This window comes from Acidobacteriota bacterium (assembly GCA_026393675.1).
Lineage (GTDB): Bacteria > Acidobacteriota > Vicinamibacteria > Vicinamibacterales > JAKQTR01 > JBAXOX01.
This window is the reverse complement of sequence record JAPKZQ010000034.1, coordinates 1-40574: the sequence shown is the minus strand read 5'-3', so window position 1 is coordinate 40574 and position 40574 is coordinate 1. Positions and strand designations below refer to the sequence as shown.

General features: G+C 65.1%; 30 protein-coding genes and 2 tRNA genes. 16 read left to right on the top strand and 16 right to left on the bottom strand.

Going from position 1 to position 40574, the window contains the following annotated elements; all coding sequences use genetic code 11:
- Positions 1-214 precede the first annotated feature (214 nt).
- Positions 215-1243 (top strand): GHMP kinase, encoded by a 1029-nt coding sequence (locus NT151_08870; GenBank protein MCX6539029.1) that lies wholly within the window; start codon positions 215-217, stop codon positions 1241-1243.
- A 39-nt stretch (positions 1244-1282) separates the two neighbouring features.
- Here the strand turns inward: NT151_08870 and NT151_08865 are convergent, their stop codons facing one another.
- Entirely contained in the window at positions 1283-3589 is a 2307-nt protein-coding gene (locus tag NT151_08865) for a glycoside hydrolase family 2 (GenBank protein ID MCX6539028.1), read from the bottom strand.
- Between the two features lie 164 nt (positions 3590-3753).
- Positions 3754-5292, bottom strand: a complete 1539-nt coding sequence (locus NT151_08860) for a hypothetical protein (protein ID MCX6539027.1) — start codon at positions 5290-5292, stop codon at positions 3754-3756.
- Between the two features lie 78 nt (positions 5293-5370).
- Here NT151_08860 and NT151_08855 point away from each other — a divergent pair, with 78 nt between their 5' ends.
- Together NT151_08855 and NT151_08850 are read left to right on the top strand one after the other, a co-directional pair.
- A complete protein-coding gene (locus NT151_08855) occupies positions 5371-8757 on the top strand; it encodes a glycosyltransferase (protein MCX6539026.1) in 3387 nt (1128 codons plus the stop codon).
- A gap of 344 nt (positions 8758-9101) precedes the next feature.
- On the top strand, positions 9102-10688 hold the full coding sequence (locus NT151_08850) for a hypothetical protein (protein MCX6539025.1): 1587 nt from the start codon (positions 9102-9104) through the stop codon (positions 10686-10688).
- 11 nt (positions 10689-10699) lie between these two features.
- Here NT151_08850 and NT151_08845 read toward each other — a convergent pair whose 3' ends face one another.
- Complete coding sequence (locus tag NT151_08845; protein MCX6539024.1) at positions 10700-11542, bottom strand: OmpA family protein; 843 nt, start codon at positions 11540-11542, stop codon at positions 10700-10702.
- Between the two features lie 158 nt (positions 11543-11700).
- Here NT151_08845 and NT151_08840 point away from each other — a divergent pair, with 158 nt between their 5' ends.
- The 5 genes from NT151_08840 to NT151_08820 all read left to right on the top strand — a co-directional run bounded on the left by NT151_08840 (position 11701) and on the right by NT151_08820 (position 18023).
- On the top strand, positions 11701-12162 hold the full coding sequence (locus tag NT151_08840) for a hypothetical protein (GenBank protein ID MCX6539023.1): 462 nt from the start codon (positions 11701-11703) through the stop codon (positions 12160-12162).
- Positions 12159-13658 carry a hypothetical protein gene (locus NT151_08835; protein MCX6539022.1) on the top strand — a complete coding sequence of 500 codons (1500 nt, stop codon included), beginning with the start codon at positions 12159-12161 and terminating at the stop codon, positions 13656-13658. Before NT151_08840 ends, NT151_08835 begins: the two co-directional genes overlap by 4 nt.
- Entirely contained in the window at positions 13655-14596 is a 942-nt protein-coding gene (locus NT151_08830; protein MCX6539021.1) for a VWA domain-containing protein, read from the top strand. Before NT151_08835 ends, NT151_08830 begins: the two co-directional genes overlap by 4 nt.
- A 109-nt stretch (positions 14597-14705) precedes the next feature.
- Positions 14706-15770 (top strand): 3-oxoacyl-ACP synthase, encoded by a 1065-nt coding sequence (locus NT151_08825; GenBank protein ID MCX6539020.1) that lies wholly within the window; start codon positions 14706-14708, stop codon positions 15768-15770.
- 243 nt (positions 15771-16013) lie between these two features.
- Positions 16014-18023: a radical SAM protein gene (locus NT151_08820; protein ID MCX6539019.1), complete on the top strand. Its 2010-nt coding sequence runs from the start codon at positions 16014-16016 to the stop codon at positions 18021-18023.
- Between the two features lie 2 nt (positions 18024-18025).
- Here the strand turns inward: NT151_08820 and NT151_08815 are convergent, their stop codons facing one another.
- Both NT151_08815 and NT151_08810 read right to left on the bottom strand, forming a co-directional pair.
- Positions 18026-20779 carry a M56 family metallopeptidase gene (locus NT151_08815; GenBank protein ID MCX6539018.1) on the bottom strand — a complete coding sequence of 918 codons (2754 nt, stop codon included), beginning with the start codon at positions 20777-20779 and terminating at the stop codon, positions 18026-18028.
- Positions 20776-21162, bottom strand: coding sequence for a BlaI/MecI/CopY family transcriptional regulator (locus NT151_08810; GenBank protein ID MCX6539017.1), 387 nt, complete (start codon positions 21160-21162; stop codon positions 20776-20778). The genes NT151_08815 and NT151_08810 overlap by 4 nt, the downstream gene beginning before the upstream one ends.
- A 182-nt stretch (positions 21163-21344) precedes the next feature.
- On the opposite strand from NT151_08810, the gene NT151_08805 reads away from it, so the two are divergent.
- The 3 genes from NT151_08805 (at position 21345) to NT151_08795 (ending at position 23564) form a co-directional block, all read left to right on the top strand.
- Complete coding sequence (locus NT151_08805; protein MCX6539016.1) at positions 21345-21656, top strand: PadR family transcriptional regulator; 312 nt, start codon at positions 21345-21347, stop codon at positions 21654-21656.
- Positions 21638-22741 carry a hypothetical protein gene (locus tag NT151_08800; protein MCX6539015.1) on the top strand — a complete coding sequence of 368 codons (1104 nt, stop codon included), beginning with the start codon at positions 21638-21640 and terminating at the stop codon, positions 22739-22741. Before NT151_08805 ends, NT151_08800 begins: the two co-directional genes overlap by 19 nt.
- Before the next feature lie 76 nt (positions 22742-22817).
- Positions 22818-23564, top strand: a complete 747-nt coding sequence (locus NT151_08795; GenBank protein ID MCX6539014.1) for a TonB family protein — start codon at positions 22818-22820, stop codon at positions 23562-23564.
- A 60-nt stretch (positions 23565-23624) separates the two neighbouring features.
- Here the strand turns inward: NT151_08795 and NT151_08790 are convergent, their stop codons facing one another.
- The 3 genes from NT151_08790 to NT151_08780 form a co-directional block, all read right to left on the bottom strand.
- Positions 23625-25757, bottom strand: coding sequence for a redoxin domain-containing protein (locus NT151_08790; protein ID MCX6539013.1), 2133 nt, complete (start codon positions 25755-25757; stop codon positions 23625-23627).
- 298 nt (positions 25758-26055) lie between these two features.
- Positions 26056-26153, bottom strand: a tRNA-Sec gene (locus tag NT151_08785).
- A 308-nt stretch (positions 26154-26461) separates the two neighbouring features.
- Positions 26462-26668, bottom strand: coding sequence for a cold shock domain-containing protein (locus tag NT151_08780; GenBank protein ID MCX6539012.1), 207 nt, complete (start codon positions 26666-26668; stop codon positions 26462-26464).
- A gap of 290 nt (positions 26669-26958) precedes the next feature.
- Here NT151_08780 and NT151_08775 point away from each other — a divergent pair, with 290 nt between their 5' ends.
- A complete protein-coding gene (locus tag NT151_08775; GenBank protein MCX6539011.1) occupies positions 26959-27561 on the top strand; it encodes a nucleotidyltransferase family protein in 603 nt (200 codons plus the stop codon).
- On the opposite strand, the gene hflC is transcribed toward NT151_08775, so the two are convergent.
- The 5 genes from hflC to NT151_08750 form a co-directional block, all read right to left on the bottom strand.
- Positions 27536-28465: a protease modulator HflC gene (hflC, locus tag NT151_08770; GenBank protein MCX6539010.1), complete on the bottom strand. Its 930-nt coding sequence runs from the start codon at positions 28463-28465 to the stop codon at positions 27536-27538. The two genes, NT151_08775 and hflC, sit on opposite strands and share 26 nt — an antisense overlap.
- The gene (gene hflK, locus NT151_08765) at positions 28462-29415 is read right to left on the bottom strand and encodes an FtsH protease activity modulator HflK (GenBank protein MCX6539009.1); all 954 of its coding nucleotides are present in this window, start codon (positions 29413-29415) and stop codon (positions 28462-28464) included. Before hflK ends, hflC begins: the two co-directional genes overlap by 4 nt.
- Before the next feature lie 193 nt (positions 29416-29608).
- Positions 29609-29684 (bottom strand) — tRNA-Ala (locus NT151_08760).
- 89 nt (positions 29685-29773) lie between these two features.
- A complete protein-coding gene (locus tag NT151_08755) occupies positions 29774-30928 on the bottom strand; it encodes an asparaginase (protein MCX6539008.1) in 1155 nt (384 codons plus the stop codon).
- Positions 30929-30936: 8 nt separating this feature from the next.
- Complete coding sequence (locus NT151_08750) at positions 30937-31161, bottom strand: hypothetical protein (protein MCX6539007.1); 225 nt, start codon at positions 31159-31161, stop codon at positions 30937-30939.
- A gap of 445 nt (positions 31162-31606) precedes the next feature.
- On the opposite strand from NT151_08750, the gene NT151_08745 reads away from it, so the two are divergent.
- From NT151_08745 to NT151_08735, 3 genes are read left to right on the top strand one after another with little or no spacing between them, the layout of a single operon-like run.
- A complete protein-coding gene (locus NT151_08745) occupies positions 31607-32962 on the top strand; it encodes a hypothetical protein (protein MCX6539006.1) in 1356 nt (451 codons plus the stop codon).
- Complete coding sequence (locus NT151_08740; GenBank protein MCX6539005.1) at positions 32959-35937, top strand: PD-(D/E)XK nuclease family protein; 2979 nt, start codon at positions 32959-32961, stop codon at positions 35935-35937. The genes NT151_08745 and NT151_08740 overlap by 4 nt, the downstream gene beginning before the upstream one ends.
- A gap of 43 nt (positions 35938-35980) precedes the next feature.
- On the top strand, positions 35981-39352 hold the full coding sequence (locus NT151_08735) for a UvrD-helicase domain-containing protein (GenBank protein MCX6539004.1): 3372 nt from the start codon (positions 35981-35983) through the stop codon (positions 39350-39352).
- A gap of 51 nt (positions 39353-39403) precedes the next feature.
- Here the strand turns inward: NT151_08735 and NT151_08730 are convergent, their stop codons facing one another.
- A complete protein-coding gene (locus NT151_08730) occupies positions 39404-39574 on the bottom strand; it encodes a hypothetical protein (GenBank protein ID MCX6539003.1) in 171 nt (56 codons plus the stop codon).
- A 152-nt stretch (positions 39575-39726) separates the two neighbouring features.
- Here NT151_08730 and NT151_08725 point away from each other — a divergent pair, with 152 nt between their 5' ends.
- The gene (locus NT151_08725) at positions 39727-39963 is read left to right on the top strand and encodes a hypothetical protein (GenBank protein ID MCX6539002.1); all 237 of its coding nucleotides are present in this window, start codon (positions 39727-39729) and stop codon (positions 39961-39963) included.
- Between the two features lie 122 nt (positions 39964-40085).
- On the opposite strand, the gene NT151_08720 is transcribed toward NT151_08725, so the two are convergent.
- Positions 40086-40211, bottom strand: coding sequence for a hypothetical protein (locus NT151_08720; protein MCX6539001.1), 126 nt, complete (start codon positions 40209-40211; stop codon positions 40086-40088).
- 66 nt (positions 40212-40277) lie between these two features.
- Positions 40278-40418, bottom strand: a complete 141-nt coding sequence (locus NT151_08715) for a hypothetical protein (protein MCX6539000.1) — start codon at positions 40416-40418, stop codon at positions 40278-40280.
- Between the last annotated feature and the right edge of the window lie 156 nt (positions 40419-40574).

Sequence of the window (40574 nt, the reverse complement as noted above, 5' to 3'; positions counted from 1 at the left end):
TGAACGTCGAGGGAAGCCGTATGCGGGAAATCCGCACGTACGGTTTGACGAGGGGTTGCTGGTCCGTGCGTGATTCCACGGCGGACTGGGGCCTACTCCACCCGGCTTGTGTGAGCGGGGACGCGGAGGAACCGTCGTCCCCAAGACACAGCGCTGTGGGACAGAAGCAAGAAGGCCGTCACCGGACGACGCGGAATCGAAGGACGCGCTTGTGATGCGACATATAACCGCAACAGCGCCAACCAGGATCTGTGACTGTGGCGGGTGGACCGACACCTGGTTCGCCGGCCACGGGGGCGTATTCCACATCGCCATCGACCCCGGCGCTCAGGTGGATGTGCAGGCGAGCCGGTCCCATGCCGGCGTTGCCCCCGTCACGATTCATGCTGAGAATTTTGGCGACACGTATGCTTACTCGCCCGGCACCAGGCCATGGGGACCACACCCGTTGCTTGAAGCGGCGATTGAGTCGGTCGGTCTTTCTCCGGGTGTGCACGTGGACGTGCGAGTCCGGTCGGGGATGCCGCCAGGCGCGGCGGTCGGCACGTCGGCGTCTGTTTGTGTCGCGCTGGTCGGCGCGTTGATGCGGCTGGCGGGCCGGACCGACGACCGACACGCCGTGGCCACTGCAGCGCACCGAATCGAAACGGAGTGGTTGGCACAACAATGCGGCGTCCAGGATCAGTTGGCGGCGGCGTATGGCGGCGTGAACTACGTCGAGATCGACGCGTATCCGCACGCGCGGGTTCATCCGGTCATGTTGCCGCCAGGGATGCGCGACCAACTGCAGGCGCGGTCGACGCTCATCGTTCTCGGGCGCAGTCACCATTCGACGGCGGTCCACGATCAGGTGATTCGTGACGCGGCCGCGACCCCACTTGCACAAGCCGCCATGGAGATGCTCCGCCGTGCGGCCATCGTGGCGCGGGACGCGGCCCGCGCTGGCGACCTCGACGCGCTCGGCGAGGCCATGCGCGACAATACGGAAGCGCAGCGCCGGCTGCACCCGGCGCTGGTGTCAGCCGACGCGCAGCGTCTCATCGATCTCGCGTGCCTGCACAAGGCGGCCGGTTGGAAGGTCAACGGTGCCGGCGGGGAGGGCGGGTCGCTCACGGTGCTGTGCGGCCCGAATCCGGCCGATCGCGTGGCGCTCGAATCCGCCGTCGCCGCGATGCCCGGTTGCCAGGTGATGCCGATCCGGATCGCGGCCGATGGGCTGCGTGTGACGGAGCGCGAGACGTAGACACGGGCGCGATCATTCGTGCCCCTGCTTGCTCCCCATCTACTTCCTGTCCATCCTCACAATCCCCACATCAATTGCCTGGCCACCTTTCGTCTGGTGACAGGTGGCGGCGATCAGATTCCTGCCCGGTTTGAGCGCCCTGACGGCCTCGGCGCCGACAGGCACCATCACGTAGCCTGTGGTGTAGCCCTTGACCTGTGCCGCCTCGACACCGTTCAGGTAGATGATCGCGTCCTCGTCGTGCGCTAACACGACATACAGGCCGTCGGTCGGTCCGTCCTCCCATTCGAACGTCTGCCTGAGCCAGATGTCGCTCGTGGTCCAGGTCGTTCGCTGCGGCACGCCCTCGGTACTGCCGGCCGCAAACGGCGCCACGCCGCTCTCCCACGTCGTGTCGTCGAATCCATCGCGCATCCATCCGTTAGGAGGGGCGGATGTCGTGTACTTCCACGTCCGGCCCGCCAGTTCCGACGTCGGGAGTATCGTCTTTTCGACCGGCACGTCGTCGTACAGCGTCTTGTTGATCGCGAGCAGGCGCTCCGGCGCGATCTTGACGATCTCCCGGTCGTAGGTGATGAGCCCGTTGACTTCGACTTCCACGTCGGTGGTCTGCGTATAGACGGCGGCACTGAGGCCCCGCGCCACCAGCAGCCGCAGCTCCGCGACGCGCTCGCGATAGGCCCGCTCGAGTTCGTTCGCGTCCTTGTAGGTGACGTAGCCCCAGTTCTTCTCGTCCTGCCACGTGTGACCGCGCACAGGCAGGCCCAGACCGCCGTACTCACCCAGTACCGCCGCGCGATCGCGCTCGAGCGCGGGCATCGATGGGCCCGGGTACCGGTGGATGTCGGTCACGTGCCCGGCGCCCGCGTCGGTCCAGCCAGACGCGTTGTTGACGAGACGAGTCGGATCGTAGCGCGACGTCCAGTCGGCTAATTCCCGCGTGCCCGCTTTGTCGGGCTGGCCCCAGCCTTCGTTGATCGTGACCCACATCACGATCGACGGATGGTTGTAGCGGGCATCGATGATGCGCTGCCACTCGCGGGCGAAATTCGCCCGCGACTCCGGCGTGTCGTTCTTCCCGCTCGGCATGTCCTGCCATACGAGCAGGCCCAGCTTGTCCGCCCAGTAGTACCAGCGTTCCGGCTCGATCTTGATGTGCTTACGGGCCAGGTTCATGCCGATGCCCAGCGTAGCCGCGATGTCGAACCGGATGGCTTCATCCGTCGGTGCGGTGTGCAGCCCGTCGGGCCAGAAGCCCTGATCGAGAAAGCCATACTGGAACAGCGGCTCATTGTTGACGAGGAGCCGTGCGACACCATCGGCTGTGCGCCCGATCGAGATCTTCCGCAGGCCGACGTAGCTCGAGACCTCGTCTACAGGCCGGTCGCCTTTCGAGAGCGTCACCGTCAGCGTGTACAGAAACGGCTGCTTCGGCGACCACAATCTCGGCCTCGGGACGGTCACTGTCACGGGACCTGCGGCGGGTCCTTCGGCCGACGCCACCGGCAGCTTCTCGTCGGCGATCGTCGCATGCAGCCGCAGGCCTTCGGCTCGGCCGGTCGTCACGGCCGCGACCGACACGGTTCCCTTGTCGATGTCGGGTACGATTCTCAGTCGCTCGATGGCGACGGCAGACAGTGGCTCCAGCCATACCGTCTGCCACACCCCTGTCGTCGGCGTGTACCAGATGCCGCGCGGCTTCAGCACCTGCTTGCCTCGCGGTTGAGGGCCGGCATCGCTCGGATCCCAGACCGAGAGGACGATTTCCTGATCCGGCTGTCGCGTCAGCGCGTCGGTGATGTCGAAGCCAAACGGGTCGTATCCGCCTGTGTGCCGACCCACCTCGCGGCCATTCACGATGACGGTGGACTCCCAGTCCACGGCGTCGAATCGCAGCCAGACCCGCTTGCCCTTCCAGGTCGGTGGCACGCGAAAGAGCCGCCGATACCACAGCCGCTGGTCCGGTGCGACACTCTTGCCTACTCCCGAGAGCGCGGACTCAACCGGGAACGGTACGAGGATGTCGCCGTCGAAGGAAGACCCGGGTGATGGCGCGTCTTTCGGACGAATGGCGTACTGCCAGAGTCCATTCAGATTGAGCCAGTCCTTGCGCACCAGTTGGGGACGGGGATACTCGGGCCGCGGCGCAGTTGGCGAGACGTCCCGCGCAAAATGCGTCAGCAGACGGCCCTCGACCGGTTTCCACGCGGGCGCCTGCCCCCGAGACGAGACAGCCAGCACCGACGCACACGCGAGCACCACCAGCCCGGCACATGCTGCCTTAGTCACAGGCGTGCCGAACCGGCGTCCGCTCCGAAACAGACGCTCCCTTATTCGCGTGGTCATGCTGCCTCCCAAGACATCTTCCATCAGAAATGTGACCGGGGAAATGTGATCGGGTCGCTTTTCCGCATTCCTGGGAACACCGGGCTCCAGCCCGGCCGCCGTCGTAGCCACGCTGGAGCGTGGCGATCCCAGGGAACAACCATGTGATCCACTCACTTTTTCGTCTATTCCGTCTCGATCACGTGTCCATCGGCCCACCGTGACCAGACCGATCCGATCATCACCCCGCCAAGCGCCGACAGGAACGGGAACAACTCCACCATGTACCGGGGCTCCGGGTTCTCCATCGATCCCAGCAGCGCCAGCCGCGGCACCACCAGCATCACCAGCAGGACGAGGCCGAACCGCGATGCGGGCTCCGAGACAAGACGCACCGCGCCCGCCACGCCGGCCACGGTCCATGCCAGCGTCAGCAAGGCGAAAATCGGCAGCCAGATGTGCTGCCGCATGTCCCGATCGAGGCTTGCGAGCGGAACGAGATCACCATTGAACGGGTAGTACTGTGAATGGGGACCTGCCCACATCCAGAAGACACGCTCGGCAGGAAGCGAGACGTAATACCGAATCGGATGACGTCGAATCCGGTCCCAAGCCAATGTCTCGAACCGCGCGTCCAGCTCAGGCGTGATCCCGACCGGCTCGTTCGCCGAACCGGGACGAGCATCGCGCCGCCCCGGCTCACCGTCGTTGTACCGGGAGAACAGCTCGGCTACCAGTTGGTGTTCCTCAGGCGAATCGAAGGCCCACGGCGGGGGTTGGTCGATCGAGAACCGCGCGCGGTCCTGATCGAATTCAAAGGGCCCCACATACCTGGGTTCGTTGACCCAGGTCCTGAGCCACCTCGCGTAGCCGGTCGTCACGAAGTCTTTCGGCATCGCGACTGTCGGCGGCGCGATGGGCTGGAAGACACCAAACAGCTTGGCGTTCCGGATGATCCAGGGCCCGTCGCATACCAGGAAGCCCAGTACCAGCAGAACACCGTACCGCACGACACGCGCGGCCGCGCGGGCGGCCGATCCTGATCCGCGCCGTCGCCATTGCCATACAGCGGCCAGCACCATGGTCGCGCCGGCTCCGGCCGTGAGCAGTCCACCCTCGGGACGTACGATCGTCAACGCGCCTCCGGCCAACCCGGCGGCGAACCACCACGCCCAGGCCCCTCGTCCGCCGCCAGCCTGGCGGTGGCCGTCGCTCGTATCTTCACGTAGCGCGCGCATCGCGAACCACGCGATGGTCGTACCAAGCGCGATGGCCAGCACTTCGGTCAACACCGTCGTGACGTAGATGGCCGTGAACGGGCAGACGGCCGCCAGTCCCAGCGCGGCACACTGGACACGCCAGCGTCGTTTCTGCGGCCAGGCACTCGGCACCAGCACCAGCGCCAGGCACGCGACACTCCAGCAGGTCGCTGTCTCAATCACCACCTGCACCATGCGGACGGCGGTGTCGTTGTCGACCCCGAACACACGATAGATGCCTGCGATAAAGAGGGGATACCCGGGCACCCGCACATAGGTCGGCGCGAGAGGGGGCGTTGGCGATCCGGAGTACACGCCATGGATCAACAGGTTTCGCGCGAGCAGCGTGTAGAAGCGGGCATCGTCGGGCTCGTCGTTGGGCATGCCGATTGCGAGCGCCAGCCGGAATGCCAGCGCGACCAGGAGCAGGGCAGCACAGACGACGGCACGGGTTCTGGTGGTCATGGGTTCATGCCTGACGCGGATTTTCCACTGGTCGCGGTATCATGGACGGGTCTCACGACGGGTAGTGACGGCAAATACATGACCGAGCAGCGACCTGTCTTCTTCGACCCGTCGCGGAAGCGATGGCCGCGGCTGCGGCAGGCGATGCTCTTCGTTAGCTTCGTGCTGACGGGCATGTTCGGTCTCCTCATTCTAAGCATCCTCGTCAACCCTGTGCTGCCTTCTCTCAATCTGCCCTCCGTCACGTCATTGCCGGGGTCGGCCCACCTTTCGCCTCCGCTTCGGCCGCCGGTGGTGCCGCTGCATCGCCGGGGCGTGCGAACGGCCAGGCAACAGATCGAGCGGGAACGTCTCCGGCACGAGGCGGAATGGAAGCGACTCGCCTCGGTGCCACGACCGACCGATGATCCCGTCATCTTCGGCTTTTTTGTCAACTGGGACGAAGCGAGCCTGGCTTCGCTCAGGCGGAATGTCGATCATTTTGATGTCCTGGCGGCCGAGTGGCTGCATCTGACGAAGCCCGACGGGACGCTCGTCGAGGACAACCCGGAACGCCAGGCCGAGGCGCTCGACTTCGTCCGCCTGCGGCGGCCCTCCATGCGTGTGATGCCGCTCGTCAACAATGCGACCGGCGGATCGTTCCCGAGTGCGCCACTGGCGGGCATGCTGGCCAGCCGCGCGGCCAGGGGCCGGGTGATCCGCGAATCATTCGACTACGTCAGGCGGGTCGGCGGCGCCGGCATCAGCATCGACTTCGAAAACGTGCCCAACGCCAGCCAGCCGAACCTGCAGACGTTCATGTCCGAAGTGTGGACCGTGTTCCATGGGGCCGGCCTGCTCGTGTCGATGAACGTGCCCGAGAACGACCCCATGTTCGACTACCGCAAATACGCCTCCAAGGTCGACTATCTGATCGTCATGGCATACGATGAACATTGGGCCACCAGCGATCCTGGCCCCGTGTCGAGCATGCAGTTCTTCATGAACGTGCTGCAGGCGCGCCTCGCGGATGTGCCGCCCAACAAACTGGTGATGGCCATTGGCAACTACGCCTACGACTGGCCACGGCGTGGAGGCAGAACGTTCGAAGAGGCCATGCTCACCGCCAAGGAGGCGGGCGCGACCATCACCGTCGACCCGGAGTCGCTCAATCCCACCTACCGGTATCGGGCGGACAACGGCGAAGAGCACGAAGTCTGGTTTCTCGACGCCCTCACCGCCTTCAACCAGGCGTCGATGACGCGAGCGCTGAACCCGAAGGCGGCCCTCGCTCTATGGCGACTGGGCAGCGAAGACCCGGGTATCTGGACGTTTTTCGGCGATGCCCGAGCCCTGGATCGCGCCCAGATTGGCGAGTTGGGAACGGTGCAATACGGCTACGGCGTGGACTTCGAAGGTGAAGGGGAGATTCTCTCAATCACCGAGTCTCCCCAGTTAGGGCGCCGGACCCTGACGTACGACGATGCCCGCGCGCTCATCACGAATGAGCAGTTCGAATCGCTGCCGGCTCCGTACGTTGTCACCCGCTACGGCGCGACGAAGGGCGCGGTGGCGCTCACGTTCGACGATGGACCGGACGAAAAGTACACGCCGCCGATTCTCGATGTGCTCCGCGACCTGAAGGCGCCGGCCACGTTTTTCGTGACGGGACTCGCGGCGCAGGAGTATCCGGAACTGGTCCGCCGCATGTACCGCGAGGGCCACCAGATCGGCAATCACACGTTCACGCATCCCAACATCGCCAACATCTCGCGGGCGCAGCTCCGGCTCGAACTGACGGCGACACAACGGCTCTTCGAGAGCATTCTCGGCCGGCAATCGGTTCTGTTCAGGCCGCCCTACTCGGAGGATATCGAGCCGGAGACCCCGGTCCAGGTCCGGCCCATCGAGACCGCCACGGCGATGGGATATGTCACCGTCGGGATGCAGATCGATCCGAAGGACTACAAAAAGCCCGGCGTGTACGCGATTGTCGCCCGGACGATTGAACAGGCGGCCGCCGGGCGGGGCAACGTGATCCTGCTGCACGATGGCGGGGGCGATCGCAGCGAGACTGTTGAGGCGCTGCCGCGAATCATCGCCGAGCTCCGCCGTCGCCACATGAAGTTCGTGACGGTTGGCGAACTGTTGGGCCGCACGACGGCGCAAGTCATGCCCCCGGTGCAGGGCCGGGGCTACTGGCAATCGCTGGTGGACGCCGCCGCCTTCAATTCGGTCAATCTGGTGCAGTCCTTCGTCAGTCTGCTGTTTCTGATTGCGATCATCCTCGGCATGGGCCGGCTGGTCTTCATCGGCGGCGTCGCGATCGCAGAGCGGCTGCTCCGGAAGAACCGCCTCCCGCTGACGTTTTCCGGGCCGATCGCGGTGATCGTTCCGGCGTTCAACGAAGAGAAGGTGATCGTCCAGACCGTGCGCGCGCTGCTGCGATCGGTGGGCGTGCCGGGCGTCAAGATTCTCGTCGTCGACGATGGATCAACCGACCAGACCGCGGCGCGAATCAGGGAGGAGTTCTCGGGCGAGCCGCATGTCACGTTGTTCGAACGATCGAACGGAGGCAAGTCGGCCGCATTGAACTTCGGGCTGACGCAAACGAATGCCGACATCGTCGTGGCGCTCGACGCCGACACCGTGTTTACGTCGACGACGATCGCAGCGCTGGTGCGCCACTTCGCCGATCCGCGGGTGGGGGCGGTGGCCGGCAACGCCAAGGTCGGCAACCGCGTCAACCTCCTCACGAAATGGCAGGCGCTCGAGTACATCACCAGCCAGAACCTCGATCGCCGGGCCTTCGACCTGCTCGGGTGCATTACGGTGGTGCCCGGTTCGGTCGGAGCCTGGCGGCGGCAGCTCGTGATGGAGGCCGGAGGATTTTCGGCCGCGACACTGGCCGAGGACGCCGACCTGACGATGACCATCCTGCGCACGGGGTATCACGTCATCTATGACGATGAGGCTGTGGCGTATACCGAGGCGCCTGAGACCGTGCGGGCGTTCGTGCGGCAGCGCCATCGGTGGATGTTCGGGACATTCCAGGCCGCCTGGAAGCACCGCGACGCGCTGTTCCGGTGGCGGTATCGCGGGCTTGGCTTCGTCGCGCTGCCGAATGTCTTCCTGTTTCAGGTGCTGTTTCCGCTGATCTCGCCCGTCATCGATCTGATGATGGTGGGATCGCTCGTGTCGGCCGGGATGGGATACTGGATGCACCCCGCCGAGTACACGCCGGATGATCTCTACCAGGTGGCGTTCTACTACGCGCTCTTCCTGGCGGCCGACGTCCTGGCCGGGTGCCTGGCTTTCATCCTGGAACGCCGGGAGTCTCCACGCCTGCTGTGGTTGTTGCTGTGGCAGCGCTTCGTCTACCGGCAGGTGATGTACTACATCGCGATCCGCTCGATGCTCGACTCGCTCAGAGGCGGGCCCGTCGGGTGGAACAAGCTCGAACGGCGCGCGTCGGTGACGACATGATCCGCGTGATCCAGGAACGGTTTATTGGTTGCGTCATTCCGGCGAATGCCGGAATCCAGTCGTGTACCTCTCTGGATGCCGGCTTCCGCCGGCATGACGCTTTCAATTTGAAATCCGCCTTCGCACCGGCATGACGCCTCAGAATTGTCGTTCCGGCGAACGCCGGAATCCAGCCGGTTGCAGCGGGCCGAAGATGTCACCCGACGCGCAGCGTCGCCGCCAACTCGTTGTCGACCACCGACCACCGACGCACGAGTTGAACGCCGCGGCCGCCCGCGACCAGATCGCGTGGCTCAGGCGGCACATCGAGAAGAGGTAGACGGCGCGGCGGTGTCTAAAACGCCATGATCCGAATCTGTCGCGACTGGTGGGTGCCGGCGGTCGTTGTGGGAAGCGTGATCCTGGCATCCTGCACGCCGGTCCGCCCGCGCCTTGACTTCACGCCCTCGTTTGCCGCAACCGCGGATCTTGCCAGGGCTGACGGGCTGGTCAGGGCCGGATGCTACAGGTGCCTGACGGAGGCGCTCGCCATCTACGAGAAACTGGCGGCGGGCCCAACGTCGGTCCCGGTCGCCGCGTATCGCGCCGTGGATACGGCCGTGCTGATGGCGATGCGTGAACGGGAGATTGGCCTGAGCAGCGGCCGTTCCAAGCAACGCGCCGAAGAGCTGGCGCGCCAGCTCCCGGCTCCTGCGGACTATTCCGCGTTCCTGTCGATTATCGACACCGTCGGATGGAAGTCCACGGGAGTGTCGGCGGAACAACAAGACGCGATTGTCGGGATGTACAGCGTGCTCAACCGGGACTTCGCCGGGTGGCGCGCGAAGTTGCAGCCGTCCGCGCCGCAGGACCTGCTGAGCGCGTACCAATTGCTCTCACTCGAGTGCTTGTACTCATACAAGTTGTCAGAGGCGAAGCAGAAGCCTTGGCCCCTTCCCACCGGCGCGCCACCGTTACTCCGCGCCCGCGCGGCCACGTGCACCGGTGCGCACGCCGACCAACTCGACGACGTGCTCCGCGACGAGCCGCGACTCCGCGAATTGTACCTGTTCAAGGGCGAACGCGCGTTTGTGCAGGGCACGCTTCGCACCGCCGAACGCCACCTGCTGACGGCCCTGGAGGAAATCCCGTCGCTGATGTCGGCGACACTCGTTCTCGGCCACGTCTACCTCGGGATGGAGGATGTCGAGGCGGCGTTCAAGGCCTACCACGAGGTGACTGCCGCCGTGCCGGGCCAGCGCGACGCGATGATTGGCGAAGCCAAGGCGCTGAGCTATCTCGACCGCTCAGACGAGGCGATTGCCGTACTCGACGAGATGGTACGCCTCGGCACGTGGTATCTGGGCGAAGCGCATTACTGGCTCGGGTGGAACCGGCTCCATCTCAAGCAATTCGATCTGGCGAACGACGAAGTGGTCGCGGCACGGAAGTACCTGCCGATGGATCCGCTGGTCGACAAGCTCTCGGGGCGGGTGGCGCTCGCGCGCAACGAGATCGAACGGGCGGAGCGTGAGTTCCGGGCGGCCGTGGAACACTTTGCCGGGCGTCAGACGCGCGATTGCGACACGGGCTACTACCTTGCCAGTGTGCTGGTGATGCAGCGCAAGTGGCCCGAGGGCGCCCAGAGGTTCAGCCAGGCCCTGCCGTGTTACGTGGAGGATGAGCAGGCCGCCCGTCGCAAGATCGAAGAGATCAATGCGGCCGATCTGCCGGACGAGCGGAAGGTCAGGCTCGTCACCGCCAAACAGAAGGGGATTACCGCGCTTCAGTCGCAGCAAGCGCGCGCCGCGTACAATGGGGCCGTCGCGTACGCGAACCTGGGTGACAAGGAAAAAGCGCGCCCGCTGGCGGAGCGGGCGGCGCAGCATCCCGATATGGCCGACCTGGCCCAGAAGCTTTTGGCCCGCCTCCAGTCCGGCCTCGAGCGATAACGGCCGGTCGCCTACTTCTTGACCAGCTCCACGCGCCGGTTCGCCGCGCGGCCCGCGTCGGTCTTGTTGTCGCCCACCGGTTTGGTGTCGCCGAAGCCCGCCGTGGTCAACCGATCAGCCGCGATGCCAAACGTGCTCACGACGTAGGCCTTCACCGCTGCCGCGCGGTCCTGCGACAGCTTCAGATTGGCTGCGGCCGCGCCGACGTTGTCGGTGTGCCCCTGGATCTCGAGCTTCAGCGCCGGCGTGCTCTTCAGCAGTTCGCCGATCGGCGCCATCGCCGCCGCCGACTCCGGCTTGATCGTGGCCTTGCCGGTGTCGAACAGAATGCCGTGGATGGCCACCGAGCCCTTCTCGTTCAGCGCCTTGGCGAGATCCATCGCGGTGAACTCGACCTTCTGCTCCATGCCCGCTTCCTCGACAATCGTGAGCGTGTAGAGCTCGCCACTGTTGGTGATTTCCACCTGCAGCCAGGTGTTCTTGCCCTCCGCCGGCATCCGCACGACCATCGTGCCGCCGCCCGATGACATGGTGTCGACGAGCTTCACGCCCCCGCGGTTCGTGAACAGGTTGACGTAGTTGCGCCCGATCTCAATCGGGCCGCCCTTCTTCGCGTTTTCCTTCAGCTGGTACTCAATCTTCCAGTAGCGCCCTTCGACGTGCTTGGTGGTTTCCTCTGCGGTATAGAAATCAAACGCGCCGAAGTCCTGCGCGTCGTAGTTGTAGATGTAGTAGCCCGGGAACCTCGACACCATCGGGTGGTCTTTCGAGTTGGGCTCGTCGTCCTGCGCCAAGGCCGGCGCGGCAACCAGGAATACGGCAAGGCACGCGAGAGACAGGAACAGTCGGCGCATGGAGGTTCTCCTTCTGGCTTGGTGGTGTCCGATGCCGGACCGCAAAATCCTACCACAGCCACGGGCCCGGGCGGCGGCTTCAGTCATGCCGTCGGTGTCACTGATTTGCGCTAAGATGCGCCTGAACGTCAACACACCTGACTTTCCGCATTTCTGTCGTGCGCATTTTCCGTGCCGCCGCTCTGTCCGTGATCCTCGCCATGTGTGTGGCGAGCGGGCAGCCGTCTGCTCAGCGACTCTCCGTCACCGATCTGCTCGATCGCTATGCGGCCGGCGAGTTCGAGGCGGTCGCGGCTGTCCTAGCGACGAAGATTGACTTCGCGGATCTGCTCAAACAACTGAAGGCCGATGGTCCGGCGTGGACGACCGCGAAGGGGAGCGAGGATCGCGATCGGCGCGAACTCGCGGCCGCGACGTTTGCGCTCGAGGCGGCGCGGGCGGATGAATGGAACGAGTGGAGCCGGCGGCAGAGGCAGCCGCCCATCGAATGGCCGGGGGGGCCGCCCTATCAGCCGCTGGACGTATTCTACTGGAGCCCTCCGCCGCTCTTGATCGAGTGGGGATGTCAGCTGTTTCGGCGCGACCAGACACCGCGACCCATCCGGCAATCGGTCAGATGACCGCGAATGGGCTGACCTCCCTCTATGACACGCTCGCGGCGTCGATGCTCCGTCCGGTCGAGCCCAATCGCCGACACGTCGTTATCGCATTGACCGATGGTATCGACACTATCAGCGCGCTCGACGCGCGAACGGTGCGCGACATCGCGCAGCGATCCGACGCGACGCTTCACATCGGTCATCTGAGTCTCGCGGCCGCTTATAACCTCTCGATCTTTCAGTGCATCGAGATGGGCTGGTGCTTTCCGTCCCGTCGCTTCTGGATTCCGTTTCAGGATCACGAGCCAGACATGCTCAGGGACGCCGCGCGATTGACCGGCGGCGACCTGCACGAGCCCGGACTCTTTGTGAATCCCAATCCGGTCAGCATCTTCAAACAGATCTTCGACGATTTTCGGCGCAGCTACGTCCTGCGATACATGCCCCAGGGCGTCGCCCGTATGGGATGGCATGAGCTGACAGTTCGCGTTCCTGCGGCGCCGTCGTACCTCATCCACGCGCGGAAAGGGTATGCCAATGGCTTGCTTGGCACGCCGGCGGACGGAAGGAAATCCGCGCCCGCCTGGGCGGCGAGCGATCGCCCGCTGCCGCCAGCGGTCGAATCGATCGTGAACGCGTACGATCGCGGCGACTATGCGTCCGCCTCGACGGCTTTGCGGCAACTGCCCGATCCCGTCCAGTTCATTCGCGACGTCAGAGCCGCTGGCAATCCCTGGCCTGCGACACCCCGGCGGGAAGCCGCGTTCGTCATTGAAATTGCTGAGGCGGCCCTCTATCGACATGACGTTGCCGCGCGGGATGAAGCCCTTACACTGCTCCAAAGCTACCACCATCTGATTCGCAATCCGCTGGGGGCCGACGCGTTCGAGCGGCTGTGGTACTGGACGGAACTCACGGCGGTCGAAGGCCTCATTCGTGCCGGCGTCGCGATGCCGTTCGTGACCAACGCGCAGAAGCGATGCCCGGACGAGCCGCGCTTCCTGCTCGCGCGAGCGATTGTTTCCGATCAGACGGCACCGGTCGGGGCGCCCGACCCTGAACACGCCGAGGAGACGTTGCAGCTGTATGACGCCACCCTGCCGTTCGAGCCCACCGTTTCGGAGGCGCGGCTGCGCAAGGCCTATCTCCTGCATCGGCTCGGCCGCCGCGACGAGGCGTTGGCCCTGCTCGACACGATGCGCGCGCGGGAGCCCGACCAGACTCTCGTGTACCTCAGTCAGTTGCTGCGCGGCCATTTTCACGATGCGCTCAATCATGCGGACGAAGCCGCGAAGGCGTACCGCGCGGCGCTTCAGACCTGGCCGGACGCGCAGGCCCCGCGGGTCGGCCTGATGACGATGTTGTTCCGGCATGGTGATCGATCCGCCGCCGAACAATTGGCCGAATCGATCCAGAAGGCCGCGGGGCAGGCGTTCGATCCGTGGTGGCAGTACTGGCAAGCCGACTATCGGTTCTATCCGGCGGCGATTGCCGCCCTACGCGAGGGAGCGCGATGAGCCGGACGTGGGTACTGGCAGCCGCGCTGATGTCCGCCGCATTGTTGCCCCATGGCGGAGGGGAGGTTCTCAGGTCCCCACAACAACCGACGTTTCGCTCGAGCATCGATCTCGTCACAGTCGATGTGTCCGTGCGAGCGGGCAATCGTGCGATCACGGGCCTGACGGCAGCCGACTTCGAGATTCTGGACAACAACGTCGCGCAGGAAATCGCCGACCTGAGCTATGAGAAGCTCCCGATCGACGTGACCGTAGGGCTCGATGTGAGCCAAAGCGTGAACGGCGAGTTGCTCGATCAACTGCGCATGTCCGTGCGCCAGCTCGTGACGGACCTGACGAAGCAGGATCGCCTGAAGCTCATCACGTTCAATCAACGGATCGGACGCGTGATCGACTTTACCGCAGACCTGCCGGCCGTCAGCGCGGCGGTCAAGCAGGTGACCGCGTCGGGCGGAACGTCGCTCGTCGACGCCATCGCGGTCGCGCTTGTCAGCGCGTCAGACACGACTCGGCGACAGCTCGTGGTCATGTTCAGCGACGGCAGTGATGGCCACAGTATTTCTGACGAGCCAATGGTCGTGGACGTCGCGCGCCGCGGGAACGCAACGTTGAATCTCGTGCGGTCGATCCCGGCGCCGCCAGTCACGGTCAACGACAACCAGATTTCCGCGCAGAGGACCGATCGTGCCCGGGCGCCGGAACAGCAGTTCTACACTACGCTGACGGGGGAAACCGGCGGCCTCGTCGTGCCCGTCGTCGCACCGGGCGGCGATGTGACGTCGACGTTTCGCCGTCTGCTGAGCGAATTCCGATCCTGCTATGTCCTCCGGTTCACCCCGCGCGGCGTCGATCGCGGCGGCTATCACACGCTCGCCGTACGAGTGAAACGGCCGCAACGACTCGATGTGCGCGCCCGCCGCGGCTACTTTGGCGGGTGAAGGCCGGTTCCGCTACACCCCGCCGGGCCGTGATGGACTTCATGGGCCGTTTCAGATCAGATGCCTCCAGCGGCGTGACACGGAGACCGTTTCTTTCTAGAATCAACCGGTGACCCACTCTCTCATTATCGGCAGCGGTTCGAGCATTCCCACCCGGTGCATCACCAACGACATGCTCGCGACGGTCATGGAGACCAGCGACCAGTGGATCCGCGAGCGCACGGGTGTCGAGACACGCTACTTCGTGGATCCGGGCACGTCGACGCTCGACCTGTCGGTGCCGGCCGCGAAACAGGCGCTCGAGGCCGCCGCCATCGAGCCGCGCGACATCGATCTGGTGGTCTACGCGACGATGACCCCGGATCACTACATGCCAGGCAACGGCGGGCTGCTTCAGGCCAGGCTTGGCCTTCGCAACATCCCGTGCTTCGACATCAGGCAGCAGTGCTGCGGCTTCGTGTACGCCCTGCAGTTGGCCGACGCGCAGATTCGGGCGGGATTCGCGAAGACCGTGCTGGTGGTGGGCGCCGAGGTCCACAGCATGTTCATGACGTTCCGGGCGGGGAGCTGGGCCCGACTCGATGGGGCGATCGACACGCCCATCCCGCAGGACGAGTGGGACCTCGCCACGAAATACCGACACCTGTCCGTGCTATTTGGCGACGGCGCCGCCGCGGTGGTCGTGCAGGCGCAGACGGGCGGAGACCGGGGGATCATCGACCACATCATCTGCGCCGATGGCGCCGACTATGACCGGCTGTGCGTGCCGGGCGCCGGGTCGGCTCATCGACCCTACGTGGACGCGGAGATGATTGGCCGGGGCAATCACTACCCGGTGATGGACGGCCGCTACATCTTCAAGCAGGCGATCACGCGGATGGCGGAGGTGGCGCAGGCCATCCTCAAGCGCAACAGCCTCACGCCGGCCGACCTCTCGTTGGTGTTGATGCACCAGGCCAACCGCCGCATCAACGAATACGTGCAGAAGCTGCTGGGCCTGCCCGACAGCAAGGTGATTCACAACATCCAGAAGTACGGCAACACCACCGCCGCCACCATCCCGCTGCTCTGGGACGAAGGCGTCCGCACGGGCCGCATCACGCCGGGCGGGCTCGTGCTGTGCGTGGCTTTCGGCGCCGGCATGAGCTGGGGAGCAACCCTCATCCGGGCGTAATCCGGGCGTCAACGGCCGGTACCTGCCGCCAGAACATGTCGGACCTTATTTATCGCCGATGACCATTCACAGTCATCGGTGCCCCTTGGTCCCGCCGGACCGCCCACTCCCTATTCCATCGAGTTTTCACCCGGTTTGATAGGTAGAATTTGTCCGTCCCGTGAGTCCGGGTGCTCTCGGGTGGCGGTCCTGGGCCGCACGTGGTGGCACGGCCGGTCGTGAGGATTCTGACAGGAGAACGCTATGCACCCTCCGCACAAGTACGTCGAGAAACTGCTCTGCATCGTGGCTAATGTGGTGTGGTATCTGATGCTTCCGATCTTCCTGTTCTCGAAGAACAAGTCGTTCACGCCGAAGTGGTCGGACGTGCCGCTCCTGAAGTCGAAGGAGAAGTTCAGGCCGCCGTTGGGCGTACCGCGCGAGACGACGTCACTTTGTCCGGTCTGCGTCCCCGAGCTGCGGCAGCAGGTGGTGGACGGGAAGGCCGGTCCAGACGTCTTCGTCAAGGGGCATGCCGGCGAGATTCCCGCCCAGATCATCGAACGGGACGGCAAGATCCTGATGGTCAAGGATTGCCCGGCACATGGTCATTTCGAGGACGTCCTGTCGACCGATCCGGCGTTCTACAAACGGATGGGCGAGATGTTCCCGGGCGGCGACATCCCGGTCCATGGCGATGCCGGACTCCACGAGCATGGGTTCAGCAGTCTCCGGTACGGGCGCGGCGCGGTGCTTACCGTCGATCTGACCAACCGCTGCAACATGATGTGCGACCCGTGTTTCACTGACGCGAATCAGGTAGGCTTCGTCCACGAACTCGACTGGCCGGAGATCAAGGCCATCCTGGACCGGGCGGCCTCGATCAAGCCGCGCCGGCAGATGTCGGTGCAGTTTTCGGGCGGCGAGCCGACGATCTCTCCGCACTTCCTCCAAGCGGTGGCCTACTGCAAGGAGGTCGGCTACAACAGCGTGCAGGCGGCGACCAACGGCATCGAGTTCGCGCGCAGTCCCGAGTTCTGTCAGCAGGCGGCTGATGCCGGCCTCCGGTTCGTCTACCTGCAATTCGACGGCATCGGCAACGCGGCCAATTCGCACCGTCACGTGGGCAACCTGTTCGACGTGAAGCTGCAGGCCATCGAGAACCTGTACAAGGCGGGCGTTGACATCGTGCTCGTCAGCACGATCATCAATGGCGTCAACAACGAACAGGTCGGCCGCATCGTCGAATTCGCTCTCGACAATCCGAACAGGCTGTCGTTCATTGCGTTCCAGCCGGTGTCGTTCACGGGCCGCGACGAGGCGATCTCGGACGAGCGGCGGGCCGCGCAGCGCTACACCATCGCGGATCTGGCGCACGACATCAAGAAACAGACGGGCATTGGCGATCCGATTCGCGACTGGTTCCCGATATCGCTGATGGGGGGCTTCGCTGACTGGGCTGATTTGACGCATGGCCCGTCGGCGGAGTGGGGCCACGTGAATTGCGGGTGCCACCCGGATTGCGGCGCGGGGATGGCGGTGCTGGTTGACAAGGAGACGAAGGAGCGCGTGGTCCTGACCCGGTTCCTCAATCTCGAGCGGGCCAATAAGGACGTCGCGATCATCAACGATGCCGTGCGTCTCAGGCGGCCGATGTGGCTGGTCAAGCTGCTCTCTGGAATTCCCTACATGGATCAGGTGCTGTACCCGTCGACCCTGGCGGTGGGCGTATCAGTGCTTCGCAACTTCGATCCGTTCTCGTCGCCGAAACAGTTGCGCATCCTCGACCTGCTGGCGAGAATCGACAAGGGGTTCGGTGCGACCAAGCACGATTACGGCAAGGTGGGCAAGGACCGGACAGCCGAAGATATCAAGCGGCGCCGCTCCGATCGGTGGCTGCTGCTGTTTGTGGCGGGCATGTGGTTCCAGGATCTCTGGACGTACGATTTCCGGCGCACGCACCAGTGCATCATCCCCTACGGCACAGAGGAAGGCGAAGTCTCGTTCTGCGCGTACAACACCGGCGTGGGCTGGCGGCAGATCGTCGAGAAGCAGCACCAGACGGCAACGCTGGCGAAGTGGTACGACCTCAACGGCCGCCACCAGATTTATACCGGCGGGCGCGTGGTGCCGCTGGCCACGACCGAACACTCGTTGAAGTTAGACCCGGCGGCGCTGGCCGCCGGACAGCAGAACGATCTGGAATTGGCCGGGATTGCCAAGACGTCGCGCGAAGAGAAACTCAAGGCCAAACAGACCGAAGCAGCCAAGTAGATTTACTCCTGCGTGCGGGCAAGAGCCGCCAGCGCGCGGTTCTTCTCGTAGTCAGATTTGATCGCGTCGGCGGCGTCCAGGAATGCCTTGCGCATGGCAGCATCGAAGGTCGCGCCCTTCGCGGCCGCGACGAGCACGTTGGCCCGCTCGTAATCGTTCTTCATCGTCGCGACCGACTGGATGACCCGGGCGCGCAGTTCCGCGCTCGGAGAGGGCAGGGCAAGCGCCGCCTTGAGGACGCGGGCATGTTCGTAATCGCTGTCGATCGTGGCGACGGCCTTGAAGAACGCGTCGAGCGACGGACCCGCGAGGCGCTGTCCACGGAGCAGTTCCACGAGCAGCCCGCCGAGTTCGTAGTCGGATGTCATGCGGGCGGAACTCTCGAGGAGCCGTGTCTGAGTGTTCTCATCGAGCGTTCGCCCCTTCAACAGGGCGGAGAGCGCCCGGTGCCGCTCGTAGTCGGACTTGATCCCGTCCGCCAGCGTCAGGGCAAGATCCGCGCTGGCCGGGTTCATGGCTTGCGTCCGGTTGACCTGGACGAGCAGGCCAGCCAGCTCGTAGTCCGACTTCATCGCGCGGGCGGATTCGACAATCACGCTCGCGACCTGTGGGGTGATGGGGCCGGCATCGATGAGCGCCGAGAGCGCCCGGCGCTTTTCGTAGTCTGACTTCATGGCGCGTGTCGCCTCGGCGAACGCCAGGCGGCAGGAGTCGTCGGGCAGGCCGAGCTTCGTGGCATCAACCAGCACGGACGCCCGTTCGTAGTCGGATGTGATTTCGGCGCCGGCCTGGCGGATCGCGCGAGCCATCGTCGCGGGATCGAGCTTTGCTTTCGCGAAGAGTTTTTCGAAGTAGATCCGCTTCACATAGCTCGACTTCAGCGCCGTGATCTCGTCGAGCACCCCCGCCGCGCCCTTCTGGGCCAGCAGGCGCGTGACGCGCGCCTCGGCGTTGAAACCCGACTGCCGCAGGAATTCCGGCAGCGCCCGGGACAGCCACGCGCGCGCCTCTGTCCCCACCGGCTTGCCATTCCACAGCCGCTCAAGCGATCCGTCGGCCTTCGCGCGAACCTCGTACGTTGTGGTGCCGTTGTTGCGTTCGGTGAGCGTGAAGTACCCGCCTGCGGAGATGCTCTTCACGTCGGTCTCATCGTCTGTGAACACCACGGTTCCACTGGTCCGCACGTCGAACCCATGGCCGTTCTCGCTAAAAGACCAACGGGACTGGCTCGGTTTTGAACCCCAGGGCCAGTCGCCGGAGCCCGTAAGGCAATCGAACCACTCGCCAAGACGCGCGAAGAACCCCTCGGGCCGTGCTGGGGGATCCGGTGGTGCCGGTGGCGCTGGCGGTGCTGGTGGCGCTGGGGGAGCCGGCGGTGCCGGTGGCGCTGGCGGCGACGGTGGCACCTGTGGCGTCCCGGACGGATCGGGTGGTGGAGCCGGGGAAGATGGCGGCGCCGGTGGGGCCGGTGGCATCTGGTCCCACGCGTCGCCGGCGATGTCGATCGCGTCAACGCGGCCGGGAGCGGTGACCGGTACCGCCGTCGGTGCCTGCGGTGCCACAGCAAGCGCGGAGCCTTGCGGCGCCACGCTCGAGATCGCGGCAGGCGGCACACCTGCACTGGGACGCGCTCCGCTCGAGGGTGCGGCAGGCGGTGCATCTGCACTCGGACGCGTAGCGCCCTGACGGTCGAGCGCCTGCGATCCAATCGTTAACGCGATGAGGAGCATCAGCACCACAGCCGCTACTTCCCACTGCGGTCCCTTGCCGCGGTACGCGTCCGGCGCGCCGAGCAGGCGACGCACGCGCGTCAGCAACGACCCGCCCGCCGCCGCGAGGACTAGTGAAGGGCTCGGTTGGCGCAGGTGCTCCAACTCGGCCAGCGCGCGCGCATAGCCAACCGTGTCGCCGCACATCGCCACGGCCCAGTCGTCGCAGCAGTACTCGCGTTCCACGCGAACCCGGTGTGACACCCACCACACGGCCGGATGGTAGAACAGCAGCGTCTCAACGACGGTCTGCAGGAGGTTGACGACATAGTCGTGGCGGCGGATGTGGGCGAGCTCGTGCGCGAGAATCGCCTCCATCTGCTGCGGGGAGAGGCCGGCCAGCGCGCTGACGGGCAGCAGCACAACCGGGCGCAGCCAGCCCACCGAGCACGGTACTTCCGCGCACGCGGACACCAGCAGCCTGACCCTGCGCGTGATGCCCATCCGCGCCGACAGCCGCGCGAGACGATGCTGACAGGTCGGCGCCGCCATCTGGTGCTCGTGGTACAGGCGGCGGTGCAGCAGGGTCCATCCCGCCGCGAGGCGCACCGACAGCAGCACGACGCCGACGATCCACGCCGCCAGGATTGACGGTATCCATGCCGCGACCGCCGCGCGTGACACCTGCGCACCCGAACTCGAGCCGGGCCGTACCTCCGTGGCGGTGCCATGCCCATCGAGAGGGACGGATGTCTGGTGGACAGGCGCGGTCGTGTCAGGTGCGCCCATGCCGCGCGGCACGGCGCTGGTCGAGTCGATCGCGCGCAGTGTCACGAAGGTCGTGGCCACAGGCGCGAGCGCCATCAGCATGAGGGCCGCACACCCGACAAGGTAGCGCGCCTGGCCGCGCGTGCGGCGCAGCATCGTGAACGCCACGGAGGCCGCGACGCCGATGAGGGCCCCCTGCCAGATGAAATGGACAAGCGCCCAGCCAAGCGCGCGGGCGATCGGGTGTCCGAGGATAGGGCTGATCGATTCGGGGATCATGTGTCACTCCCTGTATGCCGATCGAGCAGACTGCGAATCTCGTCGAGTTCCTCCGGCGTCGCACGACGGGTGGCGAGCGCCTGCATCACCAGCCTGGCCGCCGATCCGTCAAACGCGCGTTCCACCAGATCGCCCACCAATTGGCGTTGCGTCTGCTGCTCGGACCGGCGGGCCCAGTAGACGTGCGTGCGCTCGGACGCGTTGCGTTCCACCAGGCCCTTCTCCGTCATGATCTGGAGGAGCTTCAGGGCCGTGGTGTAACCAGTGGGCCGGTCCTGTTCGAGTGTCTCTTGAACCTGACGCACGGTGCTCGGCCCGCGTTCCCAGAGCACGCAAAGAATCGCGAGCTCGGCGTCGGTCGGTTTGGGTGGCGTGGGTGTCATCAGGCCGAAGATATACGAAGCACTTCGTATATGTCAACGAAAGTCTTCGTAGATACTGCCGTCATCCCTTCTGTCGTACAACGTCGGAAGTCGGGACGAGTCGGAGAGCGAGTCGGAGGAACCCGACGAATATGGACAAATATTCAATTGACATCGGTCTTACATTGTATAAGATAACAATCATGCGCAGCATGCCACAGATTCCCACCCTGCCAGGCAAGGAACGGCTCGTTCTGGAGTTGCTGGTATCGGGCGGCCCGATGTTCGGTCTTCAGCTCGTCGAATCCTCCGCCCACCGCCTCAAACGAGGCACGGTCTACGTCACCTTGGGGCGGATGGAGCAGAAGGGCTACGTCGAATCCGAACAGGAACCCCGCGCTGCGGGAGCTATTGGATTGCCTCGCCGCATGTATCGCGCAACGGGGCTCGGCGAACGAGCCCTTCGAGCTTGGACCGTTCTCGCCAAGGAGTTGTCATGGGCGACCGAGCGATGAGCGGCGAGCCGTTGCCCGATCGTGCCGCGGGGAGCGGACTCTACAAGTTGTCCAGGGCGATCTGCGGCCGCGAGCTGTTCGAGTCGGCCGTAACGCCGACGCTCGCCGATCTGCAGTACGAAGTGGAGTCGGCCGGCCCGGATCGGACACGCCGATGGATCGCGTACCTGAGGGGCTGCGCTGGATTGTCTCGCGTGCTGATCAACCAAGTGATGACCGGGAGGATGCTCATGCGTCGATGGGCTGCTGTGCTGATACTGGGGGCGATTGGTGCAGCGCTGCTGGTTGCTGCCTCCTCCCTGAAGGGCGATCTCATGGCCCGCATTGGGCAGATTGAAGTCGCCCCGTTCTTCCTGATGGCCATCGCGACACCAGTGGTGTTACGCAAGCTGGGGCTTGGTGCGGGCTTCCGACAGATGTTCATGAACTGCGTCAGCGTCGGGGTGATGATGGGCGGAGCCTTCATCATCGGGTCGCTGTATTTCGTGGGCCCTCAACTGCCGCCATGGTACCTGCTCGCGAGTCGGTTCGCGATTCTCATGGGATTCGTCTTGTTCGGAAGTGCTCTTGCGGCGACCATAGGTACCGACCGGAGAGGTGAGGGTCAATCCCGCTTCCGACTCGCCATGCGAGGTTTGGTCTGGAGTGCCGGAGCATTTGGGATGGCCTACATCGTTCTGCAGTCCTTCGGCCTCATCTTCACTGCGCGTCCGCTCACCTTTACGATCGGAATCCAGGTGGCAGTCGCCATCCTCACCTGGGCCGCGCTGTTGAGCTTCTTCTTCTCGGCAGTTGTCGCGGCCGTGTACTGCCCGCTCGTCCTGGCATCTCGGCGCCTTTCGGCGGGGCGTCTATGGCCGACCGTGATTGGTGCGTTGCTCTTTCCGATTCCGTGGGAAATCTACGCGCTCGTGAAGGCGGACCCGCATCTGCACCTGCTGTCCATGATGGGAAACCCGTGGATCGCACTCGCCAAACTCTTCCTCCCGCTCGTCATCGGGGGTGCGGTCTTCGGCTGGACACTGGCCAACCGCGAGGAACGTCCTGCCGATCGGAAGCCGCTGCAGAGTGCCACGACGGCGTAGCCTCTGGCGACCAGGCGCGGGCCACACGCGTCTAAAGCGCTAGATGCGATTCTCCTCCGAGACCCGGGCGCCTCGTATGGGAGGCTCTCTCGCGGGTTCGCTCGCCATCCATACCGTTGTCGTCGGCGCATTCCTCTGGATCGCCCTGGCGCCGGGACCGCTGGTTGACGTCCGGCACGCGCCGGCGGTCACTGGTGTCGTCTGGCTGCAGCAGCCGGGGCCTGGCGGGGGCGGCGGAGGCGGTGGGAATCGCTCCATCGAACCGCCGCGCAAGGAGAAGCTGGCCGTACCGAAGCAGAACATGCCCGACGTTCAGCCGGTCAAGCTCCCTGAGGATGCGCTGCCGGCACCCGACTACCTCGTTCCCGTCAAGTCCCAACTCGACGAGTCGCTGGTTGGTCTGAACGACGTCGGCGCATCCCGTGGCTCCGGGATCGGCGACGGCATGGGGAAGGGCAAGGGCACCGGCATCGGTGACGGTGATGGCCCGGGCATCGGCGATGGCACCGATGGCGGAACAGGGGACGGACCACGCAGGCCTGGCGCTGGAATCGAGGACCCGGTATTGAAGAAAGAAGTCAAGCCTGAGTACACGGCTGAGGCGATGCGCGCAAAGATCCAAGGTACCGCGAAGCTCGACTGCGTCGTCAGGGCGGACGGTACAGTTGGGCAGTGCCGCGTCGTCCGCTCGCTTGATTCGATCTTTGGTCTCGATCAGAAGGCCATCAACGCCGCCCGCCAGTGGCGATTCTTGCCCGCCAGGCAGTCCGGCAAACCGGTGGCCATGTGGGTGACTATCGAACTCCAGTTCACGTTGCGCTGAGCAGGCGTCACGCGCTGCGCTGAAGAAGCATCACGCTGCGCTGGCGCGGTCGGGAGCCTTTCACGAAGGCGGCCGGGCCGCTCGGATGGCATCAATGCGCCAGCTGAACTCCTCGAGCAACTGTTCGCTCCAGCCGATCTTCTCGAAGACTCTCCGCCCCTGCTGGTCGAGGAACCACGTCGTCGGGAACGTGTTCAGTGGCACCTTGTCCACGTAGCCGTCATCGATCAGAACGGGGAAGGTGTACTTCTTCTGTGCCACCCACGGCGGTACGTCGTCCGGGTTCCTGTCGTTGTTGATCGTCAGAATCACGACGCCCGTGTCGCCTGCGTACTTGGCGAACAACTTCTGATAGTCAGGCAGTTCCCTGACGCACCAGCCGCACCAGATGCCCCAGAAGTTGATGACGACCATCTTGCCTTTGAGGCTGTCGAGCGAGACGGGCTGGCCGTCAAGCGTCTTCAGGTTGAAAGGGAGGACGGCCGCCGGCGCGGACACACGCTCGGCGAGCACGCGTTCCTTCCGCTTCGCGCGATCGGCGTCCTTGAGTCCTGAGAGGTATTCGTCGAACCCCCCGAGGCTGCCGCGCCGTTTCTCATACAGGGATCGGAGAGACGCCTCACAGGGATTGGTGCCAACAGCCTGCACCCCGAGCCCCTTGACGAAGTAGTCTTCCGCCTTTGTCTCGTCTTTTGTCGCCAAGTAGTAGCGGCCCAGATGATCCAGGTTCGACCGGCTCCGGGGATCGAGCTCGAACGCCGCGAGCAACTCCTTCTCGGCGTCCGCCGTGCGGCCTTCGGCGAGCAGGACCCAGCCGAGCGCGTCGTGGCCCATCGCGGTGAACCAGTTGACGGCGCGCTCATATTCCACTGGGGTCTCGTACGACGATCGCTGGCTGTCGATCTTCTTCTTCAAGACTCCAATGCTCTCGCGGGCGATGCGTTCGGCGTCGGCGAGATGCACCTTGCGATCGGCGAGAGCGAGAGCCGTGCCCACCCACGTGACACGCGGGTTGATCGTTTCGTATTTCAACGCGCCCTCGGCCGCCCGGTACAGTTCGTCGCCCGAAGACGACTTGTCGGCTGACAGAACTCCAAAGTAATTCCGATACGCCTCGCCCAGTAGACCCTCCAGGTGATGCTGCGGGCGGGCTACGAAGTCCCGCAGGATCCGGCGATACTCTGGCGACTGCGCGGACTCCATCGTGCTGCCCAGGTCTCTCCAACGGTACGCGGTGACCCATTCGGATTCGACGCTGGCAGGGAAATCCTTGAGGATCTTCTCCTCCGTTTCCTGCTGTCTGTCGGTCCATTTCATGTCGCGCGAGATCATCGCGACGGCATATAGCGCCGCCGGGCGGTCTCCCTGCGCCTTCAGGAACGCGTCGACGTCCGTTTTGACCTCTTGTTGTTTTCTATCAGCGCCGAACTCGCGACTTCCGTTTATCGCTCGCCAGAGCGCCTGATGCACGTCGGTGGAGTTCGGGGACAGTTCGACCGCCTTCTTCAGCAGCGGATAGGCTTCGTCGCTGCGTCGAAGGCCGCTCAGGTAGGATCCCGGCAGATACCACGCGCCTAGGTTCGTCGGGTCAACTTGCCGCGCTTCCTCGAAGGAGGCAAGGGCGGCTTTCAGTTTTGCCTCGTCGCGCGCGGCGCCAGAAGATTGCATGTACAGCGCATAGCCCTTCGTCACGAGAATCTCGGCGGGATTCCTGACGCGGGCTCGCTGGCCGTCCACGAACGCGATCGCCTCGTCGCGCCGTTTCTCGTCGTTGGCGAGTGTCTGTGCGCGTATCCAGATGACGTCCGCGTTGCCGGGCAACAGCGTCAACGCCTTCTCGCCCGCGGCCACCGCGTCGGCCGGGCGCTCGCGCTGGTAGTTGAGCGCACCAGCCAGGGCGAACCAGGACCAGGCGTACTGCGCCTTCTTCGTCGTCATCTCCTCGGCGAGGGCGACGGCCCGCTTCTCGTCCCCGCCGCGGACCACGTTCAGGACGAACCATGCCTTCAGTTCGGCGGCGTTCGGAGACTTCGCGACGAGCTTCTCGCCTTCGATCACCGCGGTCGCGAAATCGCGCTGGAAGAAGAGAAACCGAAGGCGCGCGGCCCCGGTGGCGGCGGACGGCTGTGCAGCGAGGGTTGCGGTCATGGACAGAACAACGAGCACGTGCAGCCCGAGTCGCGCTGGTCTCATGATGTGATCCTCCATGAGACATTTAGACACTGGCGACGATTCCAGGGTTGGGCATCACCGTGCAATTTAGTGACACGAGCATGACTTCGCGAGGGCGGGGCAGCGGCCGTGATGTCGCCGGCGGGTGCGGTCCCTGCTTAAGACTGACTCTCCTCTTCGAGGAATCCAACGCGACAGGCTGCCCTTGGACTTGTTTGCTGGCGCTGGATCGCTCAGGGCATTCTCCATGGCCGCGGCGAGCCCCGGCCCGCCATGAGCGAACCCGCGGGCGTCGTTAGTGCACCGCGGGTGAGTCGAATGGCGGAAGCGCCTGGGAGTCGAACCCAGCCCCCCCGCGTGTAGCGGGGAGCGACCGATTTTGAAGACCGGGAGGGCCACCGGGCCCCGTTCGCTTCCGTTGAGAAACTATACCCTGAGCTCGCTTGTTGTGGGACAGCGGACGGCCGAGGGCCGCGCCAATGAATCAGCGACCCTGCGTGAGACCATGGGGAACGCGACTGGGTTGAGAGGCAGGAACGGGCGTACGGATCACGAGCGCCCACCTGAACCCGGGCGGATGATGAGTCGGCAGATTCGACGCGCTGGAGGGTCGTGAGTGAGTCCCGCGCAGGGGGGCGCCAGCAGCAGCTATCACGACACGCGACGAGGACGAGCGACGAGGCCGGCCCCGACCAAACGCCGGAGTCGGACGGCCGGAATGATCCCTATCCCTCGATCAGACGAACGTCGCCCGCCCGCGGTCCCTTCTGCGACTCCTCAACCACGAATTCCACGCGCTGGCCCTCGCGCAACAGCTCGAAAACCGCGCCCCTCACGGAGCTCCGGTGGAAGAAGTGCTCGAGGCCGGCCTCATCGCGGATAAAACCGAAACCCTTGTCGATGAGGAGGCGTGCGATTGTCCCGGTTTGCATTTCCTGATCCTCCGAACAGATGTTCCCCAGGATCGTCCTGGGGCTCCCACACGTACGACCTGACCGCCGAACATTCGCCGTAGAGACGAAGGCCTGGCGGGCCAATCGGGTCGGGAATTGCCGCCAGTGTAGGGGCATCGCTACTGGAAGTCAAGCCGTTAGCGACATTTACGGGTGTCTCCCGGGATTGGGGCGCACGACGCCTGCCCGGGTCTCGCGCGGCCGGCCTGAGGATGTAATGTCACTGTGGCGTGGCACACAGGGGAGTCGAAGTGTAGGATAGTCACGCAATGGTCATTGGCATGATTCTCGCGGCCGGGGCCTCGACACGGATGGGACGTCCCAAGGCACTCCTTCCGATTGGGGCTGACACATTTGTCGTTCGCCTGGCGCGCGCGTTCATCGCCGCTGGAATCGACGATCTCGTCGTTGTCACTGGTCCTGAGCGGGACGCCGTTGATGCGACTCTCGTCGACGCCAGGATACCGGCGCGAGTCGTCGAGAATCCCGGGCGCGACGACGGCCAACTCTCATCGCTTCACGTGGGACTCGCGCTGGCCGACAAGCCAGGCGTCGAGGCAGTGGTCGTGGGCCTCGTGGACGTGCCTCTGGTTGCGGCAGGCACGATTGCCGCTGTTCTCGAGGCCTACCGCCGCACACACTCGCCGATTATTCGTCCGGCGAGCCATGGCCGCCATGGGCACCCGGTGCTGTTCGCGCGCGCGGTGTTTGACGAACTGCGGCACGCGGACCCGGCCCTCGGGGCGAAGGCCGTGGTCCGCGCGCACGATCAGGATCTCGTGAACGTGCCTGTCGATGACGACGGCGCGTGTGCCGACATCGACACGCCCGCCGACTACGCTCGCCTTATCGGCTCTGCTTCAGGTACTTGAAGAACTCTCCCTCGGTCGACAGGATCAGCGTCGTGTCCTGCCCGAACGTCCTCCTGTACGTCTCCATCGTCTTGAGGAACTGGTAAAGCTCCGGGTCGCGACTGTACGCCTCGGCATAGATGCGCGTGGATTCGCCGTCCGCCTTGCCCATGATCTCCTGGGCCTTGCGGTACGCCTCCGACTGGATGCCCTTCAGCTCGCGTTCCTTCTGGCCGCGGATCTCGGCCGCCTTGCCCTGGCCTTCCGAACGTGATCGTTCGGCGACGCGCCGCCGCTCGGAGATCATCCGCTCGAAGACCTTCTGCTGGACGTCCTGCACATAGTTGACGCGCTTGATCTGGACGTCCACCAGTTCGATGCCGAACTCGGCCACGATGGGACGCGACTTCTCGAGGATGGCCTGCGTAATCTTCGTGCGTCCCGTGGTAATGGGCCTGCTCGCCTCGGCCGTACCCATGTCGGCGATTTCCTCGATTTCGGCGAACTTGCGATCGGTGGTGCGCACGACCTCGATGAGATCGTTGCTGGCGACAACGTTGCGCGTGTCGCCGTCCACGATGTCGTCGAGGCGCGACTGCGCGGCGCGCTCGTCCCTGACGCGCTGATAGAAGAGGATGGGGTCCTTGACGCGCCAGCGCGTGTAGGTTTCCACCGACAGGAATTTCTTGTCCTTCGTGACGATCTGCGTGGGATCGCCGCTCCACTCGAGCCAGCGTTTGTCGAACCTGATCACCTGCTGGATGAAGGGCATCTTCATGTGCAGGCCGGGATCGGTGTGCGCCTGTCCGACCAGTTCGCCGAACTGCGTGATGATGGCCTGCTCGGTCTCGCTGACCGTATAGAGCGCGCTCCAGAACGTCAGCAAGGCGAGCACGATGACGACGGCGATGATTGGGGTCTTCACTGCTTGCCCTCCTGCTTGATCGTGTCGAGGTTCAGGAGCGGGAGCAGCCCCTTCATATTCGCGTCAACGATGAGCTTGCGTCCCGTTTTCGGCAGGACATCGTTCAGGGTCTCGAGGTACAGCCGCCGGCGGGTGACCTCGGGCGCCTTGCGATACTCGTCATAGATATTGACGAAGCGCGACACGTCGCCGCGCGCGTTGTTGACGCGTTCGAGGGCGTACCCCTCGGCCGTGCGGATAGCCCGCTCGGCCTCGCCGCGCGCGTTAGGCACGGTCTGGTTGTAGTCGGCCCAGGCCTCATTGATGCTGCGTTCCTTTTCCTGAATCGCCTGGTTGACCTCGTTGAACGCCGGCTTCACCTTGTCCGGAGGGTTCACGTCCTGCAACACGATCTGGAGGATTTCGAGGCCCGTTTCGTAGCGGTCGCAGAGCAGCTGCAACTGCGTCTTGGCCTCGAGCTGGACCAGTTCGCGTCCGACCGTCAGCACCTCGTTAACGCTATGGTCGCCGACCACAGCCCGCATGACCGCCTCGTTCATGTCGCGAAACGTCGTCTCCTCGTACCGGTTCGTCGAGTCGAGTTTGCGGACCTTGAAGAGGTACTTGTCGGGTTCTTTCACCTTGTACTGGACGATCCACTCGACGACCGCCACGTTGAGATCGCCGGTCAACATCTGCGACTCACCGCTGGTTTCGTCGGTGGCCTCCTCAAACGTTGATCGCACGCCCGCGACCTTCGTCCGGAACCCGAACTCCGCCTTAAGCTGGCGCTGCACAGGCACCTTGGTCACCGTGTCGATCAACGGGATCTTCAAGTGGGGCCCGGGTTCGGTCTTTCCTATGAACCGGCCGAAGCGCTGCACGACGCCCACTTCGTCCGGGCTGATCTGGTAGTAGGTGGAGAAGAGCCCGATCACGACGAGCAGGATGATTCCGATCCTGCCGACCATGCCGCCCCGCCCCTTGAGCGAGAACGACGGCAGGCTGCCGACGTCAATCACCGCGCCTGCTCGTTTCTGCCAATCAGAGACATCCATACGGCCTTGTCTTTCTGCGGCGCATCAGACCCGCCGCGTTGACGTGAATGAGTCCTACGGCTCGCGCGAGAGCACCTGACCCGGGTTGAATCACGGAAGAAAGAGGTGGTGGACCAGACGGGGATCGAACCCGTGACCTCGTGAATGCCATTCACGCGCGCTCCCATCTGCGCTACTGGCCCACATACGATGGAACAGACATTCTAGCGCAAACCAGCGACCAGGAGCCAGTCGCCAACGCGCCAGGAAAACGCGGTGTGGAACCACGTTTTCAGTATTCCAGGAACATCCGCTGGATCTCGGCCGGGTCGCTGGTCTTCGTCAGCGCGAGCATCAACAGGATCCGGGCCTTGATCGGCTGCAGGTCCTCGCCGCCCACGAAGGCCCGACGCCGGCGCGGAGCCTGAGCCGGGCCCGTCGCCTGTGAGCCAGCACCCGTGGCGGATCCGCTCGCTCGAACGGTCGCAGGCGCCGCGGGCGTCGCGCCGATGACGGCAGCCGGAGGCGCCCCCATCGACCGCCCTCCCGAGATCCTGCCGCTGCCGGCGCGCGTGGTCGTGACCACGACCGCGCCCTTGTCTGCCGCGTACGAGAGGGCGTCCGACTGCGTGCCGCTGGTGGCACCGGCACCGGCCGCCGCGATCACGATTCCTTTCGCGCCAAAGTCGACAGCGGCCTTGATCAGATCGCCGGGCGCGTCCTGGTACACCATCACGACATCCACGCGAGGCAGCGCGGTGATCGTCGAGACGTCGAATTCGCTGCGGGACGTGTGTCGCTTGACGGTGCCGCGGTAGAAGACGACGCGGTCCGCGTCGACCACACCCAGCACGCCCACGGTGCGGCTCTGAAACGTTTGCAGCCTCAGCGCATCTGTCTTCGTCACCTCGCGCGCCGAATTGATCTCATCGTTCAGCACGACGAGCACACCCTTGCCTCGTGCATCCGGAGAGGCCGCCACGCGAAACGCCTCGAGCAGGTTCGCCGCGCCCTCGTAGCCAACCGTGCTGGGATTGCGCATCGACCCGACAACCACGACCGGCCGCTCGTCGCGCACGGTCAGGTGCAGGAAGTAGGCGAGTTCCTCCAGCGTGTCAGTGCCGGATGTCACGACAAGGCCGGCCAGATCAGGCTGCGTGGCGAACAGGTCATTCAGCCGCCGCGACAAGGCGAGCCACTGGTCAAGCGTGATCTCGGAGCTCGCGACATTGGAGAATTGCTCGAACTCGGGCCGCGCGAACCGCTGCACGTCGGGAATCATCGCGACCAGCTCGTTGGCCGTCAGCCGGCCGCCCATGCGATTCGAGATCGTGCCGCCGGTGGCCACCATCTTCACGCGCGGCAGCTCGGCCGCCGCCGCGGCGGTGGTACCGACGATTAACAGGCCAAGGCAGACAACGACCAGTCGTGATCGCAGAAGCGTCATGGGTGAACCTATTTGGCGGGGTCGGTCGAGACGTGGTGCGCGAGCGAGAGCCACTGGACCAGCCGCGTCGCGGCATCGTCGGGCGTCGCTCCATAGAAGGGCATCAGCGCCGACGCCATCCCTGGCCGCCGCGCAATCTGAGCGCGCCAGCGATCCGCATGGATCGGGGACGCTTCGATCACATAGAGGTGTCCGCCGATTTCCTTTTCGAACCGATGAATGACCGTCGCCATGGATGATTACCGCCGCCGAACATTACCGTTGTGGAAGCTCATGCATTCTATGCGTTTCACTCACGCAATCAAGCGAAGATCTGCACGAAGGTCGCATCCACAGGTGAGAGCCGTGCGCGCCGCCATGTTCTTCCGCGTGGTTTCTTTTCGATTGTCCGGTCGTCCACAGGCTTTCCCGTCAACATCCACAGCTTTTCCACAGGGCCGTTTTCCGGCGGTGGGCGACGTCTCGCTTGACGCTCTCCGGACCCCGCACTACGCTTGCCAAGTGCCCCGAATCCGAAGTACGGCAACGATAGTCCGGAGCGCGGCGCCCGGATCGCAGGGCAACCCGCCTCCGCTTCGGCTTCGGCGTGGCCAGGCCAAAGCCCGCCTACACGGGCGGGCGACGACGGCCGGTGGCGGGGTGTGCCGGCGTGCCCATCGCCTCTCTGAATGGCTGGCGATGGGAATGTTGTTGGTGTCGGTCGCCGGCGCCGCCGCACAGCCCAACTTCGAGCCCGCGCTGTATCGCATCTTCCTGAAGACCGGCCTGCCGCTGGTCAGCTGGGGCGAGTTCGCGCGCGTTGGTGACCGCGTGGCCTTCACGCTGCCTCTGGGCGATCCGAACCGCCCGGACATGCTGCAGATGGTCAGCCTGCCATCCGATGTCATCGATTGGGAGCGTACCAATCTCTACGCCGACACCGTGCGGTACCGCCGGTACGCACAGACGCGCGGCGAATCCGACTACAAGGCGTTGACTGACCAGATGGCACGCGCGCTGACGTCCATCGCGTTCTCGAGCGACTCGGTGGCGCGGCTGGCCGTGGCCGAACAAGCCCGGCGGCGCCTCGTGGAATGGCCGGCGCAACATTTCGGCTACCGCGCCGCGGACGTCCGCGACCTGGCATCCGCCGTCGAGGAGACCATTGCCGGCATTCGCGCCGACGCCGGGGAGCGTCATTTTTCGATCGATCTCGTGGCATCGTTGGAGCCGCCATCCGGGCCGCTGATGGATGCTCCGACCACCAGGGAATCGATCGAGCTGGCGGCCGAGGTGGCCCGATCCACCGATGTGCCGGCTGACCGGATGTCCCTGCAGGCGGCAATTCTGGCGACCCTCAGTCGCAACCAGCCCTCCATGGGCGCCGCCTGGGTGAAGGTGACGCGGCGCCGGCTGAACGACGATGCGAAAGTGGCGGCGCGAACCGACCGTCAGTACGCCGACCTCGTGTCACGCGCCACCGGGGATGCTGACCGACGCGTGGCGCGGGCCGATGTCAAGGGTGTCGAGCGCGTGCTAGCCGATGTCCACCAGAAGGACGAGCAGTTTGGGCGCCGGCGCCAGGCGGAAATCAGGACGCTGGTGGCCGCACTCGAATCACAACTTGACACGGCCCGGCAGAGGCGGCTCGATCTGGATCGATGGAAGTATCGCCATGAGACGTATCGTGCGTACCGGCGCGGTATCGAGCGCAGCCTGAAGCGTCTGGACGATGTCACCAAGGCCGCCGAAGCCATCCGTTCGATGTCTGGCCCGGATCTTCGCGATCTGACGGCCGCCGAACGCCATCTGGTTGAGGCCAGAGCTATCGCGGCGCTCCTGTCGCCGCCTGATGAACTCCACGCCTCACATGATGCGCTGGTCAGTGCCGTGCAGTTGATGCAGGCCGCCGTGGGCACTCGCCGTACGGCGATACAGACGTCAGACCTGGAGGCTGCCCGCAACGCGTCGGCAGCCGCGGCCGGCGCGTTGCTGCTGGTGGCACGGGCCCGCGACGAAATCAACGCGTTTTTCGCTCCCCCGAAGTTCCGGTGATCACACCCCGGACGACCCGGCTGATTCGGGCACGCGATCTTCGCGAATTTCGTGAGCGCCTGCTGGAACTGGCCATCGCGGGCGACCTCGCAGCTATCCGGAGCCGCGCGGTGATCGTGCCGACGCGGACCGCTGCGGAGCAACTGCGGCGGCTGTTCGAAGATCGCGCGCTCGCGTCAGGCCGCCGCGCGATCGTGCTGCCGCACCTGGTGACGCGCGACGAGTGGCAGACGCTGCTGCGCGACGGGTTGGCCGGTGGCCAGACCTGCCTGTCGTCTCACGAACGTGAAGTATTGCTCGGCGCAGCCGCGCGCGAGGCGATCGCGGATGGTGTGAAACCGCCCTTCACCATCCGCCCCGGCATCGTGGCGGAGATGCTGGCCTTCTACGACGCCCTGCGCCGGCACCTGCGTTCAATTGTCGACTTCGAGCGGCTCACCGGCGAACGGTTCGCGCGCGAGGTTGACACCGATCGGGGAGCGGTTCGCCTGCTCGCGCAGACCCGGTTCATGGCGGCGGCGTTCCGGGGATACGAGGCGCGGCTGACCGCCACGGGCGGCCTCGACGAACATCGGATACGCGAGCGCCTGATCGAGGAGCCCGTCGCCCGTTTCACACACGTCGTGGTGGCCGTGGCCGACAGGGCCGGAGATGCCAACGGTCTGTGGCTCGCGGATTTCGATCTGCTGGCCCGGGCTACGGGTCTGGCTCGCATCGACATCGTCGCCACCGCATCGACGCTCAACGCGGGATTGCTCGTTCGCATTCGCGATCTGTTGCCTCGAATAGACGAGGAAGTCAGGCCCGACGTGCCCGCCGGCATGTCTCCCGTGCTGGTGGCGCCGGCCGGCCCGGACGCTCCGCTCTACGGCGTGCATCGCGATCGCGAAGAAGAACTGGGCGCTGTCGCCAGACGCGTCAAGCGCGATGCTCGCGACGGTTCCTCGCCAAGTGGGGCAGTAAGACTTGGGCGAACCGGCATCGTGTTCAAGCGCCCGCTGCCGTACGTGTACCTGGCCAGCCAGGTGTTGCCATCTGCCGGTGTGCCGTACGAGGCATTTGATGCCCTGCCGCTGGCGTCGGAGCCGTATGCCGCCGCGCTCGACCTCATCTTCGAATGTGTCGACGGGAACTTCGCTCGTGCCGCGCTGGTGGCGCTGCTCACGTCTCCGGTCTTCGCATTCGACGCGGATGGCCGGCGCCTCTCGACGGCCGACATCGTCGCCTTCGATCGCGCGTTGAGTGATGCGCGGTTTCTCGGCGATGCCGCGGAATTGCGGAGACTCGCCGACGTCTGGTCCGCTGCGTCTGCGGGGACCACCGGGTCCGGCAGATCGAGGCGATTCTCCTCGCCGCTGCCGGCATACTTGGCGGCCGTCCGAATCGCCGACGAGTTGGCGCCGCTCACCCGAACCGATCACCCCTCGACGCACCTCGAGACGGTGCTCGTGTTTCTCACCGCCCACGAACGGATATCGAGAGCCGACGACACGACACGCGAACGACTCCTCCGCGCGCGCGCGGCCATTCACGCGTCGATCCGCAGCTTGCGCGACGCGCACCGTCGGCATGACGACGAGCCGCGGGTGTTGGCTGAGACCGCGGCTGCCATCCGGCGGTGGATCGGTCAGCAGACGTTCGCCCCGCACCGGGGGCGATCTGGTGTGCAGTTGCTGGATGCCGATGCCGTGCGCTTCGGCGATTTCGAGACGCTGTACCTGGTGGGTCTGACGCAGCGTGAATGGCCCGGTTCCGAACGCCGGAGCATCTTCTATCCGGCAGCACTGCTGTCCCAGCTTGGCTGGCCCGCCGAGCCCGACGCGCGGGCGGCCGAGCGCGCGGCCTTCGGCGATCTGCTGCGCGCGCCGTCGCGCCAGGTGGTGGTCTCGACCTTCACGCTCGAAGACGATGCCATTGTCGAGCCGTCACCGTTTCTCGAGGATCTGTCAGAGAGCGGCCTGGCCGTCTCGCGCGACGACACGCCGCGTCATACCAGGATCTTCGAGGAGGAAGCGCTGCGTCTCGACCCGATACGCGCTGATGTGCTTCGCGAGTCGGCGTCAGACTGGCTGTCGATCCGGCGTGACCGCACGGCGGCGTCGCTGGCGCAATTCCACGGACAGTCATTCAATCCCCGGGTGGATGCCTACAAGGTCAGCGCGCTTGATCAGTATCTGGCCTGCCCGTTTGTCTTCTTCGCGACACAGGTGCTTCGCCTCGAAGAGGACCCTGACGATGAAGAATCGCTGGGACCCCGGGCACAGGGCAAGCTGGTTCACGACGTGCTTCAGCGCTTCTACGAGGTGTGGCAGCAGGACGGAGGCGGGGCGATTACCCAGGACAACCTGGACCAGGCGGGCAACCGATTCGCGCAGATCGCCGAGGAACGCCTGGCAATGCTCTCCGAATCCGATGCCGCACTCCAGCGTGTGCGCCTGATGGGCTCGGCCGTCGCGTCGGGCTTCGGCGAGATTGTCTTCCGGATTGAAGCTGAACGCCCCATGCCGGTCGTGGAGCGGTTGATGGAGTTCTCCCTCAACGGCGAGACGCGCCTGAGATCGGGAGACACCGAACGCTGCGTGCGGCTCAAGGCCACCGCTGATCGCATTGACCTGCTGGCCGACGGGACGTTCCGGCTGTTGGACTACAAGCTATCGCGCGCGCCGGAGAAGAACCAGGTCGTTCAACTCCCGGCCTACGCGGCAAGCGCGCGTCAGCGGCTCGAGGGGTACCGTGGACGCTCCTGGCGTCCGGCCGATGCGGCCTACATTGCGTTCGGCAAGACGCACTACGCACCGCTCGCAAAGAACGCCGGCGAACTCGACGCCGTGCTCGCCGAAGGCGAAGCGCGGCTGCTGGACGTGGTCGACCGCATTGAGCGCGGCGAGTTTCCGCCATCGCCGCACTCGCGTTACCAGTGCGTGCACTGCCCGTTTTCGTCCGTGTGCCGGAAGGATTACGTCGGTGACGAGTAACGTGCCACCCTCGTCTCGTACAGCAGGTGAGTCGCCCGGGGCGGTGCCTCTTCACGACGCGGATGCCCGCGCCGCCGCCGTCGACCCGCGTCATAACGTCGTGCTCGAGGCATCGGCCGGCACCGGAAAGACTCGCGTGCTGGTGGGACGCTACGTCAACCTCATCAGACAGGGCGTTGATCCGGCCAACATCCTGGCCATCACCTTCACCCGCAAGGCCGCGGCCGAGATGCGCGAGCGCATCGTTGATGACCTGCGCCGTGCATCGACCCAGTCGCCCGAGGACGCGGCGCGTTGGCGGACCCTGCGCGATCGACTCAACGAAATTGCCATCTGCACGATCGACGCGTTCTGCCTGTTGCTGCTGCGCGAATTCCCTCTCGAAGCCGATCTTGATCCGGACTTCCAGGTCGCCGACGAAACCGAGATGGTGCGCCTCGTGGAGGAGTCACTCGACGGCACGTTGAGAATCGCCCGGAGCCGGGCGCGCACCCATGAAGACGTCGCCTTGCTCTTCGCCCAACTGGGCGAGGCCCGGCTGCGGGAGGGGCTCGCGGCGCTGCTGGGACGGCGCCAGGTCGCAGCCCTCGTGCTGCGCCGCGTGCTCGCGGCGGGGCCGCGCGACATGACCGGGCCCCTGGCGTGTGCCCGTGGAGCGCAGCGGCTGACCGACGTGCTGCGCGCGGTGCCGGGCGGTCTCGAGGCGTTTCTGAACGAAGGGCCCGTCGGGCATCCCAGGTTCAGGATGCTCGCGGCCGCCATCCGTGCGATGGTGCGAGCGGAGCATCCCGACCCGGCGTCGCTGCGGAGCCTGATCGATCAACTGCGGTCGCATTTCCTGACCAAGGGTGGCGATCCCCGCAAGCGCCTGCCCTCTGAGTACGATGAGACGTGTTTCTCGAGCAAGACGGCGCGAACGACGCACCAGCAGCGTCTCGCCGCGATAGCCGTTGGCATCGATGACGCCATGCGCGCGCTTCGACGCGATCTCAACGTCGTGTTGTCCCGGGCGGTGTGGCAGGTGTTCCAGATTGCCGCGGACCGTCACCGCCGGACACTCGAATCGCACGGCGTGCTCGACTTCGGCGAATTGCTCGCACGCGCCGGCGAACTCCTGTCGCAGATGGACGAGTTCGCCCGCAGCCGCTTCCTGCTGGAGGCGCGCTACCACCACGTGCTGGTCGATGAGTTCCAGGACACGTCGCGCGCCCAGTGGGAGCTGGTCCTGCAGTTGGTGCGCGCCTGGGGCGAAGGACTGGGTCTGGCTGACGATGCACCGCTCCGGCCGTCCATCTTCATCGTCGGCGATCGTAAGCAGTCGATCTTCGGGTTCCGCGACGCCGAAGTCGCCGTGCTGGACGAAGCCGCGGAGGCGATCGGCGCTCTCAGGGTGGGCGAGGATCCGCTGCGAAGCATCCGGCAGAGTTTCCGCTCGGCGCCGCCCCTGTTGGCGTTTGCCAATGACGTTTTCCAGGAGGTCGTGAAAGCGCCGGAGCGGTCCGACGCATTCCGGTACGACGACCGCGACCAGTTTCCGCTCGACGATGACGCAGGCGATGAGAAGGCCGAGCCTGTCCTGGGCGTCATCGCGGATGACGAGGCACGGACGTGCGCGGCCGCCGTGGCCGCCGAGATCAGCGATTTGGTCGAACGCGCGACGGTTCGTGATCGCCAGACTGGCCTACGCCGGCCGATGCGGCCCGGCGATGTGGCCATCCTGTTCCGGTCGCGATCGAGCCACCGGGAATTCGAGCGGGCGCTGGAATCACGCCGTATCCCCTCGTACGTGTACAAGGGTCTCGGGTTCTTTGACGCCGATGAGGTCAAGGACATCGTCGCGCTTGTGAGATACGTGGCCGATCCGGCGTCAGATCTGCGGGCCGCCGCGCTCCTCCGATCGCGGTTCGTGCGGCTGTCCGACCCGGGGCTCCAGCGCCTTGCGCCGGGATTGGCCACGGCTCTTTCCGACGGGCGCCCACCCGAAGGGATTGGCGATCTCGACGCGGAAGATCAGCGGGTACTGGGTGCGATCCGGGCGAGTGTGCCCGAATGGCTCGCCCTGGCCGACCGGATACCGCCGGCCGAACTGGTGGACTGGATTCTCAACCGTACGGCGTATGCCTTCGAGATCCGCGGCGCGCGCGCGGAGCAGGCGCGGGAGAACGTCAAGAAGATGCGGGCGCTCATTCGCCGCATCCAGAACCGGGGGTACCTGACGCTCGGGAGGCTGGCCGCCGATCTTGACCAGTTGTCGGCGGGCGACGAATCAAATGCGGTGGTGGATGCCCTCGACGCCGTGAGCCTGATGACGGTGCACTCGGCCAAGGGCCTCGAGTTTCCGGTGGTGTTCGTCGTCAATCTCGCGCGTGGGGCGGGCGGCCCTCCCGATCCGATCCGGATTGCGCCCAATGCGCCCGACGACGAAGCGGTGGCCGTGGGCGACTTCCAGGCGGAGTTCGATGAAGATGTCGGCGATCGCGACAGCGAGGAACTCAAGCGCCTGCTGTACGTGGCGATCACGCGCGCCCGCGACCGGCTGTACCTGTCGTCGGCCACGAAGAAGGGCGTCCTGACACCGGGACGGGGCAGTCTGGCCAGTGTGCTGCCCAAGACGCTGCGCGACGCCGTGGCGCGTGCGGCGCAACCAGATGCGAGTGGCGCCGACATCGAGTGGCAGGCCGCGTCCGGCCGCGTACACCGATTCCGCCGGTCGGTAGCGGCACCATCCCCGGCGATGTCGGGGACGGGCGGCGATGCTCGGACGGCCGATGCCGCAGACGGGACAACAGGGAACTCCACACACGACCAGCTGTTCGCGAGCCCCAGCGTGGCGCGTTCAGACGACGACTTCGGAGTGCTCGCCGATCCCGGTGCGGTGGTACGCGCCGCCGTCACCGATGTCGTGGCTCCGCAGGCGGCACTCGAGTACAAAGGCCGCGCCTCCGGGCGTCGCGATCGCGTCGCAGCCGGTCGTCTCGTGCACCGGTTGTTCCAGTTTGGCGTAAACGATTCTGACCCTGATGTGGTCAAGGCGCGGGCCAGGACGCTGCTCGATGAGGACGAACGCCACGATGCGGAGGATCCGGATGGACTGGTCGAGCAGGCCGTCTCCGTGTACCGACGCATGCGGAGCCGGTCGGACATCGCCGCGATCCTCGGCGGCGCGACCTGCTTCTATGAAGTGCCGGTGTCATTGAGAATGGATGGCGCGCCAGCGCGGATCGTGCGCGGCGTCATCGACTGTCTGGCATGCGCCCCGAGCGGCGAGGTCGTCGTCATCGACTTCAAGACCGGCGTCCCTCGCGAGACTGACCGCCGCCAGCTCGACGTCTATGTCGAGGCGGCGCGCGGGCTGTTTCCCGACGCACCCGTCCGTGGCGTGCTGGTCTACCCGTCACTGGAGACGGTTTCATAACCTGCGTACCGCGGCTTGCCAAGGCCGCGAGAACGGGTTACGAAACCGGTTCTACTTCACCCGGCCGTTCGCCCAGTCGTCGGCGCGCTGCTCGGCTTCTTGCTTCGTCCGGCCGACCAGCAGGATTGATCCATCGGGCTTTCCGTCCGGCGTCCTGACGACCCAGGCCACCCAATGACCGCCACGCAGTTCAGACCGGATTTCGTACGTCGTTGTGCTCATGTCGCGCTTACTCCACGCCGCCCGTGCACCACTGGCCAGCCGGCGGATGCCAGCATGACGAATATACCTCACGGCCGCCCGCCGAAGATCTTGATTGCCTCCATCGCCTGCCATTCCATACAATCAGTAGCAGGCGCGTGTCGGATTCGCGCGTGAAGGAGTTGACAATGGCTGTAGCGTGCCCGAGTTGCGGCAACGCGAAGAATTTTCTTGTGAAGACCCTGCAGATGCACGTGGTCCAGCTGGAAGGCTCTGACGTGAACGTGGCCGAAGAAAACCGCCCGGCCGTATTCGAAGTGCTGTGCGACGAATGCGAATCGGCGTTGGAATTTGACCAGTTCGATAACGAGACCCGTCGGGAGATCCTGCTGCGGCTGGGCGCTCGCTGACCAGTGCGGCGCCGATCCAATCTGATTCCAGGCTCTACCACACGCTGGTCCATCTCCGGACTGATCCGTTCGCCGGTCGGATCTTCGGGGCAGGTCAGGCGCTCGCCAACCCGTCTGCCACACTACTCGTCGTCGTCAAACTCCTCTTCGTAGGAGCATTCCGGGCCCTCCCATTCCTTGACGACGAGCGTGACCGTCTGGCTCGCTCCCGGGATGCGCTCGATCCGTTCGCGCGTCCTGAGGCGCATGACCTCACGGCAGAGCGGGCATTCCTTGGTGCGGACCTGTTGCGTGGGTGTCGGGCATCGGGCAGCCTACCTGCGCACGACCAGTTGCACGGGGATTCGGGCCGGACTGTTCGACACGCCTTCCATCATCACCGTCACCGTGGCCATGTAGGATCCGGTGGCCAGTCCCTGCGTGACCACCAGAAAAGTCAGCAGGACAGATTGCATGGCTGATGGCAGAATACTAACGAGGCCATGCCTCAGACCTTCGAGCATGTCTGGAGCGGAGGGTCTCGTCGCACGGTCTGAGGCAGGCCTCGTTAGAGAATTAGGGGAGCTCCCAGGCACCGGGAGGGGTTGATTCCTCCGCCGAAGTATTAGACC

Coding starts and splice junctions, on each gene's coding strand:
- NT151_08870 (MCX6539029.1), top strand. CDS start 215: ATGCGACATATAACCGCAACAGCGCCAACCAGGATCTGTGACTGTGGC.
- NT151_08865 (MCX6539028.1), bottom strand. CDS start 3,589: ATGACCACGCGAATAAGGGAGCGTCTGTTTCGGAGCGGACGCCGGTTC.
- NT151_08860 (MCX6539027.1), bottom strand. CDS start 5,292: ATGACCACCAGAACCCGTGCCGTCGTCTGTGCTGCCCTGCTCCTGGTC.
- NT151_08855 (MCX6539026.1), top strand. CDS start 5,371: ATGACCGAGCAGCGACCTGTCTTCTTCGACCCGTCGCGGAAGCGATGG.
- NT151_08850 (MCX6539025.1), top strand. CDS start 9,102: ATGATCCGAATCTGTCGCGACTGGTGGGTGCCGGCGGTCGTTGTGGGA.
- NT151_08845 (MCX6539024.1), bottom strand. CDS start 11,542: ATGCGCCGACTGTTCCTGTCTCTCGCGTGCCTTGCCGTATTCCTGGTT.
- NT151_08835 (MCX6539022.1), top strand. CDS start 12,159: ATGACCGCGAATGGGCTGACCTCCCTCTATGACACGCTCGCGGCGTCG.
- NT151_08830 (MCX6539021.1), top strand. CDS start 13,655: ATGAGCCGGACGTGGGTACTGGCAGCCGCGCTGATGTCCGCCGCATTG.
- NT151_08820 (MCX6539019.1), top strand. CDS start 16,014: ATGCACCCTCCGCACAAGTACGTCGAGAAACTGCTCTGCATCGTGGCT.
- NT151_08815 (MCX6539018.1), bottom strand. CDS start 20,779: ATGATCCCCGAATCGATCAGCCCTATCCTCGGACACCCGATCGCCCGC.
- NT151_08810 (MCX6539017.1), bottom strand. CDS start 21,162: ATGACACCCACGCCACCCAAACCGACCGACGCCGAGCTCGCGATTCTT.
- NT151_08805 (MCX6539016.1), top strand. CDS start 21,345: ATGCGCAGCATGCCACAGATTCCCACCCTGCCAGGCAAGGAACGGCTC.
- NT151_08800 (MCX6539015.1), top strand. CDS start 21,638: ATGGGCGACCGAGCGATGAGCGGCGAGCCGTTGCCCGATCGTGCCGCG.
- NT151_08795 (MCX6539014.1), top strand. CDS start 22,818: ATGGGAGGCTCTCTCGCGGGTTCGCTCGCCATCCATACCGTTGTCGTC.
- NT151_08790 (MCX6539013.1), bottom strand. CDS start 25,757: ATGAGACCAGCGCGACTCGGGCTGCACGTGCTCGTTGTTCTGTCCATG.
- NT151_08780 (MCX6539012.1), bottom strand. CDS start 26,668: ATGCAAACCGGGACAATCGCACGCCTCCTCATCGACAAGGGTTTCGGT.
- NT151_08775 (MCX6539011.1), top strand. CDS start 26,959: ATGGTCATTGGCATGATTCTCGCGGCCGGGGCCTCGACACGGATGGGA.
- hflK (MCX6539009.1), bottom strand. CDS start 29,415: ATGGTCGGCAGGATCGGAATCATCCTGCTCGTCGTGATCGGGCTCTTC.
- NT151_08755 (MCX6539008.1), bottom strand. CDS start 30,928: ATGACGCTTCTGCGATCACGACTGGTCGTTGTCTGCCTTGGCCTGTTA.
- NT151_08750 (MCX6539007.1), bottom strand. CDS start 31,161: ATGGCGACGGTCATTCATCGGTTCGAAAAGGAAATCGGCGGACACCTC.
- NT151_08745 (MCX6539006.1), top strand. CDS start 31,607: ATGGGAATGTTGTTGGTGTCGGTCGCCGGCGCCGCCGCACAGCCCAAC.
- NT151_08730 (MCX6539003.1), bottom strand. CDS start 39,574: ATGAGCACAACGACGTACGAAATCCGGTCTGAACTGCGTGGCGGTCAT.
- NT151_08720 (MCX6539001.1), bottom strand. CDS start 40,211: ATGCGCCTCAGGACGCGCGAACGGATCGAGCGCATCCCGGGAGCGAGC.
- NT151_08715 (MCX6539000.1), bottom strand. CDS start 40,418: ATGCAATCTGTCCTGCTGACTTTTCTGGTGGTCACGCAGGGACTGGCC.